Here is a 57,106-nt window from a genome sequence, read left to right as displayed (position 1 = left end):
CTGGTGCCGACCCAGCCCAGCGCCGTGCGCAGCTTCGCCGCCAATCCCTTCGGCCTGTTCGAGATGCTGGGCAACGTTCGCGAGTGGACCTGCTCCAGCTACGCCGCCACCGGCGGCCCCAGCAACCGCTGCGCGGCTACGGGCGAGAGCGGCCGCATGGTGGTGCGCGGCGGTTCCTGGCAGGAGGGCGTCGAGGCGCTCGATGCCGGTGCCCGCAGCGGCTTCGAGCCCTACCGCCGCAATGTCTGGACCGGTTTCCGCATCGTCCAGGAGTAAGGCGCTGGATCGGCGGTCACTGTTTCGTTAGGGCGGCGCCCGGCTGGATTCGCGCCGCCGCTCCGCTTGGCCTCCCGGATCGGTGGCCGCGTGCCGCGCCGCCACGACCGCCGGACTAGCCGCCGCGCAGGGCCTCGACCACCGGCATGCGCACCGCCTTGATCGCCGGCGGCAGGCCGCCGATCAGGCCGATCAGCAGCGCCCAACTCAGGCCCTTGTGCACCAGCTCGGGGGTGACCGCGAAGTTGAAGGCGACCTGGGTGAAGTTGGCGCCCAGCGTCGACACGCTCATGCCGTTGAACAACAGGTAGGCCACCGCTGCCCCGAGCACGCCGCCGCTGAGCGCCAGCAGCATGGCCTCGGTGAGTACCGACAGCACCACTGGCAGGTTGGAGAAGCCTAGGGCACGCAGGGTGGCGATCTCCACCTGCCGGGTCGAGACCGCCGAGTACATGCTGTTGAGCGCGCCGAACAGCGCACCGACCGCCATGATGGTCGCCACCACCCCGGTCAGCACGCCGATCTGGTCGCTGAACTGCTGCGACTGGCTGGAGTAGTAGGCGAGTTCGGTGCCGACATCGACCTGCAGGCGCGGGTCGGCCTTCAGCGCCGCCTTCAGCGGCTCCAGACTTTCCGGCGATTCCAATTGCACCAGCAGCGAGGAGGCCGAGCTGCCCCGGCCAAACGCCGAGCGAGCGGTATTGGCGTCGGTCCACAGCTCCGACTCGTGGGCATCGCCGCCGGAGGCGAAGACGCCGACCACGGTCCATTCCGAGCCCCGAAACTTCAGCACCGAGCCGACGCTGACGCCCTGGAACTGCCGCGCCGCGCCCTGGCCGACTACCACCTCGCGCAGGCCGGGGGTGAACCAGCGGCCCTCGACCAGTTTCAGCTCGGGGCGGATCGTCAGGCCCATGGGCTCGATGCCGCGCAGCGAGACGTTGACGTCGGCGCGCTGCGCGCCTTCGCCACGGCGCAGCTCGGTGATGACCACCAGCTCGGCGGAGGCCAGCGGCCGGCCCTCGGCATCCCTGCGGATGCCGGGCAGCTCGCGCAGCAGCGGCAGCACGTCGCCGAGCAGGGTCGAGGACAGCTCGGCGGTGACGCCGCCGGCGAGGAACAGCGCGCGGTCGGTCTTGCCGGTGGCCTTGAGCGTGGCGCCGAAGCCCTGCGACATCGACAGCAGTGCCACCAGCACGCCGACCACGCCGGCGATGCCGATGACGATCACCAGCGAGGAGCCGAGCCGCTGGGGGATGGCGCGCAGGTTCATCCAGGTGATGGCGAGGATCTGTTTCATGGCTAGCGTCCCGAGAGGCCGTCGACGATGGACAGGCGCATGGCCTTGAGCGCCGGCGGCAGGCCGACCAGCAGACCGACGCCGAACATGCTGGCGAGGGCGATGGCCCAGACGTGGGCGTCGGCCTTCAGCGGCGGCATCTGCACCGGCGCATGCGCCAGCGCGCCCATCACCGCGTTGGCCAGGCCCATGCCGACCAGGCCGCCGAGCAGGCAGAGCAGCAGCGACTCGGCGATCACCAGGCCGAGCACGCCGCCGTTGGTGAAGCCCAGGGTCTTGAGCACCGCCAGCTCCGGGATGCGCTCGCGCACCGCCTGGCTCATGGTGTTGCCGGTGAGCAGCAGGATGGTGAAGAACACCGCGCCGAGGATGGAGTTGAGGATCAGGCTCAGGTTGCCGAGCTGGCGCACGAAGTTGAGCGAGAACTCCTTCTCGGTCTGGGTCTTGGTCTCGTCCGGCGAGTTCTCGAACATCTGGTCGATCTGCCGGCCGATGGCCTCGGCGCGGTTGGGGTCGGCGATGCGCAGCACATAGATGCCGGCGCCGCCCTGGCCGAACAGCCGCGCCTCGTCGAAGTAGTCGTAGCGGATGTACATATTGCCCATGCGCGGGCAGGAGTCGGCGCTGGTGTTGTCGAAGATGCCGACCAGATCGAATTCCCAGGCGCGCGAGCCGTCCTTGAGCGGAAAGATCTGGCTCACCAGCGGAATGCGGTCACCGACCTTCCAGCCGAAGCGCTCGGCCAGCTGCTTGCCGGCGATGGCGGCGGTGCGCGAGTTCTTCCAGGCCGCCGCCTGCTCGGCCGGCAGCGTGCATTCGGTGAAGGTCTTCAGCCAGCGTTCCGGCGCCACCGCGAACTGCGGGAAGAAATTCTTCGGGTCCTTGTAGACGCCGCCGAAGAACTGCGAGAACGACACCGACTCCACTCCCGGCACCGCCTCGATCTGCGGCAGCAGCCGCAGCGGCAGCGGCGAGGTGAAGGACACCCGCGCCTGGGTAATCAGCAGGTTGGCGCCGAGGTTCTGCACGCCGCCGCCGTTGAACACCGAGTTGGCCGCCTGCAGGAGCCCGAGCAGCAGGAACGCGGCGATCAGCGAGAACAGGGTCAGCCAGGTGCGGGTCTTCTTGCGCCAGAGCGTGGCCCAGAGCAGCGGGAAGTATTTCATCGTTTTACCTCACTCCCCTCTCCCCTGGTGGGAGAGGGGTTGGGGGAGAGGGGGACTTCGACGGAGTGCGCGCAGCCGTCCATGGCGCGACGGACCCACACGAATAGCCCCCTGGGCGGCCATCCATGGCCGCCCGCGCCTTGGCCGGAAGTGCGCCGCGGACTCGGAGCGTGCGAAGCACGTCGGAGCGGGAAGCGGCGCCGGTCGTCGCTCCCGCGCCCACGCTCGCTGCGCTCACGACACCGTGTCGCGACGACATTCAAGGCACTTCCTCTTTGGCCAAGGCGCCCTTGTCCATATGCACCTGGTGCGTCGCGTACTCCGCCGCCTTGGGATCGTGGGTGACCATCACGATGGTCTTGCCGTGCTCGCGGTTGAGGGTCTGCAACAGGCCGAGGATCTCGTCGGCGGTCTTGCGGTCGAGATCGCCGGTGGGTTCGTCGCAGATCAGCAGAGTGGGGTCGGCGACCAGCGCGCGGGCGATAGCGACGCGCTGCGCCTGGCCACCGGAAAGCTCATTGGGCTTGTGGCTGGCGCGCTCGGCGAGGCCGACCACGGTGAGCGCGATCTTCGCGCGGCGGGCGCGCTCGCTGGCCGACAGCTTGGTCAGCAGCAGCGGCAGCTCGACGTTCTTCTGCGCGCTGAGCATCGGCATCAGGTTGTAGAACTGGAACACGAAGCCGACATTGCGCGCGCGCCAGGCGGCCAGCGCCGAGGACTTCAGCTTCTCGATGCGCTCGCCGGCGACGATCACCTCGCCCCGGGTCGGCTGATCGAGTCCGCCAATGAGATTGAGCAGGGTGGTCTTGCCGGAGCCGGAAGGCCCCATCAGCGCCAGGAAGTCGCCCTGGGCGACATCAAGGTCCAGCGCCTTCAGCACCTCGACGCTCTGCTTGCCGCGCGTGTAGGTCTTGCTGACGCCGCGCAACTGCACGATGGCTGTACTCATCACTGGGCTCCTTGCACCTTGATCCGGCTTCCTTCCGCGAGTTTGCCGAAATCGCCGACCGCCAGCGACTCGCCGCCGGCCAGGCCTTCGAGTACCTGCAGATAACCGTTCTCGGCGGGTGCCGTCTTCACCAGCTGCCGGCGCACCGTTTCGCCGGCGATGACGAACACCGCGTCCCCGGCCAGCGCCTCGGCCGGGATCAGCACCCGCCGTGGCAGCGCGGCGGCCGGCGCCGGTGCGTCGTCGGCGAGAAAGCTCACCCGCGCGCCCATGTCCGGCAGGATGCGCGGGTCCAGCGCCTCGCCCGGCTTGCGCACCAGGCCCACGCGCACCTTCACCGTCGCCTTGCTGCGGTCGGCGGTGGGGATGATGGCGATCAGCTCGGAGGGAATCTCCCAGTCCGGATAGGCATTGAGCTTGGTGCTGGCGCGCTGCCCGGCTTTCACCTTGGTCAGGAAGTTCTCGTTGACATCGACCTCGACTTCCAGCGAGTTCATGTCCACCAGGGTGCCCAGGCCGGTGCGGGTGCCGGCACCGCCGGCGGACAGCGGCGAGATCATTTCGCCCGGCTGCGCGTTCTTCACGGTGATGACGCCGGAGAACGGCGCGCGCACCACCGTGTCCTCGTTCTGCTGGCGGCTCACCGCCAGTTGCTGCTGCGCCACCCGCACGCCCTGCTCGCTGCTGGCCAGCCGGGCCTTGAGCTGCGCCACCGTGGTGTCGGCGTTGTCGACGGCGGCCTGCGAGACCAGCGTCCTGTCGAGCAGCTCGCGGTTGCGGCGGGCGTCGCGCTCGGCGTTGGCGAGCGACACCCGCAGTTCCGCCTGCTGCGCGCGGGCCTGCTCGACCTGCGCTTCGGCGAGGCCGAGCTGGGCGCGGCTGTTGCTGTCGTCCAGTCGCGCCAGCACCTCGCCTTCCTCGACGCGCTGGCCTTCCTCGAAATTGATCGCCACCACCTTGCCGGTGATCTTCGACGACACCGTCGCCTGCCGGCGCGCCACCACATAGCCGGAGGCATCGAGCACCGAGCCGCCGCCGGCCGCCGCTGCGCCGCCCTTCACCTGGACGCTGACCGCGCGCACCGGCAGCTCACCGCCGCCGCGCAGCGTCAGGTAGGCGCCGACCGCCAGCGCCAGCAGCACTGCCGCGAGCAGCCAGGGCCAGCGCGGGCGCTCCGGCGGCGCGCCACCGGTGCTGTCGCGGTCGATGGAAAGCTGGCGCAGGAGTTCGGCTTGGGAGGACATGCGGGCGTCTGGCGGGATGCAAGGCGTGCAGCATGCCGCAGCCGATGTCCTGGCGGTAGCGATTTCCGGCCGGCCCCGGCAAAAGTCCGGCCGCAGGATCGGGAACCTGGTTTCCGGCGCAGGGCTATCGCGGCGCAGGCTTCGCGCCTTGCGATGGCTCGGGTTCAGGAGGCGGTCAAAGCGCGGGCAAGGGAATGAACTCGGTCTCGCCCGGGACCTCCGCGAAGCGTCGCTCCTTCCAGTCGGCCTTGGCCTGCTCGATCCGCTCCGGGCGGCTGGAAACGAAGTTCCACCAGATCAGGCGCGGGGCGTCCACCGGTGCGCCGCCGAGCAGCATGACCCGGGCTTCCGCCTCGGCGACCAGCGTCGCCGCGACGCCGGGCACCAGCACCGCCATCTCGCCTTCCTCGACCCAGCGCTCGCCGACCCGGACCCGGCCGTTGACCGGGTAGATCGCCCGCTCCTGGTAGTCCTCGGGCACCGGCAGCGAACTGCCCGCCGCCATCTCGGCATGCACGTAGAAGGTCGGTGCCCGCAGTGCCACCGGTGAGCTCAGTCCGTAGGCGCTGCCGGCGATCACCCGCAGCGCGACGCCATCGCGCTGTGCCTGCGGCAGGCTGTCCGCCGGATGGTGCACGAAGCTCGGCGGACACTCTTCATCGGCGCCGGGCAGCGCCACCCAGGACTGGATGCCGTGGATCGGTCGGTCGATCTGGCGGTCCTCCGGCGTCGAGCGCTCGGAATGGACGATGCCGCTGCCGGCGGTCATCCAGTTCACCGCCAGGGGTTCGATGTCCTGAACGTTGTCCAGGCTGTCGCGGTGGCGGATGCGGCCCTCGAACAGATAGGTCACCGTCGCCAGGCCGATGTGCGGATGCGGGCGCACGTCCATGCCGCTGCCGGCCTTAAGCACGGCCGGCCCCAGGTGGTCGAAGAAGATGAAGGGGCCGACGGTCTTGCGATGGCCGATCGGCAGCACCCGGCGCACGGCGAAGCCGCCGAGGTCGCGGGGTCGGCCGGGGATCAGGTCGAGGATGGGGTCCATGTTCATTCCTGGGTGGATTTGTAGATCACGCCGTCCTTCATCACGAAGGCCATGTTCTGCAGCACCGCGATGTCGGCCAGCGGATCGCCGTTGACCGCGACCAGATCGGCGCTGAAGCCCGGTTCCACCCGCCCCAGATTCTGCGACTGGTCGAGCAGCTCTGCGGCCGCCAGGGTGGCGCTGCGGATCGCTTCCAGCGGCGGCATGCCGGCCTCGACCATGTAGGCGAACTCCCTGGCGTTGTCGCCGTGCGGAAACACCCCGGCATCGGTGCCGAAGGCGATCTTCACGCCGGCCTTGTAGGCGCGGCCGAAGGTGCTCTGGATCTGCGGTCCGATGGCGGCCGCCTTCGGGCGCACCAGCGGCGAGTAGTAGTCCGGCTCCCTGGACTTGTCGGCGACGAAGCGGCCGGCGCTGATGGTGGGCACGTACCAGGCGCCATTCTTCTTGAACAGGGCGATGGCCTCGTCGTCCATGTAGGTGCCGTGCTCGATGGAATCGACGCCGCCGCGCAGGGCGCGCTTGATGCCTTCCAGGCCGTGCGCGTGCGCCGCCACCCGGAAGCCGTAGTCCCTGGCGGTGCTGGTGATGGCGCGGATCTCGGCCTCGGTGAACTGGGCGTTCTGGCCGCTCGCGGCCTGCGACAGCACGCCGCCGGTGGCGGTGATCTTGATCAGATCGGCACCCTCCTGATAGCGGGCACGCACGGCCTCGGCGGCTTCGTCGGCGCCGTTGATGACCCCTTCCATCGGGCCGGGGGTGCCGAGGCCGCGCGCGTAGCGTTGCGAGAGATTGTTGCTGGGGTCGGCGTGACCGCCGGTGGTGGCAATCGACTTGCCGGCGGTGAACAGGCGCGGGCCCGGGATGTGGCCGGCGGCGATGGCGCGCTTGAGCGAGACGTTGAGACCGTCGCTGGCGCCGAGGTCGCGGACACTGGTGAAGCCGGCCAGCAGCGTGCGCTCGGCATAGGCCACCGAGCGGTAGGCGGCGTCGGCCGGATTCAGCGACAACGCGTCGCGGAAGGCGTCGGCCTGCTTGGCGGTTTCGCCGCTGAGGTGGACGTGCATGTCGATCAGGCCTGGCAGGCAGGTCGCGCCGGACAGCGCGATGCGCCTCGCGCCTGCGGGCAGCGGCTCGGACTGCTTCTGCACGGTGCTGATCTTGGTGCCCTCGACCAGCACGCGCATGCCTTCGAGCAGGCGGCCGCTTTTCACGTCGAGCAGGCGGCCACAGTCGATGGCGAGCGGAGCCGCCAGCGTCGAGGTCGTGGTCAGCAGCAGCGGAGCCAGCAGCAGGGCAGGTCTCATGGTTGTTCCGTCAACGGGGCTTGGCCTGGATGGTAGCCGCAGCCCGCGCCGGAAACGAAAACGGGGCCCGAAGGCCCCGTCGTCATTGCCGCCTTGGTATCACTCGAACACGAAGTGCTCGACCGGCAGCTTGGTCAGCGTCTTGCTCGGCTTGATCATCGAGCTGGCGTGGCCCTTGGCGCGCGGCAGCAGATGGTCGAAGTAGAAGCGCGCCATCGCCAGCTTGGCCTTGTAGAACTCCGGCTTTTCGCTGCCGCCGTGGGCCAGCTTGTCGTTGGCGACCGAGGCTTGCAGCGCCCAGAAGTAGGCCATCATCACGTAGCCGGAGTACATCAGGAAGTGATGGCTGGCGGCGCTCACCACGTCGCGGTCCTTGCGGGCCGACAGCATCAGCCGCATGGTCAGCAGGTTCCACTCGGCGGCGTAGCGGCCGAGGTCGGTGGCGTAGCGGCGCAGCTTGGGGTTGCGCAGGTGGTCCACCGCGAACTTGGCGATGGTGGCGGTGAACTCGCGCACGCATTTGCCACGGGTGGTCAGCAGCACCTTGCGGCCCAAGAGGTCCAGCGCCTGGATGCCGGTGGTGCCCTCGTACAGGGTGGAGATGCGCGCGTCGCGGGCGATCTGCTCCATGCCGTGTTCCTTGATGTAGCCGTGGCCACCGAACACCTGCATGCCGAGGTTGGCCGACTCCAGGCCCATCTCGGTCAGGAAGCCCTTGAGGATGGGGGTGAAGAAGCCCAGCTTGTCGTCCCACTCCTTGTACTTCTTGGCGTCGTTTTCGAGGATGCCGTTGACCATGTGGTCGGAGTACTGCGCGGCGAAGTAGATCATCGCGCGACCGCCCTCGGCGAAGGCCTTCTGGGTCATCAGCATGCGACGCACGTCGGCGTGATGGATGATCGCGTCGGCGACTTTCTCCGGCTCCTTCTTGCCGCTCAGCGCGCGCATCGAGCGGCGCTCCTTGGCGTAGGCCAGCGCGCCCTGGAAGCTCAGCTCGGCATGCGCCACGCCCTGCACGGCGGTGCCGATGCGGGCGGTGTTCATGAAGGTGAACATGGCTTCGAGGCCCTTGTTCGGCTCGGCGATCAGATAGCCGGTGGACTCCTCGAAGTTGAGCACGGCGGTGGCCGAGGCGCGGATGCCCATCTTGTGCTCCAGCGCCGAGCAGACCACGTTGTTGCTGCCGTCCAGCGAGCCATCGGCCTTCACCTTGATCTTCGGCACGATGAACAGCGAGATGCCGCGGGTGCCGGCCGGCGCGTCGGGCAGGCGCGCGAGCACGATGTGGACGATGTTCTCGGTGAGGTCGTGATCACCGGAGCTGATGAAGATCTTGGTGCCGCTGATGCGGTAGCTGCCGTCGGCGTTGGGCTCGGCCTTGGTCTTCACCTGGCCCAGGTCGGTGCCGCACTGCGGCTCGGTGAGGCACATGGTGCCGCCCCAGCGGCCCTCGGTGAGCGCCGGCATGTAGAGATCCTTCAGCTCCTGCGAGGCGTGCTGGAGGATGGTGTTCATCGCGCCCAGCGACAGGCCGGGGTACATGGTGAACGACCAGTTGGCGGTGCCCATCATCTCCGACTTGATCAGGCCCAGCGACATCGGCAGGCCCTGGCCGCCGTATTCGGTGGGGTGGGAGAGACCCTGCCAGCCGCCGGCGACGAACTCCTCGTAGGCTTCCTTGAAGCCCTTGGGCGTGGTCACCTTGCCGTCCTTGAGGGTGCAGCCTTCCTGGTCGCCGCTGAGGTTGAGCGGCGACAGGGTCTGCTCGCAGAACTGGGCACAGGCTTCGAGGATGGCGCCGACGGTTTCCGGGTCGGCGTCCTTGCCGTTGGCAAGGCCGGCATAGTGGGCCGGGTAGTCGAACACCTCGTTCATCAGGAAGCGGGTGTCGCGCAGAGGGGCTTTGTAGGCGGGCATGGGAGGCACTCCAAAAGATTGGCGGCGCGAAGAATGGGCGAGGTAAGGCAGCTTGCCATTGGCCGCCGTGACGCGAACCCGAGTCGCCGCAGTGCAGCAAATCCGGCCCCGGTGGCCGTCGCGGTGGCTCTCAGCCCCGGGCCAGGGGCGGCAGGCGCGGCTTGAAGGCCTCCAGCTCGACCAGGGCGTGGCGGTAGGCGCTGTCGAGCAGGCGGTCCAGGGCCTTCCACTGGAACAGGCCGACGCCGGCGGTGGGCATGCGGATCAGGCAGTCGGCGTGCGCGGCCTGACCACGGCTGCTGCCGGCGCTGGACAGCGTCGCCGAGCGCAGCAGGATGTCGAACAGCCCCGGACGCGGGCTCAGGCCGGTCCAGTGGAACAGGGCGTCGAAGTCGGGGCCGGAGACGCCCTCGGCGCGTAGGGCGGTGTCGCTGCTGACATCGCAGGCGATCACCGCGCCCCGGCCGAACTGGCGCATCACGTCGGCCGGCAGGCTGTTGACCACCGCGCCGTCGGCGAGCAGCTCCTCGTTCCAGACCATCGGCGGCGCGATGCCGGGCACCGCCATGCTGGTGCCGACCCAGTCGCGCAGCCGGCCGCTTTCGTGCACCACCGCGACGCCGCGCGTGAGGCTGGTGCTGACGCAGAAGAACGGCGTCGCCAGTTGCTCCAGGCGGCGTTCGCCGAAGATGCTGCCCAGCCGCTGGCGGAACTTGCGGGTACGCAGCAGCGCCACTCGCGGCAGCATGTAGTCGTTGAGGAAGTTGCGCTGCACGAAGGTTTCGCGCATCAGCTCGGTGATCTCCTCCACGCTGCGGCCCTCGGCGTGCAGGGCGCCGATGAAGGCGCCCATGCTGGTGCCGCCGATCAGGTCGATGGGGATGCCCAGCTCGCGCGCCGCCCGCAGCAGGCCCAGGTGGGCAAAGCCACGGGCACCGCCGCCGCCGAGCACGAAGCCCACCGCCTGGCCGACCAGGCTGCGCGCCAGCGCCGGCACCGACTGGGCGTCGTGCAGGAAGTAATGGGTCTCGGCACCGGCGGCCTGGCACCAGCCCAGCGGATCGCTGCCGGCCAGCGCGCTGCGCTCCAGGCGCAGCGCCACCGCGATCACCGCCTCGACATCGGTCTCCGCCAGCAGTCGCAGCATCGGCGTCGGGCGGGCGCTGCCGCTGCTCTCGTCGGCGAGCACCAGGATGCGGTCGGCCTGGCGCATGCAGCGGCGCGCCCAGGGACCGGGCTGGTCGTCGGCCAGGTAGATCAGGTAGCTGTAGTCGCTCTCCAGCGCGCTCAGCCAGCGGACCAGGCGGGCGTTGTTGGTGGCATCGTCGAAGCGGCTGTGGGCGATGCCGGCGCCCAGTGCCGCGTCCACCGTCGCGGCGTCGAGCAGGCAGACCCGGCCGAGCTGGCCGTAGCAGGCCTGCAATTGCGCGCCGAGCGCGCGGACATCGACACCCGGCGTGGCCGGCAGCAGACACAGCGTGCGCGGCCCCGGCGGACCGGGATCGGGGTTGCGCAGACGGTCGAGCAGGCGCCCGACCACCACCTGCGAGAGCTGCAGCAGGGCCTCCGGGTACTGGCGCAGTAGGGTCATCAGCGCCTCGCGGTCGAGGCAGAGGATGGCGCTGTCGCGCACCGCCCGCACCGTCGCGGTGTGGCGCTCGCCGGCCAGCATCACGATCTCGCCGATGGTTTCCAGGGCACCGATCTCGCCCAGCGCCTGTTCGCTGCCGGCTCGGTTGCCATAGGCGCGCAGACGACCGACACCCACCACGTACAGCGCCGCGACGCTGTCGCCCTGGCGGAACAGGGCTTCGCCGGTGTGCAGCAGCCGCAGCTGACAGCGCTCGGCGAAGGCCTCGATGACCTCGGCGGGCAGGCCGCGAAAGGGCTTGGTCTGGGCCAGCAGGCTGGCGGCGGAGCGGCGGTCGGTGGGCATGACGAGGCGTTCTGGTGATGCCCGGCAGTCTATCGGCGGACTGAAACCTTACAATCTGCGCCCCCTCCGGCCGCCAAAGCAGTGAAGCCATGTCCGAGCCCCTCAACAGGAAGTCCAAGACCATTACCGCGGGCGTCGCCCGCAGCCCCAACCGCGCCATGCTGCGCGCGGTCGGTTTTGGCGACGGTGACTTCGTGAAGCCCATCGTCGGTGTCGCCAACGCGCATTCGACGATGAACCCCTGCAATGCCGGCATCCAGCCGCTGACCGACCGTGCTGCGGCGGCCCTGAAAGCGGTCGGCGCCATGCCCCAGACCTTCGGCATTCCCACCGTCACCGACGGCATCTCGATGGGCACCGAGGGCATGAAGTACTCGCTGGTGTCGCGCGAGGTGATCGCCGACTCCATCGAGACCGCGGTGTCCTCGCAGTGCATGGACGGCGTGCTGGTGATCGGCGGCTGCGACAAGAACATGCCGGGCGCGATGATCGGCATGCTGCGGATGAACATCCCCGGCGTGTTCGTCTACGCCGGCACCATCAAGCCCGGCAGCTGGAAGGGCGTGCCGCTGACCGTGGTCTCCTCCTTTGAGGCGGTGGGCAGCTTCCAGGCCGGCAAGATGAGCGAGGAGGATTTTCTCGGCATCGAGAAAAACGCCTGTCCCAGCGTCGGCGCCTGCGGCGGCATGTATACCGCCAACACCATGTCGTCAGCCTTCGAGGCCCTGGGCATGTCGCTGCTGGGTTCCAGCCAGATGGCTTCGCCGGACCCGGAAAAGGCCGATTCCGCCGCCGATTCGGCGCGGGTGCTGGTGCAGGCCATCGCCAAGGACATCAAGCCGCGTGACGTGGTGACCCGCAAGGCCATCGAAAACGCCATGGCCCTGATCATGGCCACCGGCGGTTCCACCAACGGCGTCTTGCACTTTCTCGCCATCGCCCACGCCGCCCAGGTGGCGTTCACGCTTGACGATGTCGAGGTGATCCGCCTGCGCACCCCGGTGCTCTGCGACCTGAAGCCCAGCGGCAAGTACGTGGCGGTGGACTTCCACCGCGCCGGCGGCGTGCCGCAGGTGCTGAAGATGCTGCTGGTGAACGGCCTGTTGCACGGCGATGCGCTGACGATCACCGGTGAAACCCTGGCCGAGGCGCTGGCCAGCGTGCCCGACGCGCCGCGCGCCGATCAGGACGTGATCCGCCCCTTCGACCAGCCGATGTACCGTCAGGGACATCTGGCCGTGCTCAAGGGCAATCTTGCCCCCGACGGCGCGGTGGCGAAGATCACCGGCCTGAAGAACCCCTCGATCACCGGCCCGGCGCGGGTGTTCAACAGCGAGGACGAGTGCATGGCCGCGATCATGGCCAATGCCATCAAGGCCGGCGACGTGGTGGTGATCCGCTACATCGGCCCGCGCGGCGGCCCCGGCATGCCGGAGATGCTGGCACCGACCAGTGCCCTGGTCGGCCAGGGCCTGGGCGAGAGCGTCGGCCTGATTACCGACGGCCGCTTCTCCGGCGGTACCTGGGGCATGGTCGTCGGCCATGTCGCGCCGGAGGCCTATGTCGGCGGCCCGATCGCCCTGATCGAGGACGGCGACAGCCTCACCATCGACGCCAAGCAGCAGTTGATCCAGGTGAATGTCGATGACGCCACGCTGGCCGCCCGCAAGGCCAAGTGGGTGCAGCCGCCGCCGCGCTACACCCGTGGCGTGCTCGGCAAGTTCGCGCGCATCGTCAGCAGCGCCTCGAAAGGCGCGGTCACCGACGGCGAGTAAACCCCGGGAAAGTCTGCACAGGTTCAAACCAGTCCGTCATGCCGGTGAACGCCGGCATGACGACTTATGCAGGGTTTCCCAAAAGCCGGTAGAAACGCCGGGCGTTGGCGGTCGTGCGTGCTGCCAGCGCCTCCAGGCTTTCGCCGCGCAGCTCTGCCAGCGCCTGCGCCACATAGGGCAGGTAGGCGGGCTCGTTGCGGCGGCCGTCGATGCCGGGTTTGTCGCTGTGCAGGCTCGATGGCCGCTGGCCGCGCGGCACGTTCTGCGGCAGCAGATAGGGCGCGTCGGTCTCGATCAGCAGGCGCTCGGCGGGGATGTGCGGCACCACCTCGCGCAGCGGTGCGCCGCGCTTCTTGTCGCAGGCCCAGCCGGTGATGCCGATGTAGCAGTCCAGCTCGGCATAGCTTTCCATCGCCTCGCGGCTGTCGGTGAAGCAGTGCACGCAGGCATCGACGAGTTGCGGCCGGTACTCGCGCAGCATCGGCAGAAAATCGACATGCGCGCCACGCTGGTGCAGGAACACCGGCTTGTTGAGCGCGACGGCCAGTTCCAGCTGCGCCGCGAACACGCGGCGCTGCACCTCGCGCGGAGAGAGGTCGCGGTAATAGTCCAGCCCGCATTCGCCCAGGCTCACCAGCTGCGGCAGCGCCGCCAGCGCGCGGATCAGCTCGGCGTCTTCCTCGCTCCAGTCGCTGGCGTGGTGCGGGTGCAGGCCGGCGGTGCAGGACAGCCGCGCCGGATCGGCCGCCGCCAGGGCCGCCACCTGCCGGTTGGAAGCGCGGCAGGATCCGGTCAGCACGATGTGCTCGACGCCGGCCGCCCAGGCGCGTTCGAGCACGGCGGGGTAGTCCGGCGCGAAGCTTTCGTGCGCCAGGTTTGCGCCTATATCGATCATGGAGTCTTGGCTTCGCTGTCGCTGTCGGCCGCCGAGGGGAAGCACTCGTGGCTCCACAGGGTCTGCTGCTCGGTGTGCGTGATCTGGCCGGGCGGCGGGGTTGGTTCGAACACGTAGTTGATCTTGAAGCGCAGCAGCCGGTGCTCGCGGTCGCTGTCCAGCTTGTCGGCGTTCCACTGCCGGCACAGATACTTGCCGAACCACAGGCGGTGGCGGGCAAAGTCCTTCTCCGACAGCCGGCCGAGGTAGCTGTGCCAGCGGATGTTGCGGTGGGTCTGCGAGAGATGCTCGGGCTTGTCGTAGTTTGGCGCCTGCCCGGGGTTCAGCACGTCGACGTTGTCGCCGTTGGCGAGTTGGCCGTCGATCACCATCCAGCCGTCGTCCTTGAGCGGGTAGGGCGCGAACATGTTCCAGAACTGCTCCAGCCGGCTGAGCTGGAACAGCGGCCGCAGGCCGTCCTGGACGCGGGCCGGCAACACCTGGATGGTGCTCAGGTTCCAGGCCGCGATCAGCGCCAGCGCCAGCGCCGCCAGCGTTTGTCCGCCCGGCCCGGTTTCGAAGCGCGTCTCGCGTTCGCCCAGCAGCGGCGCGCTGAGCCGGGCGAAGGCGCCACGGTGGCGGCCGACGAAGTCATAGGCCCGTTCGCCGGGGCCGGCCAGTACGGCGGCGGAGAGCGGCCGGTGCAGCCAGCCGAACAGCGGCGAGGCGGCCAGCAGGCGCAGGTAGGCCTGCCACTTCAGGTAGGCGCGGTCGTCCTGGTCGATCACCACCCAGGAGCCGTTGGCCTCCAGCAGTGCGCGGGCGCGCGGCTGCGGTTGCGCCGGCTGGATGCTGGTCTGCTGCAGGCCGAGGAATACCCGGAACAGCACGCTGGTCTTGCGGCAGAAGCCGCAGTCCTGGTCGTAGTAGATGGTCAGGCGCTGCTGCGCGCGCGGCTGGCCCGCGCGCCAGTTCCAGAACCAGGCACCCAGGAACACCGTCAGCGAGCTCAGGCTCACGAACGGGAAATGCCCCAGTTCAAGGCACAGCAGAAAGCCGATGTGCAGGCTCATGAAGGCCAGCATCAGCAGGGCGCGCAGGCCGGTGCCGAGGCGGCCGGGCAGCAGTGGCGCGAGCAGGATCGCCGGCGGGCCGAGCAGCTCCAGCCACCAGACGTAGGCGGTGAGTCCCTGCATCAGCACAGGGAAGTGGAGCAGCCACTGGCCCAGCGGCGTGGCGTAACGGTCCAGGCTCAGCGCGTAATAGACCGCCGTGTAGTCGGGCAGCCACTCCGGGCCGCTCTTCAGGATGGCGCTGTAGAAGTACACCGACATCACCTGCAACAGCAGGCCGGCGCTGGCCCAGGACAGATGGCGCGGGTCTGCCGGTGGCGGCGTCCGCGACAGCGCGGCGTCGGCGCTCCAGCGCGCGCCCACCGGCAGCAGGCAGGCCCAGAACAGCAGGCAGGCCATCAGCAGGTCGCCGCCGATCAGCACCAGCGGATTGCGGTTGCACAGCCAGCCCCACATCAGGAAGCTCAGCACCGCCGCCAGTCGCGTGCGCCAGCCCAGCAGCAGCGCCAGCGCCGCCAGTGCCTGTACCGCCAGCAGCAGGCCGGTGATCAGCGGCGTGCCGTTGATCAGGTAGATCGACAGATGCCAGGGCGTGTCGAACTGCACCAGCCACTGGCGCGGCATCACGCCGGCGTCGCTGTAGAGGCTGCCGAGGTCGCCGTAATGGCGCAGCAAGTCGAACAGCAGCACCGAGGCCAGGGCGGCGCGGAACAGGGCCAGCGTGCGCAGGTCGATGCCGAAGACGGCATGCAGCCGCGGATGGCGGATGGCGAGGCTGTCGGAACTCATGGCGGAAAGGGGAGCGGCAATAAAAAGGGGAGCCGGTGGGCTCCCCTGCATTCAAGCAAAAAACGGTTCAGCGCGGAGCCAGGTCGCCCATCTGGCCGGTGCCGCCATCAAGCCATTCGGCGTACTCGGCGCTGCGGTTCTGGTCGCCGCCGGACTGGGTTTCGGCATAACCGCCGAGCAGCAGGCCGCCCAGCACGCCGCCACCGCTGGAACCGCTGCCGCCGCTGGAGCCACTGCCACCACTGGAGCCGCCCGCCGAGCTGCCACCGGAGGAGCTGCCGGGCGCCGGATCGGGCGTGTCCTTGGAGTCGGCGACCTGCGCGATCGCGAAGCCGATGCCGACCGCGCCGACCGCCAGCAGGGTCCAGTCGACCGCCGAGTAGTTGCTGAACAGGCCGCCTTCGCTGCCGGTGCTCTCGTCCTGGTTGGCGCTCAGGCGGCGGGTGAACGGCAGGCCGTTGAGGCGGGCGCTCTCGAAACCCTGGCGGTCGAAGGACAGCTGCGCGATGGGCGCGGCGCCGTGCAGTTCGGAATCGCTGCCGTGATCCAGACGCAGACCGTAGAAGAACTGGCTGGGCACCTGCTTCGCCTGTCCATAACCAATCGACAAATACGCCCGCGCTTCCGGCGCTTCACCGCGCGGTGCGGCGGCAAACACCACGCCGACTCCACTGGCGAGCAAAGCGAGGGTTTGGACAGTCTTCCGCATGAGATCTCCTTGAGGCCGCCAATGGTTTGTAATCACTAAGATTGTGCCGTGCGGCCACGGCGTGCCTGACTATAGATTCGGGCCAGAGCACTGGCAAGACGCGAAAGGCGGCTTTTTGTCGCCGGCGCGCAAGCTCTTCAGACTAGGCGCTCCGAGACCCGCCAGACGCTGCTGCCATGTCCGACCCCAGTCCCCTTGATCAACCCCTGCCACCGCCGGGCCAGAGCCGCGCCGGGCTGGTGCGCGGTGCCGCCGGGCGCATCGAGATTCTGTTCGCAGCACCGGCGCAGCCGCCGCGCGGCGGCGTGCTGATCTGCCACCCGCACCCGCTCTACGGCGGCGCGCTCAGCAACAAGGTCACCTACAGCCTGGCGTCCACCGCGCTCAAGGCCGGCTTCGCGGCGCTGCGTTTCAATTTTCGCGGGGTCGGCAAGAGCGAGGGCCTGCACGACAACGGCGCCGGCGAGACCGAGGACGCGGTACTGCTCGCCGACTGGCTGCGGCAGCGGGTGCCGGCGGATGCGCCGCTGGTGCTGGCGGGCTTCTCCTTCGGTTCCTACATCGCCTTGAAGGCCGCCAGCCGGGTACGGCCGGCGGCGTTGATGAGCGTGGCGCCGCCCTTGGGCAAGTACCTGGGCTATCAGGCGCCGCCGCATCCGCACTGCCCCTGGCGGGTGCTGCATTCGCGCGACGACGAGGTGGTGTCCTACCAGACTACGCTCGCCGAGTTGCAGCAGTACCAACCGATGCCGGAACTGATCACCGTCGACGGCTGTGGCCATTTCTTCCACGGCCGGCTGAACGAGGTGCAGGACGCCTTCGGCGGGCTGCTCGACACGGTGTTTGGGCCGCGCGCCTGAGCGGGCGTCGCTGCTATCCTCGGCCCGGGTCACCGTACCCGCCACTACACAAAAACCTGGAGATTTGTTCGATGCGCGCATTCGCTGCCCTGTCCCTGAGCCTGCTCGCCGGCGCGGCCGGCGCCTCCGACTTCGATCTGCTGCCCGGCGGCAGCCAGACCGATTTTCGCAGCGTCGCCAAGGACATCGTTTCGACCCTGGACTACAAGGCGCTGAACCCCGCCGAGGCCGGCGGCCTCACCGGCTTCAGCCTGGGTGCTTTCGCCACCTACGCGCCGGTGCAGGACAAGGGCGCCTGGCAGCGCCTCACCGGCGAGGAGGTCGATGCCATCGGCATGGTCGGCGTCAGTGCCACCAAGGGCCTGCCCTTCGACATCGACATCGGTGCCTACTACTCGCAGGTGCCGAGCACCGACGCCAAGCTCTACGGCGGCGAAGTCCGCTGGGCGGTGCTGCCGGGCGGCATCGCCACCCCGGCGGTCGCGTTGCGCGCCAGCTACAGCAAGCTGAGCGGCGAGGACGATCTGAGCTTCGACTCCAAGGCGGTCGATGTCTCGATCTCCAAGGGCTTCGCCTTTCTCACCCCCTACGCCGGCGCCGGCTATGTCTGGGGCAAGGTCACTCCGGGCAGCGGCCTGGGGCTGAGCGAGGAGGAGGTCAATCAGGCCAAATTCTTCGCCGGTCTGCGGGTGGCGCTGGGCTTCCTGCAACTCACCCCCGAGTACAGCCGTAGCGGCGACAGCAACGCCTACAGCCTGCGGCTGGCGCTGGGTTTCTGAGCGGGGCTGACGTGAAGGCGCGCTGGCGGAGCGGATCTCAGCCAGCGCGCAGTTCGTAGAGCGCCTGCTCGCAGAACAGGTTGGGCAGCAGCCGGATCGCCAGCCCGCCGCGATGGCGGCGGTCGAGCAGGGCGCGGCGCGAAACCTTCCAGCCGCGCGCTTTGCACAGGGCTTCGAAGTCGGCCACCGTGCAGAGGTGGATGTTGGGGGTGTCGAACCAGCCGGCCGGTAGCGAGGGTGTCACCGGCATGCGGCCCGCGAGCAGCGCCGCGCGCACCCGCCAGTGTCCGAAGTTGGGGAAGGTGACGATGGCGGTCTGGCCCACCCGCAGCATTTCCGCCAGCACCGCGTCCGGCCGCTGCAGGGCCTGCAGCGCCTGGCTCATCACCACCACGTCGAAGGCGCCGTTGGCGAAGTCCGAAAGGCCTTCATCCAAGTCGGCCTGGATGACGTTGACGCCGCGCGCCACCGCCGCGCGGACATTCGCGGGGTCGATCTCCAGCCCGTAGCCGCGCACCTTCTGAGTGGCGGCCAGGTGGGCGAGCAGGGTGCCGTCGCCGCAGCCGAGGTCGAGGATGCGGCTGCCTTCGGGGATCCAGGGGCTCAGGGCGGCGAGGTCGGCGCGCAGGGGGGCGGCGGTGTTCATGCGGCGGGTCTGCTTTCCGAGTGTACTGCTTGCGCCTTGGCCAGCTGCTGGTGTGCGGTGCTGGTGGTTCGCGCGTTCGCGCTCTGCTTTGTGTGTGCTGTTTGCTGTCTTTTTTTCGCCTTTTGGCGACTCACTTTTCTTTGCTCCTGCAAAGAAACAGTTAATGGGTTGGCATGGCAAGCCATGCCAACAGCAAAAGAAAGCACACCCCTGCGTAGCGCCCCCTTCGGGGGTTCCCTGCGATGCTCGGCCCAAAGGGGCCGCTCGCGAACTCGGCGCCCTATAGGCGCCTCAAACAGGCGCTCGCTGTTATCCCCCTTTGGTCCTCTGCGGCCCGGCCGTGGGCCGGGCGTTCGCTGGGGCGGATTGCCATTCAAGGCAATCCGCAAAGCCTCCCAGCTCACTCTCGGCGCCACGAAGGGGGAGGGCAAGTCAAAAGCCACATCACCCGCCACAGCCACATCAAAAGCCACATCAACGGCACTCCGGCTCGTCTGCTGCGCCAACCTCGCGCGAGCGAAGCAAGCGCCTGCTGTTGCTTTTGATGTTGCGGCGGGCGAAGACCGCCGTGCTGTAGATGTTCCGGTCCCCTTCGTAGCGCCGAGAAGCGCAGTGGACGGGGGGTATGGAAGCGCCCGCATGTCTGAGGCGCCTATAGGGCGCCGAGTTCGGGCGCGTCCCCCCGGCCACGAGCATCGCAGGGCACCCCGCAGGGGCGCTACGCAGGGGCCTGCTTTCTTTTGCTTACTTTTCTTTGCAGGAGCAAAGAAAAGTGAGTCGCCAATAGGCGAAAAAAAGCTACCAGGTCCTGCACACCTAAAAGAGCGCGAACGCGCGAACCACCACCACGCAGCAGGCCGAGACGCAGCGACGGCCCTCATGCCACCTCCTCCGCCACCCGCTGCAAATACGCCCGCAACACCCCGTGGTACTGCGCAATCGGCATCAGAAAGTCGTCATGCCCCAACTGCGAGTCGATCAGCGCATAGCTGACCTCGCGACCAGCGGCGACCAGCGCACGGACGATCTCGCGCGAGCGTGCCGGCGAGAAGCGCCAGTCGCTGGAGAAGGCGATCACCAGGAAGCGGGCGCTGGCCTTGCGGTAGGCGGCCAGCAGCGAGCCACCGGCGTCGCGCGCGGGGTCGAAGTAGTCCAGCGCCTTGGTCATCAGCAGGTAGGTGTTGGCGTCGAAGCGGTCGACGAAGCTCTGGCCCTGGTGACGCAGATAGCTTTCCACCTCGAACTCGACATCGAAGTTGAAGGCCGGCGTCGCCGATTTCAGCTCGGCGCCGAACTTGGCGCGCATCGCCTCGTCGGAGAGATAGGTGATGTGCCCGAGCATGCGCGCCAGCTTCAGGCCGCGCGAGGGCACCACGCCCTTGGCGGCGTAGTGGCCGCCGTGGAAGTCGGGGTCGCTGAGGATGGCCTGACGGGCGATCTCGTTGAAGGCGATGTTCTGCGCCGACAGCTCCGGTGCCGAGGCGATCACCACCGCGTGCCGCACCCGCTGCGGAAACTCGATGCTCCACTGCTGCACCTGCATGCCGCCCAGAGAGCCGCCGATCACCGCCGCCCACTGGCGGATGCCGAGACGGTCGGCGAGGCGCGCCTGCGAGCGCACCCAGTCGCTGACCGTCAGCAGCGGAAAGTCCGGGCCATAGGGCAGGCCGGTTTCCGGGTTGAGGCTGGTTGGGCCGGTGGAGCCCTTGCAGCCGCCGAGGTTGTTGAGCGCGACCACGAAGAAGCGGTCGGTGTCGATCGGCTTGCCGGGGCCGATGCAGTTGTCCCACCAGCCGGGCTTCTTGTCGTCCGGCGCGTGCAGGCCGGCGGCGTGGTGGTCGCCGGACAGCGCATGGCAGATCAGCACCGCGTTGCTGGCCTGGGCATTCAGCCGGCCGTAGGTTTCCACCATCAGCTCGTAGTGCGGCAGGCTGCGGCCGCAGTCGAGTTGCAGCGGCTGCTCGAAGACGAACCGCTGCGGGGTGACGACGCCGACGCTGCCGGTCTGGTTGCTCACCGCAGGATCAGCGGCAGCGGGATCAGCCGGTTCAGCACCTGCAGGGCCAGCATTACCACCAGCGGCGACAGGTCGAGGCCGGAGATCGAGGGGATGAAACGGCGCACCGGACGCAGCAGCGGCTCGTTCATGCTCCACAGGATATTGGCGGCCGGGTTGTTCACGCCGGGGCCGAGCCAGGACAGGATGGCCTGCACGAACAGGCTCAGGGTGTAGAGGTTGATGGTCAGCACCAGGCACTTGAGCAGCGCGTACCAGACCAGGCTGACGCCGCCGATGCCGAGGCCGAACATCCAGCCGATCAGCAGCATGTAGACCACCGCCACCACCAGCAGCACCACCAGCGCGGCGGTGTCGAGCTTCTGCCAGCGCGGGATCAGATTGCGCAGCGGCAGCACCGGCGGGTTGGTGAGCTTCCAGACGATCTGCGACAGCGGGTTGTAGAAGTCCGCCCGCACCCATTGCAGGATCACCCGCAGCAGCAGCGCGCCCAGGTACAGGTCGAACAGGGTGGTGACCAGGAAGAACAGCGCGTTGGAAGAGTTCGGGCCCATGGGATCGGTGTCAGGCTCTAGGGAGCGAGGTCGAGGGCATCGCCCAGCTGCTTGGCGCGGGCGTCGGCGCGTGCCAGGGCTTCGGCGAAGATGGCGCGCAGGCCGGCGGATTCAAGATGCTGCACCGCCGCTTCGGTGGTGCCGCCCTTGCTGGTGACGTTGGCGCGCAAGCTGCTCACGTCCTGGCCGGCGTCGGCGACCATGCGCGCGGCGCCGATGCAGGTCTGGGCGGCGAGCTGGGCGGCGATCTCGGGTTTCAGGCCCAGGGCGCTGCCGGCCTCGCGCAGGGCCTCGACCAGCAGGAAGAAATAGGCCGGGCCGGAGCCGGACAGCGCGGTGACCGCGTCCAGCTCCTCCTCGCGTTCCACCCAGACGCAGGCGCCGGCGGCGGCGAGCAGGGTCTGGGCCAGGTCGCGGGCCTCGGCCGGGGTGCCCGCCGGCGCGTACAGGCCGGTGATGCCGGCGCCGAACAGCGCCGGGGTGTTGGGCATGGTGCGCACGTAGCGGAGCTGTGAGCCGAGCAGGCGTTGCAACGTCGCCAGCCGCACGCCGGCGGCAATCGACAGCGCCAGCGCGCCGGGCTTGGTGGCGACGCCGGCCAGGGCCTCGCGCATCTGCTGCGGCTTCACCGCCAGTACCAGGGCGTCGGCGTCGGCGCTGACCTCGGCGGCGCTAGCCGCCACCTGCACCCCGAACTGCTGGCGCAGCCAGTCGGCACGCGCCGCCTGCGGCTCGGCGACCGCGATCTGCGCGGCCGGCCAGCCGGTCTTCAGCAGGCCGCCGATCAGGGCGGCTGCCATGTTGCCGCCGCCGATGAAGGCGACGCGGGCGGTGGGGGAGGCAGGCTGGGTCACGTTCGGGTGCGGGGCAGGCTCGGGGCGGTCCGGAAAGCGCCGCGTATCATACGCGACCCCCGGCGCCAGACTGACCTCGGGATCGACTCCAACTCCTTGAAGCCAATGGACTCCCGCGCGTGAAGCTGAAAGCCCCCCTGAGCCGTTTCGACGCCGCCACCACCAAGCTGCTGGCCGACTATCGCGCCCGCATCGAGGCGGCCCGGGTCTACGACGTTGCCAAGGTGACGCCGCTGGAAGAGGCCCGCAAGCTCTCCACCCGGCTCGGCAACCGCGTGCTGCTCAAGCGCGAGGACCTGCAGCCGGTGCATTCCTTCAAGCTGCGCGGCGCCTATAACAAGATCGTGCGCCTCTCCGACGAGCAGCGGGCGCGCGGTGTCATCACCGCCAGCGCCGGCAACCACGCCCAGGGCGTGGCCCTGGCCGGGAAGCGTCTGGGCATCCCCACACTAATCTGCATGCCGCGCACCACGCCGGCGATCAAGGTGGAGTCGGTGAAGGCGCTGGGTGGCAAGGTGGTGCTGTTCGGCGACGCCTACGACGACGCCCGCGAGCACGCCGAGCAATTGGCCTCCGAGCGCGGTCTGGCGATGATCCATCCCTACGACGATCCCGACGTGATCGCCGGACAGGGCACGGTTGCCAAGGAGGTCTTCGAACAGCTGGGCGACCGCCCGCTCGACGCGATCTTTGTCTGCGTCGGCGGTGGCGGACTGCTGGCCGGCGTCGCCGCCTACGTGAAGTCGGTAAGCCCGAAGACGCGGGTGATTGCGGTGGAGCCAGAAGACTCCGATTGCTTCGCCCGTGCCTACGAGGCCGGCCGCCGGGTCGAGCTCAAGCAGGTCGGCCTGTTCGCCGACGGCGTCGCGGTCAAACAGGTCGGTGCCGAGCCCTGGCGGGTCGCCAAGTCCCTGGTCGACGAGGTGATCCGGGTCGATGTCGACGAGATCTGTGCTGCTATCCGCGACGGATTCAACGAGAACCGCTCGATCTGCGAGCCGGCCGGTGCACTGGGCATCGCCGGTCTGAAGAAGTGGGTGGCGCTGCACGAGGTCAGTGGTCTGACCCTGGCGGCGACGGTGTCCGGCGCCAACATGAACTTCGACCGCCTGCGCCATGTCGCCGAACGCGCCGAACTCGGCGACCACAGCGAGGCGATTCTGGCGGTGACCATCCCCGAGCAGGCCGGCAGCTTCCGTCGTTTTTTGAAGCAGCTCGGCCGCCGCGTGGTGACCGAGTTCAATTACCGCTACGCCGGGCCCAAGGAAGCGCATGTGTTCGTTGGCTTCAAGGTGGCCAGCGACGCCGAGACCGCCGAGCTGGTCGCGCAGCTGCGTGCGCTCGACTACCCGGTGGTCGATCTGAGCCAGGACGAGATGGCGAAGACCCACGTCCGCTACATGGTCGGCGGCCGTGCGCCGGGCCTGGTGGACGAGCAGTTGTTCCGCTTCGAGTTTCCGGAGCGGCCGGGCGCCTGTCTGGACTTCCTCAACGCCATCGGCACCCGCTTCAACATCTCGCTGTTCCACTACCGTAACCACGGCGCCGCCTACGGGCGCGTGCTGGTCGGCTTGCAGGTGCCGCGCGGGCAGTCGCGGGAGTGCCGCGAGGCCTTGTCCAGCCTCGGCTATCCGTACTGGGACGAGACCGACAATCCCGCCTACGCGCTGTTCCTGGGCGGCCTGGAGAAATAGGGCCTAGGGTGTGTCATCAATTACCTGCTCGCTGCGTTGCGAGTCAAAACCGCGCAGTGCGAGGCGCGAGACGTAGCGCAGGTTGGAACCTGAGCAAGTCTCGCAACGACGCAATGCGCGGTTTTGGCCGCAACCCTTCGGGGCCGGACTGTTTTGGGGCATTGCGGCGTCAGCCAGAGAGGGAAATAGAACCACTATTCCCCTCCCTGGCTTCCTTGCACTGCCCCAAAACAGCCTTCGGCCGCAGTGACCAGGTAATTGATGACACACCCTAGAACAGATCCACCGCCGAGTTGAGCAGGGCGGTGGGGGCGGCGTGCTGCTGGACCAGCTGGGCGTAGTCGCAGACCTGGTCACGACCGTGCGCCTTGGCGTGGTAGAGCGCCTGGTCGGCGTGGCCGACCGCCTCGCTCATCAGCACCTCCGACTTGAGCTCGACAAAACCGATACTCACCGTCACCCGCTCCAGCTGCGGGAACCGGTAGGACGACACCTGCTGCCGGTAGCGCTCCAGCGCCGCATGCGCCTCCGCCGCGCTGTGGGCCTGCAGAATGACGATGAACTCCTCGCCGCCGTAGCGGAACAGCAGATCATCGGCGCGGAAGCACTGCTGCATCACCCGCGCCACCAGCAGCAGCACCTCGTCGCCGAACAGGTGGCCGAAGCTGTCGTTGACCCGCTTGAAGTGGTCGATGTCGATCACTGCCAGCCAGTAGCGTTCGCCGGCATCGGCGAGCCGCTGGCCTTCCGGCCCGCGCCGGCTGGAATGCCGGGCGGCGCTGTACATCAGGCGGCTGACGCTGGTTTCCAGCGAGCGGCGGTTGAGCAGGCCGGTGAGGGTGTCGCGCTCGGTGGCGCGCACCAGATCGAGGTAGTTCTGGTAAAGCTGGACGATGGCCTTGGTGAGCCGGAAATCGTTGTCGTTGTGACGGCTGACCTCGACCACGATCAGCTCGTGCACGATGCCGCCGTCGGCCACCGGATGGATGAACAGCGGGCTGCCGTCGGCGCCCGCCGATTGCAGCGGCAGCCCGGTTTCCACGCAGTGCTGCATCGGCTCGCTGAGGCTGACGGTGGCGCTGGAAAACAGCTTCAGCTCGTAGCCATTGAGGCTGCTGGCCGAGCGCAGTGCCTGAAAGTCCTCCAGCCAGGACTGGCCGCCACGGGCGCGGACGTGGCGCAGGAAGCGGGTGGTGTTGGCGTCCAGGGCCTCCATCACCGTCTTGAGCAGGCTCAGACGCAGATCGTCGCCATTTTTTTGACGGCTGATCTGGACGATGGATTCGACCAGTTCGGAGGTTCGGGAGTCGCGCATGGAGGTCTCGGCGGGAACGTCCCCTTAGCGGCAGCGGCACCGGCAACTTGAGGCGGTGCCCGCCAGACCTGCTGCGGGGCTGGCGCGATAAACTGCAAGTCATGAGCCAGGCCAAAAATCTCTACCGCGTGACGTTCCGCCATCAGGACCAGATCTGGGAGGTCTATGCCCGCGCCATCAGCCATGGCGGCCTGCTGGGCTTCATCGAGGTCGAGAAGCTGGTATTCGGCGAGCGCAGCAGCATCATCGCCGACCCCGGCGAAGAGAAGCTCAAGTCCGAGTTCGAGAACGTCGAGCGCACCTACATCCCGGTGCATGCCGTCGTCCGCATCGACGAGGTGAGCAAGATGAGCACGCCGCGCATCTCCGCCGGCGGCGAGTCCGGCAAGGTGCTGCCGTTTCCGGTGTTCACCCCGGCCGGCAAGAGCTGATGGGCCTCGCGATGCTGGGGCCGGGCGGGATTTCGAGGACTGCCTTGCATGGCCGTCCGAGCCGCCCGGCGGCCAGCCATGCATGGCTGGCCTGGGGTCAGATTCGCCACTGCGGTTGCGCCAGGGACGGCGGCCGATGATCCGCTTCGCCATGCTCGGCTCAGGCTCCAAGGGCAACGCCACCCTGGTGGAAGCCGGTGGTGTCCGCGTGCTGGTCGATTGCGGCTTCGCGGTGCGCGAGGTGGAGAGCCGCTGCGCGCGCCTGGGCTTCGATGTCGCCAGCCTCGACGCCATCCTGGTCACCCACGAGCACGGTGACCACCTGGGCGGCGTCGCCCGCCTGGCGCGCGCCTACGAGCTGCCGGTGTACCTGAGTCGCGGCACCTATGCCGCCTGGACCGACAAGGACGTGCCCGAGGCCAGCTACATCAGTCCGCACGAGGCCTTCCACATCGGGGCCTTGACCGTGCGGCCGTTCCCGGTGCCGCACGATGCCCGCGAGCCCTGCCATTTCGCCTTCGAGCACGGCGGCCGCAAGCTCGGCGTGGTCTCCGACCTCGGCTCGATCACCTCGCATGTGCGCTACGTGCTGCGCGACTGCGACGCCCTGCTGCTGGAAACCAATCACGACCCGGAAATGCTCGCCAACGGCCCCTATCCGCCGCGCCTCAAGCAGCGGGTGGGCGGCAATCTCGGGCATCTCTCCAATGCTCAGGCGGCCTCGCTGGTGCGCGGCATCGAGCGCGAGCGCCTGCAGCATCTGGTGCTCACCCACCTGTCCGAGAAGAACAACTCGCCAGAGCTGGCGCGCGCCACCATCTGCGAGGCGCTGGAAGACGACCCCGCCTGGTGCCTGTGCGCGGATCAGCAGTTGGGGCTGTCCTGGCGCGAGGTCGTCTGAGCGCCTAAAGCCGGCTCCAGACCAGGGCCGCCGCCAGCAGCAGGCTGGCGGCCAGGTCGGCCCAGACCACCCGCACCAAGGCGGCGTTGCCGCCACCCTCCAGCCCGGCGATGAGCGCGTAGCCCAGCATGCTCAGCAGCCCCGCGCTCGCCGCCGGCAGCCGCCATTCCGGCAGGAAGGCGGCGGCCATCATCGCGCCGCCGAGCAGACCGAACAGCAGGGCGCGATGGCGCAACAGGATGCGCAGGCTGGGCTCGGTCACCTCCAGGCCATACAGCGCCTTCAGTTGCGTCTGGCCGAGCAGGCCCAGCACCGGCAGGGCGTTGAGCAGGCCGGCCAGCAGCAGGGCGGTGGCGAGCGCCAGTTCAGCCCGGTTCACCCGTGCACCGGCGCGCGCCGGGGGGCGTTGGCGCTGGTCGCAGGCGCGAGCAGCAGGTAGAGCAGGGCGCCGATCGAGCCTAGCGTCAGGGTCAGCAGCAGATAGGGCCAGACGGTGCGGCCGCTGGCCTGGGCGTCGCGCCACATCCAGACCATCACCAGCACGCCCATCAGCACCAGGTCGGTGAACACCTGGATGCCGGCAGGGTGCAGATGCGCCTTCAGCAGACCGACATAGCCGACGGTTTCCAGCACCCACAGCGAGTAGGCGGCGAACGGCAGCAGCAGTAGCAGAACCAGCGGGCGGGGCAGCGACATGGCGAATCTCCTTCGGGTTTGGGGTTTGCCCGGCCAGACTCCGCCCACACCGCGCCCGGCTCAACGACCCGGCAGGTAATGGCCGGCGATGACCCGCGAGGTAATACCGACGGCAGCGGGGCGGGCGCAGAATCGCCGCCATGAACAAGTCCGCCACTGCCGTCGCCGACGCCGCCACTGCGCACCCTGCCGCCGATTTCGCCGCCCTGCTGCGCGAGCGGCGTCGCGGTCAGGGTTATAGCCAGATGGCGCTGGCGGGCGATGCCGGCCTGTCGCAGCGGCATCTGAGTTTTCTCGAATCCGCCAAGGCGCGGCCCAGCCGGGCGATGGTCCTGCAACTGGCCGAGGCGCTGGCGCTACCGCTGCGCGAGCGCAATCGCTGGCTGATCGCCGCCGGCTTCGCGCCGCTGTTCGCCGAACGCCCGCTGCACAGCCCGGACATGGCGCCGGTGCAGCAGGCGCTCACCCTGCTGCTCAAGCAGCAGGAGCCCTATCCGGCGGCGGTGGTGGATGCCGGCTGGAACGTCTTGCAGGCCAATGCCGCCACCCAGCGCCTGCTGAGGCTGATCGCGCCGGGTGGCGATCCGGCAGCGCTGTGGCGGCGGGTCTGCGGCGAGGCGCCGCCCAATCTCATGAAGCTGACTTTTCACCCCGAAGGCCTGCGTCCCTTCATCAAGAACCTCGACGAACTGGGCCCGGGCCTCATCACCCGCGCCATCCGCGAGGCCCGCGAGAGCCCGGCCGCCGCCGAGGTGCTGGAGACGGTGCTGGCCTATCCCGGCATCCCGCCGCGCTGGCGCCTGGCCGAGCTGTGGACCCCGCTGGCGCCGGTGCTGCCCACCCGACTGGGCCTGGGCGAGGTCAGCCTGAGCTTCATCACCATGCTGTGCAGCTTCGGCACACCGCTGGATCTCACCGCCGACAATCTGCGGGTGGAGTGCTTGTTTCCGGCGGATGCGTTCACCGACCGGTTTTTGCGCCAGGCCTGAACCAGGTCCAGGGGTAGCCCGGATGCAATCCGGGGTTGTGCCAGTGCCGATGAAGATCCCGGATTGCATCCGGGCTACCCCGCTACATGGCTACAGGCGCGACACCTATCAGCACCCGGTGCAGCCAGAAGACGAACGCGACGTAGAGCGCGAGGCCGGCGACGACGGCAATCGCATCGTTCCAGCGCCCTGCCGGAGCACCCGGCGGCGGCACCACATTCGCGCGATGCTTCACCGAGATGCGGTCGGTGACCGCCCAGGCGAGAAAACCGCCGAACAACAGCACATCGTGCAGGCCGCCATTGGCGAGCAGATGCGCCAGCGCCCAGAGCTTGGTGGCGACCAGGGTCGGGTGCTTTGCGGCGCGCTGAATGCGCCCCGGAAGGTAGGTCGCGAGGAACAGCACAAACACCGGCAGCATCAGCAGCATGGACAGATGCCGCAGCCCGGTGGGCGGCTGGTAGAGCCAGACCGGGGCCTGCATCCGCGCCTGGCCGTAGCCGATGACGATCAGCGCAAAGCCGGCGATGGCGACGAGGCTGTAGATGCCCTTCCAGGGCCAGAGACCCAGGCGCTCGACGGCGCGGGCGCGCAGGCCGGGCGCGAAGATCGCCGCCGAGTGGATGCCCAGGAACAGCAGTAGACCGGCGATCAGCAGACTCATGTGGGGTTCCTGCTTGGCTCTTTGGCTGGTTGGCGGTGGCCAGCGCCATTTGCGGGCGCGGGCTAGGTGGTCGGCAGTGTAGACCTGGCCTGGCGTGGCTGGCGCGGCGACCGAACGCCCCCACCCTGACCCTCCCCCGCAGGCGGGGGAGGGGACTGGGAAACCGCTGCCGCGCGACGGCCGGGGCGTCCCAACTTGGTAAAATCGCGGTCTGCCCGCCGTAGGCCGCCTCGCGACCATGTCCCTGCACATCCTCCCCAGCGCCACCGTCCTTTCCGATTTCCGTGTGGCCCGCCTGCTGGAGCGGCTGCAGGCTCACGCTCCGGGCCTGAAGGGCCTGGTGGTGCAGGATTTCTTCCTGGTCGACGGCGAGGCCAGCGAGGCCGAGCTGCGGCGCCTGCTTGGCGATGGCCCGGAGCAGCTGCCGACGGCCGACGGCACGCTCTACGTGGTGCCGCGCGTCGGTACGCTGTCGCCCTGGTCCTCGAAGGCCACCGACATCGCCAAGGTCTGCGGGCTTGCGGGCGTCAAGCGCGTCGAGCTGGGCCGGGCGGTGCTGCTTTCGGGTGTCGCCGGCTTGCCGGCGGCGGCGCTGGCCGAACTGCACGACCCGATGATGGAGTCGGTGCTGAGCGAGGCCGGCCAGCTGGCCAGCATGTTCGCGGTCGGCAGCCCGCGCCCGCTGCGCACGGTGGACGTGCTCGGCGGCGGCGTGGCGGCGCTGGAAGCGGCCAACAAGGACTGGGGCCTGGCGCTCTCCGCCGAGGAGATCGCCTATCTCGTCGACTACGCGACCAAGGCCGGCAAGAACCTCACCGACGCCGAGTTGATGATGTTCGCGCAGGTCAACAGCGAGCACTGCCGGCACAAGATCTTCAACGCCGAGTTCACGGTGGATGGCGAGACCGCCCCGCTGTCGCTGTTCCAGATGATCAAGGAGAGCTACAAGGCCAGCCCGCAGGGCGTGCTCTCGGCCTACTCCGACAATTGCGCGGTGGTCGAAGGCCATCAGGCCATGCGCTTCTTCCCGGAGTCGGACCACCACTACCGCGAACACGCGGAGCCGGTGCACATCCTGATGAAGGTGGAGACCCACAACCACCCCACCGGCATCAGTCCGCACCCGGGTGCGGCCACCGGCGCCGGCGGCGAGATCCGCGACGAGGCCGCCACCGGCCTCGGCGGCCGGCCCAAGGCGGGGTTGTGCGGCTTCTCGGTGTCCAACCTGCGTATCCCCGGCTTCACCCAGCCCTGGGAAACCGACCTCGGCCGGCCGTCGCGGATGGCCAGCGCCTTGCAGATCATGCTGGAGGCGCCGATTGGCGCCGCCGCCTACAACAACGAGTTCGGTCGCCCGAATCTCGCCGGCTACTTCCGCAGCTACGAGGCGCTGACGTCGGACGGCCGCAACCGTGGTTTCCACAAGCCGATCATGATCGCCGGTGGCTACGGCAACATCCGCGCCGAGCACGTGCAGAAGAAGGCGGTGGTCGAGGGCGCGGCGCTGATCGTGCTCGGTGGCCCGGCGATGCTGATCGGTCTCGGTGGCGCCGCCGGCTCCTCGATGGCGACCGGCGCGCAGACCGCCGATCTCGACTTCGCCTCGGTGCAGCGCGCCAACCCGGAGCTGGAGCGCCGCTGCCAGGAAGTGGTCGATGCCTGCTGGGCGCTGGGCGAGGGCAATCCCATCCTGTCCATCCACGACGTTGGCGCCGGCGGCATTTCCAATGCCCTGCCGGAGCTGGTGCATGCCGATGATCGCGGCGGCCACTTCCAGCTACGCGAGGTGCTGGCGGCCGACCCGGCGCTGTCGCCGATGGAAATCTGGTGCAACGAATCGCAGGAGCGCTACGTGCTGGCGGTGGCGCCGGAGTCGGTGGCGCTGCTGAAAACCCTGTGTGCCCGCGAGCGTTGCCCGATGGCAGTGGTCGGTACCGCCACCGCCGAGCGCCTACTGCGCGTCGAGGATCCGCTGCTGGGCAGCGACACCGTGCACATGCCGATGCCGGTGCTGCTCGGCAAGCCGCCGCGCATGCGCCGCAGTAGCCGCCGCGCGCCGCAACAGTTCCCGGCGCTGGCGACCGCCGGCATCGACGCCAAGGAGGCGGCGCAGCGGGTGCTGCGTCACCCCAGCGTCGCCTGCAAGTCCTTCCTCATCACCATCGGCGACCGCACCGTCGGCGGCCTCACCGTGCGCGACCAGATGGTCGGCCCCTGGCAGGTGCCGGTGGCCGATTGCGCGGTGACCGCCACCGGCTTCGAGGCCACCACCGGCGAGGCCATGAGCATGGGCGAGCGGCCGGTGCTGGCGCTGCTCGATGCCCCCGCCTCCGGCCGCATGGCGGTGGGCGAGGCGATCACCAATCTCGCCGCCGCGCGTATCGACAAGCTTGCCGACGTGCGGCTCTCCGCCAATTGGATGGCCGCCTGCGGCCAGGGCGACGAGGACGCGCGGCTGTTCGACACCGTCAAGGCGGTCGGCGCCGAGCTGGCGCCGCAGCTGGGCATCGCCATCCCGGTCGGCAAGGACTCGCTGTCGATGAAGGCGCAGTGGCAGCAGGACGGCGAGGCCAAGACCCAGACCGCGCCGCTGTCGCTGATCGTCTCGGCCTTCGCGCCGGTGATCGACGTGCGCCGCTCGCTGACGCCGCAGCTGGCCGCCGAGCCGGCCACCGCGCTGCTGCTGATTGACCTCGGCAACGGCAAGAACCGCCTGGGCGGCAGCATCCTGGCCCAGGTCTATCAGCAGCTGGGCGATGTCGCCCCCGACCTCGACCAGCCCGAGCAGCTCAAGGCCGCCTTCGCGCTGGTGCAGAAACTCAACCAGCAGGGCCGGGTGCTGGCCTACCACGACCGCAGCGACGGCGGCCTGTTCGCCGCCGTGGTGGAAATGGCGCTGGCCGGCCGCAGCGGCGTCAGCGTACAGCTGGAGGGCCTGGGCGCCGATCCGCTGGCGGCCTTGTTCAACGAAGAGCTGGGCATGGTGCTGCAGCTGCGTGCCGCCGATGTCGCTGCGGTGGTTTCCGAAGCCGAGGCCCTGGGCCTGGCGGTGGCGCCGATCGGTGAGCCGACCGCCGAGGACTACGTGCGCTTCAAGCACGGTGGCCGCGAGCTGTTCGCCGACACCCTGGAGCCCCTGCACAAGACCTGGGCCGAGACCAGCTACCGCATGGCTGCGCTGCGCGACCACCCGGACTGCGCGCGCGAGGAATTCGCCGCCACCGGCGCGCCGCACGATCCGGGCCTGTCGGTCAAACTCAGCTTCGATCCGGCGCCGAAGCTGCTGGCGCCGGCGCTGGGCAAGCGCCCGAAGGTGGCGATCCTGCGCGAGCAGGGCGTCAACGGCCATATCGAGATGGCCTATGCCTTCCACGCCGCCGGCTTCGAAGCGGTAGACGTGCACATGTCCGACCTGCTCGAAGGCCGCGCCCGGCTGGCCGACTTCGCCGGCTTCGCCGCCTGCGGTGGCTTCAGCTACGGCGACGTGCTCGGCGCCGGCCAGGGCTGGGCGCGCAGCATCCTGTTCAACGAGCGCGCACGCGAGCAGTTCCAGAGCTTCCTCGCCAATCCCGAACGCTTCGCGCTGGGCGTCTGCAACGGCTGCCAGATGATGGCGGCGCTGCAGTCCATCGTGCCCGGCGCCGAACACTGGCCGCTGTTCCGCAAGAACCGCAGCCAGCAGTTCGAGGCGCGCTGGAGCCTGGTCGAGCTGCTGCCCTCGAAGAGCCTGTTCTTCGCCGGCATGGAAGGCTCGCGCCTACCGGTGGCCGTCGCCCACGGCGAAGGCCGGCCGGAGTTCCGCGACGCCGCCGATCTCGCCGCGCTCAAGGCCAACGGCCAGCTGGCGATGCGCTTCGTTACCAACGCCGGCGCGGTGGCCAGCCACTACCCGGCCAACCCCAACGGCGCGCCGGAAGGCATCACCTCGGTCTGCAACGCCGACGGCCGGGTGACCATCCTTATGCCGCATCCCGAGCGCACCATCGCCGGCACTGTCGGCAGCTGGTGGCCACAGGGCGGCGACGACAAGCGCCCCTGGTTCCGCATGTTCGAGAACGCCCGCGCCTGGGTGAAGTGATCGGGCTCGCGCCTCCGCCCTCATGGCGGCGGGCGCGGAGCCCGGCCCCAACGAAAAGAGCCCGCCAGTTGGCGGGCTCTTTTCGTGTCCGGGTGAGGCTAGCCGGCCGGGACCGCTTCGGTCGGGGTATCCAGCGGCATGGCGTTCTCGTTCTTGTCGAGCGCCACCTTGTTGTAGCCGGACTTGCCCATGGTCTCGATCAGGGTCACCACGCGGCCGTAGTCGATGCGCGGCGCGGCCTTCACGTAGACCAGTTCCTTGCTGTACTCGTCGGCCTTCTCGATCAGCTTGGCCGGCAGTTCCTCGAAGGCCACCGGCATCGGCACGCCGTCGCCGCCAAACTGGAAGTAGTAGGCGCCGGCATCGTCCACCAGCACGTACATGGTGGGCTTCGGCTTGACGTCGGGCGGCGGCGGGGTGAGCGACTTCTTGGGGATCTCGATCTGCAACTGGCTCATCATCGCCGGCATCGACACCATGAAGATGATCAGCAGCACCAGCATGACGTCCACCAGCGGCGTGACGTTGATTTCAGCCACCGGCGCGGCTTCGCTGCCGCCGTCCTGTTTCACATTCATGCCCATAGGGCAGTACTCCGTATCGGTAGGTTGCCACGGCCGGCGGGGGCTGGCCGTGAAATCGGCAGTGTCTGGCGACGGCTGCCCGTGTAGGCGGCGATGATACCGTGCCCCGAAACGGGGCGGGTGTCGGCGGCGCGGAATGCCCTAACGCAAACAAGAACCGTGCCGTTGACCGGCTGCTATCCTATGCCGCCATGAGCACTCGTCCCGACTCCACCTCTCTCCGCGGCTGGCGCAGCCAGGCCTGGGGCTTGGTGCTGTTCGTGGCGCTGCTGCGTGGCCTGGTGCCACACGCGGCGCTGGCGGCCTTGCTCGACGACGGTCGCCCGCAGCTGGCGTATTGCGCGCCGGGCAAGGCGGTGCCGGGCGCGGCCGCCGAGGCAATGGCCGCTCACGCCCAGTGCGTCTGCGCGCCGGCCGGCGAGTCGCTGAGTCCGGTCGCGGGCGCGGCGCTGGCGGCATCGCCCGCCGCTCCGGAGGCGCCCCTGGCGTTGACGGCGGTTCGCCCGCCCCAGCAAACCTCGCCGATCCGCCGCGCGCGCGGCCCTCCAAGTCAGTCCTGACCCTTGTCGAGTCTGGCTTCCGCCGCCCTGGCGGAAGGTCTGGCCGCGAATGCGGCCGTGCTTGGGAGTTTCTTGGTCATGCGCAATCTCCGTTCGCTGTTTCTCGCCCTGCTGCTGTCGCCGGCCCTGCTCGGGGCCGCGCCGGCCACCACCCTGCGTGTCGAGCAGGCCTATAGCTACGCCACTCCGGCGCCGGGCATCACCGCCGGCGGCTTTCTCACCATCGTCAATCCCGGCGCCGCCGACCGCCTGTTGGGTGCCGAGTCACCGGCGGTGGGCCGGGTCGAGATCCACGAGATGAGCATGGCCGGCGGCGTGATGCGCATGCGTGCGCTGACCGAGGGCCTGGCGGTGCCGGCCCAGGGCCAGCTGCGACTGGCGCCGGGCGGCTATCACCTGATGCTGATCGAGCCCAAGCAGGCCTTGTCGCTGGGCGCCAAGCTGCCGCTGGTGCTGCGCTTCGAGAAGGCCGGCCGCGTCGAGGTCGAGCTGGAGGTGCGCAGCCGCGACGCCGACGCCCATTCCCACGCCGGACACTGATCGCCCGGCTCGGAAATAGCGGGTGAACCTGATCGCCCTCAGCCGGCGCCGGCCGGCGCTGCTGCTGTTCTGGCTGCTGCTGGCGGTGCTGCCGCGAGCGCTGCTGCCGGCCGGCCTGATGCCGGCGTTCGGCGACGGCGGAGTGCGCCTCAGCTACTGCATCAGCGAGGGCAGCAGCCTGCTGTCGCAACTCGACGAGGCGGCTCCCAAGGCGGACTCCCACCCGAGCTGTCCCTATGCCCTGGCGCAGGCGCTGGCCCTGCCCAGCGCCGACCAGACTCCTGCACTGGCATCGGCGGCGGCGACGCTGTCCGCGCAGCCGTCGCCGCTGCCGCCCCCGCGCGAGCGGCGGCCGCCACGGCCGCCGTCCCAGGCACCCCCGTTCGAATCCGGATTGTCCTTCTGCTGAGCGGCCGCCTTGCGCGGACCGCCTTGGCGTGCGTCTGCGACGCCGCCGACTTTTCGACCGATTCGAGCCATGAAACCGATTAAGACCCATCCCCGCCTCTCGCCCTTCAGCCTGACCCTGCTATCCCTGTTCAGCTGTGCCGCTCAGGCCGAGCAGGCACCGGTACACCAGTTGGACCCGGTGACGGTCACCGCCACCACGCCCTCCACCCAGAACAGCCTGCAGGACGCCCGCGAGGAAGTCGCCCGCACCGCCGGCGGCGCCGGCGTGGTGGAGGCCGCCGACCTGCGCGACCAGCGCGCCGGCACGCTCGCCGACGCGCTCTCGCAGGCCACCGGCGTGTTCGCCCAGAGCCGCTTCGGCAGCCAGGAGATGCGGCTGTCGATCCGTGGCTCCGGCCTGGCGCGCACCTTCCACACCCGGGGCATCACCGTCTTGCAGGACGGTGTGCCGCTCAACCTCGCCGACGGCAGCGGCGACTTCCAGTCCATCGACACCCTGGCCGCCGACCACATCGAGGTGTTCCGGGGCGCCAATGCCCTGCAATTCGGCGGCAGCAATCTCGGCGGCTCGGTCAACTTCGTCACCGCCACCGGCTACACCGCCGGCACCGAGGCGCGCCTCGAAGGCGGCAGCTACGGCTACCGGCGCGCCTATCTGCAGAGCGGCGCGGTCGCCGGCAATCTCGATGGCTTCGCCTCGCTCGGCTACTACGGCAGCGACGGCTTTCGCGAGCACTCCGAGCAGCGCGAGTTCCGCTTCACCTCCAATCTCGGCGTGCGGCTGGACAGCGGCATCGAGAACCGCAGCTTCCTGACCGTCACCCGTTCGGACTCCGAGCTGCCGGGCAATCTCACCAAGGCGCAACTGGAAGCCGATCCGCGCCAGGCCAACAACAGCAACCGTGACAGCCAGCTCGACCAGCGCCGCGACACCAAGGTGGTGCGCCTGGCCAACAAATCGGTGGCGCGCACCAGCGACACCACGCTCACCGAGCTGGCGGTCTACGCCGCCCGCAAGGATCTCGACCACCCGATCTTCCAGCAGCTCCTGCAGGAGAACTACGACTACGGCGTCTCGCTGCGGCTGATCGAGACCGCGCCGCTGTTCGGACACGCCAACCGTCTGGTGGTGGGAGTGAATCCCCAGTACGGCTACACCCGTGGCGACAGCTATGTGAATCTGGCCGGCACCCGCACGCGCGGCGCTCTCACCGACCGCTACCGCCAGGAAGCCGCCAACCTCATCGCCTACGCCGAGAACCAGTTCGGCCTGAGCCGCGATCTCACCCTGGTCACCGGTGCGCAGGCGGTCAGCGCCCGCCGCAGCAACGACGACCAGTTCATCGCCGCCGGCACCCTCGATGGCAGCTACGACCGCACTTACCGGGGCTTCTCGCCCAAGGTCGGCGCGCTCTACCAGCTCGCGCCCAAGACCCAGGTCTACGGCAATGTCGCCGGCAGCTTCGAGCCGCCGAGCTTCAGCGAGACCACGGTGACCCTGCCCGGTGATTCCACCCCGAACGAAAACGAGGCGCAGCGGGCGGTGACCTACGAGCTGGGCAGCCGCAGCCAGGGCCAGGTCTGGGGCTGGGATCTGTCGATCTACCACGCCCGCGTCCGCAACGAGTTGCTGATCGTGGCGGTGGAGACGGCCCCGAGTTCCGGCGTCACCACTGGCGTGACCACCAATGCCGACCACACCATTCATCAGGGCGTCGAGGCCGGTCTGAGAGTGCGGCCGCTGCCCTGGCTGACGCTGCGCCTCAACGGCCTCTACAACGACTTCCGCTACGACGGCGACGCGCAGTACGGCGACCGGCGGCTGCCGGGCGTGCCGCAGTTCCAGATCAAGAGTGAACTGCGCGGCGACTTCGGCAAGCAGTTCGTCGCGCTCACCACCGAGTCCAGCGGCGATTCGCCGGTAGACATGCAGGGCGCGCTGAAGGCCGACAGCTACACCCTGTTCGGGCTCAAGGCCGGCGGCGAGCTGCTGCCGCAGCTGGGCTGGTTCCTGGAAGCACGCAATCTCGCCGACGAGAAGTACGCCGCCACCACCGGCGTGATCGACAGCCTGCGCGCCAGCAACGCCGCGCAGTTCCTGCCCGGCGAGGGCCGCAGCCTCTACGCCGGTCTGGAATGGCGCCTCTGAAGCTTCAAGCCTCTGGCGACCGCGCTCCGGCGCGGTCGCCAGAGGCGCACGGAATTCCCTATGCAAGCGACTACTCCCAAGACCAGTGGCCTGCGCCGCTGGCACCGCCGCATCGCCTGGCTGGCCCTGGCGGCGGCACTCTGCTTCGCGCTCACCGGCGCGCTGCACCCCTTGATGACGCGCTTCCAGCCCAAGCCGGCGCAGTTCATGCCGCCGCCATCGACGCCACTGGCCGAGGCGCTGCCGGCGCCCGCAGCGGCCTTGGCGGCAGCCGGCATCGGCGAGCTGGCGGCGCTGCGCATGGTCGACGACGGCGCGCGCTGGCTCTGGCGCGCCCGGCTGCCGGACGGCGAGGTGCGCTATCTCGACGCCCGTAGCGGCCAGGCCCTGCCGGCCGACACCGAGCGCGCCCAGGCCGAGCGTCTGGCGCGCTGGTACAGCGGCGAAATGCAGGCGGCGTTGCTGCAAGCCGAGCCGGTGACTGCCTTCGACGCCGACTACGCCTACGTCAACCGCCTGCTGCCGGTCTGGCGCCTGCGCTTCGACCGGCCGGATGGCCTGGTCGCCTATGTCTCCACCGAGGAAGACCGGCTGGCGGGGCTGTCCGACGACCGCAAGCGCGGCTTCCAGGCGCTGTTCCGGGCGCTGCACACCTGGGCCTGGCTGCCGGCGCCGGCGCGCAATGCCTGGATCAACCTGCTGCTGGCCGGCGTGGCGCTGACCGTGCTGGTCGGCCTGGTGCTGGCCTTGCGCAGCCCGGGCGGGCGGCGCTGGAACCTGCGCCGTCTGCACCGCTGGGGCGGGCTTGGCGTCGCCCTGGCGGCGCTCGCCTGGGTGCTCAGCGGCTATGTGCAGGCGCGCGGCAATGCCGAGCGCGAACAGGGGCAGGCGCCGCAGCGGCCGCTGTCCCTCGCTGCGACGACGCTGACCGCCCCGGTGCTCGCGCCCGCGCGGGCCAAGGCCGGCGCCAGTCTGGTCCGCCTGGCCGGCGAGCCGGCGTGGCGCTGGAGCCTGCAGCCGCCGGAGACCACCACCGGGCGCGGTCTGGCGATGGGCGAGCACCAGCATCATGGCCGTGCCCCGGCGGGCGCCGCCTCGGCGTCCTCGGCGTGGTATGTCTCGGCAGGCGACGGTGCGCCCCGGGACAACGGCGAGGCCGCGCACCTGGCCGAGCTGGCGGCGTACTTCGGCATTGCCAGTGCCGCGTCCTCGGCGCTGCCGGTCACTGCCTTCTCGCCCGAGTACGGCTTCCTGTTCAAGCGCCTGCCGGTCTGGAAGCTGGAAACCGCCGACGCCGAGCACAGCACCTACTTCATCGACACCGCCAGCGAGCGGCTGGCGGCGCGCATCACCGACGGCGACCGCCAGGCCGGCGCGCTGTTCGCCTACGCCCACAAGTGGGAGTGGGTGACGCCCTGGGCCGGCAAGGACTGGCGCGACGGCCTCAGCGCCGCTTTCGCGCTGCTGCTGATCGGCGTGGCACTGGGCGGCACCTGGCTGCGCCGCCGCTCCAAGGCAGTTGGCTAGGCGGATGCTGCCTCGGAGCCGACAGCGGCTGGTGGTGGTCTGGCTCAGCGTCCTGGCGCTGCTGGCCCAGCTGGTGCTGCCGATGGCGCACGCCAGTGTCTGGGCGCAGCGCAACGGCGATCCGCTGCTGTACGGCTTCTGCGGCGCGCTCTCGCCCAATCTGCTGCGACGCCTGCGCGAGAGCGCGCCGCCAGAACTGCTGAAACAACTGGGTGGCGATGACGCCAAGCTGGGCAAGCTCGCCTGCGATTTCTGCGGCATGGCGCACGCGGCACACCTGGCCGGCGCCGGCAGACTGCCGGGGCTGGATTCGCCACCGCCGCCGTCGGACTGGAGATGGCGCCCGCGCGCGCAGGTCGCCGGCTGGCGCGTTACCGATCAGACCCGCGCCCGTGGCCCGCCGCAGCACTCCCGCGTCTGAGCATCCGGCCTCAACCGAGGCGATCTGACAGCTCGGCGGCCATCCCGGCCGCCTTGGGAGTATTGAATGCAATTCCAGAACAAGAGCCTGCCCCTACGGGCGGGTATCGCACTGCTGCTGGCGGCCGGCGCGCAAGACGCGCTGGCCTGCTCGACCTGCAAGTGCGGCGACTACACCATCACCCTGCTGGGCTCGGAGAAGCCCTACGGCGGGCGTTTCCGCCTGGGTCTCGACACCCTCTACCGCTCCGAGGCGCAAGGCGCGGGGCTGGATCGGCAGGAAACCAGCGAATCCCGCACCACCCTGGGCCTGGCCTACAGCCTGTCGCCCGACCTCACGCTGGCGGCGCAGCTGCCTTTCGTCCGCAAGGAGATCGAGTCGCCGAACCTGGCGCGGCTGGAAGCCCAGGGCTTGGGCGACATCGATCTGACCGCACGCTGGGTGTTGTTCCGCCAGGGCGGTGAAACCGGGCGTCACCTCGCCGGCCTGCGCGGCGGATTGCGCCTGCCCACGGCCGCCCAGGTGGAGTCGGGCGGGCAGAAGCTCGACATCGACGTGCAGCCCGACGCCGGCGCCCTGGTGCCCAGTCTGGGCGGCTGGTACGGCTACTACCGCTTTCCCTGGTTCGCGACGGTCTCGGCGACCTTCTTCAAGTACGGTGAAGGGCATCAGAACTTCCACGGCGGAGACGTTGCCCTGGTCTCCGCGCTGGCTCAGTACGGAATCAGCCAGACGCTGGCCCTGCAGCTCGGCATCGACGCGCGGCAGTCGGCCAAGAACAAGTTCTCCGGCGTCAGCGATCCCGACTCCGGCGGCTTTCTGAGCATGGGCTTCGCCGGCGTCGCCGTCCGCATCGGCGAGGACCTGCTGCTCAACGCCGGCGCACAGGTTCCGCTGGCGGACCGGCTCAACGGCGTACAGGACGAAGACCCCAGCTTCCGCGCCGGCCTCACCTACGACTTCTGAGAACAATCATGAAAAACATCCATTGGCTGGCGCTGGTCGCCAGTTGCATCACCCTGGGCCTGTCCGCCTGCTCCTCCGGTTCCAGCGAGGAGGGTATCGAGGCCAGCATCAAGGCGGTTCCGGTTTCCGCCGCGCATCACCACGACGAGACCGCCGCCAAGAGCGGCGACGCGGAGACGGTCGTTTTCCGTCGCAGCGACGGGGTCAAGATCGAGCTGCAACTGGGTCTGGTCAACCTGGTGCCGGTTGCCTTCCAGAGTTGCGAGGCGACGGTCGCGAGCCTGGGCCGCTCGCTGGCTCGCAGTCTGAGTCCGGTGGCACCGGCGCTGGCGCACGGTGGCGAAGGCGGCGACGCGCCGGAGGGCGCGGTCAGCGTGATCGGCAGCGAGGGCACCGGTCTCGGCAGCCTCAAGGCCAGCCCCGGCCGCTACTGCGGGCTGATCGTTGAACTGCAACCGGGCGGTCCGACCACCGCCAAGCACGGCGGCTCGCTCGATACCAGCATGGTCGGCGCTGCGGTGAATGTCGCGCCCTGCTACTACGAGAGCACCGTCGGGCTCTCCGACGCGGAGGCGGAGGCAGTCAGCGCACACCACTGCGTACAGGCCAAGTACACCGGCGCCAGCCGCCGGCTGAGTCTGCCGTTCACCACGCCGGTGACGCTCGACCAGGCCAATCGCGAGCTGGAGCTGACCGTTGCGGTGCGCTACGAAGAGTGGTTCGACAACATCGACTTCGCGACGCTGGCCAGCGATACCGCGCAACAGGCCAAGCTGGCCGACAACGTCGCCGGTTCCCTGCAGGTACTGACCGACCGGCAGCAGCTGGTGAATCTCGGTTTCCAGATCAAGGTCGGCGGGGAGGAAGCGGTCTGTGGTCAGCGCTACGAGAACCTCGGCAGCAACGGCCACAGCCTGCGGGTCGAGGGCTTCCGCTACTACGCCAGCGATTTCGAGCTGGAGAATGCCAGTGGCACGGAGCGGGTGCGTCTGGCCGGCAAGCCCAACGCCACGGTCTATCAGGACGCCAGCCACGGCGTCGCTCTGCTCGGCCATGCGCAGGGCTGCGACAGCCCGGTGCCGGTGCGCAACCTGGCGCTGAGCGGCACGGTGAAGAAGGGTGATTACGAGCGGCTCTGCTTCACCCTCGGGGTGCCCTTCGAGCTGGCCCACAGCGATCCGGCCACCGCGCCGAGCCCGCTCAATGTCACCGGCATGGACTGGAGCTGGCTGTTCGGGCGCATGTTCTTCCGCTTCGACTCGGTCGCGGACCCGGACAAGGCCGCAGCGAACTTCTTCGTGCACCTGGGCAGCACCGGCTGTAGCAATGGCAGCAGCGAGTTCGGCGCCGCACCGGACGGCGAGTGCAGCTACCCCAATCGTCCGCGCATCTGCCTGGCCTACGACGAGATCGCTCAGGGGCATCCCATCGTCGCCGACATTGCGCCGCTGATTTCGGAGGTCGATGTCACCCAGAACACCGCCGATACCTCGCCGGGCTGCATGTCCTTCCCGGGCGATCCGGAGTGCGTCACGGTGATTCCCAAGTTCGGACTCGACTACGCCTTCAATCCGCCGGACCTGGTGCCGCGCCGTGAACAGGCCCTGTTCACGGTGGGCGAGTGAAGTCCCGCGACCGCCTGGTATCCGCCCTCGTGGCGGCTGCCGGGTTGTTGGCGGCCTGCGGCGGTGGCGGCGGGGATACCCCCGCCGCCACCGCGCCGGCGGCCTATGTCTTCGAGCTGCCGGCTGGTTTCCCCGAGCCCCGGGTCGCTGCCGGCGAGGCGATGTCGGAGGCCAAGGTCACGCTCGGCCGCTTTCTGTTCTACGACGACCGGCTGGCGTTTACCGGCAATGGCTCCTGCGCGAGCTGTCACGAGCAGCGCCTGGCGTTCACCGACGGCCGCGCGACCGCGCTGGCGCCGGGCGGCGAGATGCATTCACGCAACTCCATGAGCCTGACCAACGCGGTCTATAACGCGCGTCAGAACTGGGCCAATCCCAACATCAAGACCCTGCGCGAGCAGGCGCTGGTGGTGCTGCTCAACCAGGACCCGGTGGAACTGGGTTGGCAGGGGCGCGAACAGACCATGCTGGACCGCTTCCGCGCCGACCCCGCCTATCCGGCGCGGTTCGCGGCCGCCTTCCCGGGGCAGGCCGAGCCGTTCACGCTCGACAACGTCGCGCGGGCGCTGGCGGCGTTCACCGCGACGCTGATTTCCGGCAATTCCGCCTACGACCGCTACCACGCCGCCAGCAATCCGGACCGCACGGCGATGAGCGAGGCGGCGCGTCGCGGCGAGGCGCTGTTCTTTTCCGAACGGCTGGAATGCAACCACTGCCACAACGGCTTCAACCTGGCCAATTCGGTGGTACATGCCGGCACCAGCATCGACAACATCGAGTACAAGAACAACGCGCTCTACAACATCGCCGGCCCGGCCACCGGCTATCCGCTGGAGAAGGGCAACTATCCGACCAGCAACCAGGGTCTGTACCAGTTCACCTTCAAGGCCACGGACATGGGCCGGTTCCGGCCGCCGACCCTGCGCAACATCGCCCTCACTGCGCCCTACATGCACGATGGCTCTATCGCCAGCCTGCGGGAGTTGGTTGTCGATCACTACGCCGCTGGCGGCCGCACCATCCCCGAAGGGCCCTATGCCGGCGTCGGCTCGAAGAATCCCAACAAGGATGCGCTGATGATCGGCTTCAGCATCAGCGACGCCGAGGTCGAGGATCTGCTGGCCTTCTTCGATAGCCTCACCGACTGGGATTTCGTCTGCGACCGCCGGTTCAGCGACCCCTACGGCAAGGTTCCGATGCACGCCCGCTGTGGCGGGGGAGCCTAGGCCGATGCGCAAGCCGTTACTGAATACGCCGCCGCCGGGCCGGGTCCGCCGGCACCGGCTCCTGTACTGGCTGGGCTGGCTGAACCTGCTCGCCGCCGCGCTGCTGATCGCGGCGGCGGCGGCCTGGGGGCCGGCCTGGCCGCACAGGCTGTTCGAACTGCTGGGAGGATCATTCCATGCCTGATGGCTTCTTCGCCTTTGACCACTGGCCGCGCCGTGCCCGCCATGTCGCGACCTGGAGTCTGTTGCTGCTGGCCTTGTGCGCAAGCCTGTCCGCGCCGCCCGTGCCGGAATACCACCCGGTGGAAATTCGCTGGCTGCCAGTCGAGGCCGGCGCCCCGGCCGCCGATTCGGGGCGACCGCAGGTGCGGCCATGACGACCCCGAACCGGTCCGCTCGCTGGCGGCCAAACCCCGGGCTGCTCGCCGCGCCGCTGCTAGGCCTGGCGGCGATGGCCGGAGCGCAGGAGGCGGCGACCGAGCCCTCGGCTGCGCCGCTCGATAGCATTCCGGTCCAGACCGCGCCGACCGACGAGACGGTGGTGCAGTTGGAGTCAGTGGTGGTGCGCGCCGGCCGCGCGGCCGGCCCGGCCGAGCCGCTTTCCAGCGGACTCGATGGCGCCAGCCATACCCAGCCGCTGTCGATAGTCTCCTACTCCATCGAAGAGCTGATGGCCTTCGGCGCCCGCGACCAGCGCGAGGCGCTGGAGGCGGTCGCCAGCGTTATCGCGCCGGTGAGTTTCCAGTTGCAGCCGCAGGGGGCCTACAGCCTGCGCGGATTCGACGCCTACCTGTTGCGCGACGGCTTCGCCAGCTTCGGCAGCTATGGCGACCGCGACAGCCTTGCCGGCATCGAGCGCATCGACTTCGTCAAGGGGCCGGGCTCTTCGCTCAATTCCGGTGCGCTCGGCCTGCCGCCGGGCGGCGCCATCGACATCCACTCGCGCTGGGCTGGCACCCGCCGGCAGCTCAGCCTGGCGGCGGGCGGCTCGCGCTACCAGCAGCGCAACTATCTGGTCGATCTGGACTCCGGCGATCTGCTGCCGGTGCTGTCCTTGGCGCTGGCGGCGGAGCGCGGCGAGGGCGGCGGCTTCTTCGACTGGGCAGTGCTCGACCACCAGAAGGTGCGGCCCAGCCTGTCGCTGCGTGGCTTCGGCGGCCGGCTGTCGTTCTACTACGAGGATTCACGCCGCACGCAGAAGGACTATCCCGGCCTGCCCAGCACCGGCACCCTGGACAGCTCCGGCTTCTCGATCCCGGATTCGCGCAGCGTGATGGACCCGGACGTGCCGCTGTCGCACACCCGGACCCGCGCGCAGGGCGTCGATGGCCTGCTGCCGATCACTGAGTGGCTGGAGCTCAGCGCGGCGGCCCGGCAGCTGGAGTCGCAGATCGACCAGGCCGCGCAGTACGTCAGCAGCAATACCCCGGACTACGCGCCGCTGCTGCCGAGCACCTTCCAGCGCTTGTCCGGCACCTATGACGGCGAGACCGTCGAGAAGCAGGCGCGCGCGCGGCTCACCGCCCGCAGTCCGGACTGGACGCTGGCGGGCGTCGAACTCGGCCGCTGGACCGGCTGGCTCAGCTACGGCGGCGAGGACGGTCCCGACCACATCGAGCTGTACACCGGCCTGGCCGCGCCGATTGATCTTGCCGAGCCGCGCTACACGCGCTGGGCGGAGCCGATCCTGCCGTTCGCGCAGTCGGATAGCCGCTTCCATATCCGCAACCTCTCGGCCGGCCTGCAATGGCGCTACGGCGGTTGGCTCAATGCCTTCTATGGTGGCACCCGCACCCGGGCGACGGTGGATTTCCGCCAGAGCAGCGTCACTGACCAGTTGATCCGCGATCTGCTTGGCGAGGACGCGCTGGCGGCCCTGCAACCCCTGCTCGATCCGCTGCTCCAGAACCCGCTGCTACAGGGCACTGGACTGTTCGTTGACCGTCGCGACCGCTATGACCTCGCCGCCCGCCAGTACGGCCTCGCTGCCAAGCTGTGGAAGGCGTATTCCGACCAGGACGAGGACGGTCTCTGGTTGTTCTATGGTCGCGGCGAGGGACACCAGTTCCGTGCCTATTTCACCGGCACCGAGTCGCCCAAGCCGGAGCTGTCGGAGCAGCGCGAGTTTGGCCTGCGCCTGGTCAATAGCGACTGGGGCCGGCTGGAGGCGGCGCACTTCGACATCCGCCGCCGCAACGTGCCCACGCTCAACCCCAACGACCCGACCGGACTGAGCCAGATCAGCACCGGTCTGCAATCGGTGCGGGGCTATGACCTCGAGGCCTCGCTGAACGCGCCCTACCGGTTCTGGGACCGCTTCACCCTCAACGCTTCGGCGGCCTGGCTGCGCTCGCGGCTGGAGGAGGACAACAGCTATCCGGTTGGCAACCGCCTGCCCGGGGTGCCGGCGCGGCGCTGGCGCGGCCAGCTGGTTGCCGAGCTGCTGCGGGTGCCGGCGAACTTGCGGGTCTTCGGCACCTACCGCTGCCAGAGCGCCAGCGAGGGCGACCTCGGCAACAACTTCACCGTGCCCGGCCGCTGCCTGAGCGATGCCGGCGCCACGTTGGGCTGGCGCGACTTCAGCATCGACCTGGCGGTGAACAATCTCACCGATGTCCACTACTACGAGCCGTATACCTACCTTTTCAACGGCGTCATTCCCGGCGAGGCCCGCAATCTGCGGCTGATCCTGGCCTATCGCTTCCGCCACTGAACCTCAAGGACCATCGACCATGACCCGTCGCGAATTCCACCGCCGCGTGCTCGCCGCCGCCGCCGCGCTGGCTGCCCTGCCGGTGAGCCGTTTCGCCGCCGCTGCCGAAGCCAGTGCCGCCGAGCGCAGGCACTACGAAGTGATGATGAAGCTGTTCAACGATCTCGCCGGTGGCGAGAGCGCCAAGCTCAAGCAGATGTTCCCGGCCAAGCAGCGGCAGATCGCCATGCTCGCCTACCCGGGCATGTTCCCGCTCGACTTCATCATTCCGCACCAGTTGTTCACCGGCATGTTCCAGACCCAGGTGCACATCGTCGCCGAGGAGCTCAAGCCGATCAGTGCCGGACCAGGGATCGCGGTGCTGCCCACCACCTTGCCGGCGGCCTGCCCGGACGATCTGGACGTGCTGTTCGTGCCTGGCGGCTTGGACGGTACCGCCAAGCTGATGCGCAACCAGGCCATGCTCGACTGGCTGCGCGAGCGCGCCAAATCCGCGCGCTATGTCACCAGCGTCTGCACTGGCTCGCTGGTGCTGGGCGCCGCCGGTTTGCTGAAGGGCAGACGCGCGGCGACCTACTGGGCGGTGCGCGACGTGCTGACCACGCTGGGCGCCACGCCGGTGGTGGCGCGCACTGTCGAGGACGGCAAGTTCATCACCGCCGGTGGCGTCACCGCCGGCATGGACTTTGGCCTGCGGATCGTCGCCAAGCTGGCCTCGGAAAACTACGCCCAGGCCTTGCAGCTCTACTTCGAGTACGACCCGGCACCGCCATTCAATGCCGGCTCGCCGGAGACTGCCGCGCCGGAGGTGACCGCCGCCATGCGCGAGATGTATGCCGATGGCATCGCCACCCTGCGCGAGGCTGCCGTGTCCTCCGGCAAGGGTTGAGACCGGTAAGCTCGGGCAGTGGCCGCACAAGACGGCAGTCCGATAACAACGGCCCCTGGGGCATTTCAGGAGAGAGCAGTCGCATGAGTAGGCAATGGAGTGCTGAAGTCGCCGCACTGGCCTTGAGCCTGGTCGGGCCGGCCATGGCTGGCGGCGTTCCGGTGGAGCTGGACCCGGTGACCGTGCGTGCCAGCCAGACCCTGCAATCCGCCGCGCAGTCCTCCACCGAGGGCACTGTCACCGCCGAGCAGTTGGCGGAGCGGCCGATCTCGCGTGCCGGCGAGCTGCTGGAGTTCGTGCCCGGACTGATGGTCACCCAGCACAGTGGCGAGGGCAAAGCCAATCAGTACTTCCTGCGCGGTTTCAATCTCGATCACGGCACCGACTTCTACGCCGAGGTCGATGGCCTGCCGGTGAACATGCGCAGCCACGGCCACGGGCAGGGCTATGCCGACATCAACTTCATCATTCCCGAGCTGATCGGCTCGCTGTCCTACCGCAAGGGGCCGTACTACGCCGATGTGGGTGATTTCGGCGCCGCCGGTTCCGCCAACCTGCGTTACCTGGACGAGCTGCCGCGCAGCCGCGCCGAGGTCAGCCTCGGCGAGTACGGCTACTACAGCAGCCTGCTCGCGGCCTCGCCCAGCGTGCTGGACGGCAAGCTGCTGCTGGGCCTGCAGGCCACCCGCTACCAGGGGCCGTTCCAGCTCGAAGAGGACATGAAGAAGTTCGCCGGCATTGCCCGCTACAACCAGGGCAGCGCCACCGAGGGCTTCACCGCCTCGCTGATGGCCTACCACATCGACTACACCGCGCCGGACCAGATTCCGCAGCGGGCCGTGGACGGTGGCCAGATCGACCGACTGGGTTTCATTGATCCCAGCGACGGCGGCACGGTGGGGCGCTACAGCGGCGCGCTGGAATGGCGTGGCCTGGCCGAACGCGGCAACTGGCGCGCCCAGGCCTACGCGCTCAAGTACCGCATGCAGCTCTATTCCAACTTCACCTACTTCCTCGACAACCCGGACGACGGCGACCAGTTCAACCAGTTCGACGACCGCATGGTCTACGGCTTCAGTGCGCGCCGCTACTGGCTGCTGCCAACCGCCATCCCGGCTGACCTGAGTCTGGGCCTGCAAGCGCGCTACGACGACATCGCACCGGTCGGGCTGTACAAGACCCGCGCCCGCGAGCGGCTGGCGACGGTGCGCGAGGATCAGGTGCGCGAGGGCAGCGCCGGCGTCTTCCTCAGCAGCACCCAGAAGTGGACGCCCTGGTTCCGCTCCCAGCTGGGTCTGCGCGCGGATGCCTATTCCTTCGAGGTCGACAGCGATCTGGCCGCCAACTCCGGCCGCGCCGACGACGCCATCCTCAGCCCGAAGCTGGCGCTGGTGTTCGGTCCCTGGTCGCGGACGCAGTTCTACCTGAACTACGGCGAGGGCTTTCACAGCAATGACGCGCGCGGGGTGACCACCACGGTTGATCCGCTGGACCAGACCACGCCGCAGGACCCGGTCGATGCCCTGGTGAAGGCGCGCGGCGGCGAGATCGGGGTCTCCAGCGCCATCGTTCCCGGGCTCAGCATCGCGGCCTCGCTCTGGCAGCTGCACTTCGACTCCGAACTGGTCTATGTCGGCGATGCCGGCGCCAACGAGCCGAGCGGCGCCAGCCGTCGTCGGGGTGTGGAGCTGTCGCTGTACTACGCCTTGAGCGACTGGCTGGCGCTGGATGCCGACTACGCCTACGCACGCGCGCGGCTGGACTCCGAGGACGGCGACCGCATTCCCAACTCGATTGGCAGCGTCTACGGGCTGGGCCTGACCGTGCCCGATATCCGCGGCTGGAGCGGCGGTCTGCGGCTGCGCTATCTCGGCGGCGGGCCGCTGATCGAGGACAACAGCGTGCGCTCCAGGGCCACCAGCGTGGTCAATGCCCAGGTCGGCTACCGCTACCGGCAGCGCTATTCGGCGAAGTTGCAGGTGCTGAACCTGTTCGACAGCCGGGACCACGACATCACCTACTACTACGAGTCGCGCCTGCCGGGCGAGCCGGCGGACGGTGTTGCCGACACCCACTTCCATCCGGTGGAGCCGCGCGCGCTGCGGCTGACGCTGGGCTTGGAGCTCTGAGCTCGGCGATCCCTGCCGGCGCGTGCTGGCCGAGACCCAGCACCTGCGGAAATGAAAACGCCCCGTCGGCGGACGGGGCGTTGTTCAAGCCAGCCTTGCGATGAGACTCAGGCTGCCTGCGCGGCCTTCTTCGCCTCGTGCGCCTTCTTGCTGGGCAGGATGCCCATGCACTTGGCGATGATGCCGAGCATGATCTCGTCGGCGCCGCCGCCGATGGAAACCAGGCGGGTATCGCGGTAGGCGCGGGCGACGTTGTTGTCCCACATGAAGCCCTGGCCGCCCCAGAACTGCAGGCAGCTATCGGTCACCTCGCGGCCGAGGCGGCCGACCTTGAGCTTGCACATGCTGGCGAGCATGGCGAGGTCTTCCATCTTTTCCTTGCCGCCGATGTAGCGCTCGGTGGTGTCGTAGATCAGCGCGCGCAGCGCCTCGACCTCGGTCTTCAGTTCGGCCAGCCTGAAGTGCACATACTGGTTGTCGAGGATCGAGCCACCGAAGGCCTGGCGCTGGCGCGTGTAGTCGATGGTCTCGTTGATGATGTTGGTGAGGCCGTCGATGGACGAGGCGGCGCCGTACAGGCGCTCTTCCTGGAACTGCATCATCTGGTACATGAAGCCCATGCCCTCGACGCCGATCAGGTTGCGGCGCGGCACTCGCACGTTGTCGAAGAAGATCATCGCGGTATCGCTGCTGCGCATGCCGAGCTTGTCGAGCTTGGTCTTGCGGTCCACGCCCTTGGCGTCCAGCGGCACCACGATCAGGCTCTTGTTCTGGTGCACCTTGCCTTCGCTGGTGTTGGCCAGCACGCAGGCCCAGTCGGCCTGGGTGCCGTTGGTGATCCACATCTTGCTGCCGTTGATGACGTAGTCGTCGCCGTCCTTCACCGCCGTGGTTTTCACGCCCGCCACGTCGGAGCCGGCACCGGCTTCGGAAACGGCAATCGAGCAGACCATCTCGCCGGCCACCACCGGCGCCAGGAATTCCTGCTGCAAGGCCTTGGAGCCGAAGCGGGCGAGGGCGGGCGTGGCCATGTCGGTGATCACCCCGATGGCCATCGGCAGGCTGCCGCAGATGCAGTTGCCGATGGCCTGCGCGAACATCACCTCGTAGCTGTAGTCCAGCCCCAGGCCGCCGACCGACTCCGGCTTGTTGATGCCCAGGTAGCCGAGCTTGCCCATCTTCCCGAGCACTTCCCGCGCCGGCCAGATTCCGTCTTTCTCCCATTGCGGGATGTGCGGATTGAGTTCGTCCTGGACGAACTTCTTGACGTTGCGGTACAGCTCCTGGTGCTCGTGGGTAATGAGCATTTCTGGTTCTCCTCCAGAAAATCCTGCGAATTCGAGGCTCGCTTTATAGAGGGAGAACCGCTTGCTGGTCAATCCACGCTGGTGCAGTGCTGCGACGGCGGACGATCTGTGGGTAACAGTGGTTACTTTGTTGCGCCAATGCCGTCCAGCTTCAACTCGAACAACTGCGGCCACCACTTGCCGGTGACCAGCAGGTGGCGCTTCTCGGCGCGCCAGGCCAGACCGTTGAGCACCGCGCCACGGGCCTCCTGATCCGCGCTGATGCCGGCGGCGCGCTTGAGCGGCGCAAAGTCGAGCCAGCCGGTCACCTGGCCGCTGGCCGGGTCGATGCGCGCCACCCGGTCGGTCATCCAGACGTTGGCGTAGATCGCCCCCTCGAACCACTCCAGCTCGTTGAGCATCGGCACCGGCTGGCCGTCGTCGCTCACCTCGATGCTGCGTCGCAGACGGAAGCCCTCGGGATCGACGAAGTACAGCCGCGACGAGCCATCGCTGACCACCAGTTGCTGGCCATCGCTGGCCAGGCCCCAGCCTTCGCCGCCGTAGCGCAGGCGCTTGAGGGGCTGCAAGTCCAGGTCATAGACGTGGGCCACGCCCTCGCGCCAGGTGAGTTGCCAGAGCTGTCCCTGGATCAGCGCCAGGCCTTCGGCGAACTCGTTGCCGGGCAGCGTGGTGTTGCGCAGGGTCTTGCCGCTGCTCAGTTCTTTCTCGGCGATCCGCGAAGCCCCGTACTGGCCGGCGCTCTCGAACAACCGGCCCTGGTGCCAGACCAGTCCCTGGGTGAAGTCGCTGGCCTCGTGGGGATGACTGGCGACCAGTTGCCACTTCAGGGTGGGCGCCGCCGCCTGCGCCGCGCCGAAGGTCAGCAGCAGACCGAGGGCTACAATGCGCGCCACCAACCGGTGGATCTTCGAGCGAGTGTGAGTCATGGCGGGTAGCGGAAACGGCAGTGTGGTTCGCAGTATGACGGGCTTCGCCCGCGTCGAGGCGCAGGTGCCGGGCGCGCGGCTGGTCTGGGAAGTGCGCTCGGTCAACAGCCGCTACCTCGACCTGACGCTGAAGCTGCCGGAGGAATTCCGCGCGCTGGAAAGCGAGCTGCGCCAGCTCACCGCCGCCAAGGTCGCGCGCGGCAAGGTGGAGGTGGCGCTGCGCTACACCATGGACGCCAGCGGCCAGAGCGCGCTGAGTCTGGATCAGGACCGCCTGCTGGCGGTGCGCTCGGCGCTCGACGCGGTGACCGAGGCCCTGGGTGCGACCAGCGTGCCGGACCCGATGCGGGTGCTGGGTTTCCCCGGCGTGCTGCGCCAGGAGGCGCCCGACTTCGCGCCCTTGCAGGCCGAGGCGCTGAAGCTGTTCGGCCGCGCCCTGGTGGAATTCAGCGCCGCGCGTGAGCGCGAGGGCGCGCGCACTGCCGGCTTTCTGCACGAGCGTGCTAACGAGCTGGAGAGCTACGTCGCCAAGGTGCGCGAGCGCGCGCCGCTGGTGCGCGACGCCTGGCTGGAGCGCCTGCGCGCCAAGGTCGCCGATCTGGGTGTGGAGATCGAGCCGCAGCGCCTGGCGCAGGAGGCGGTGATGGCCGCGCAGCGCCTGGACGTGGACGAGGAGCTGTCGCGCCTCGGCAGCCATCTGGTCGAACTGCGCGCCGCGCTGGCCGGCAAGGAAGCGGTCGGCCGGCGCCTGGACTTCCTGATGCAGGAGTTCAACCGCGAGGTGAACACCACCGGCTCCAAGTCGCAGGACGCCGAGATGACCAAGTACGTCGTCGAGATGAAGGTGCTAGTCGAGCAGATGCGCGAGCAGGTGCAGAACCTGGAGTAGCGGTTTCTCGCCGCCGATGCCTCAGCGTGCCGAGCGCGCGGGGCGCAGGATCACGCCGTAGCGGCGGCCGATGTCGGCGGGTTGCAGGCCGCGACATTCGCGGACGATCTGGCGCAGGGCCAGGCCGGTTTCGTGGTGGACGCGGTAGATGGTTTGGCGGCGCTGGCTGGTCATGACCCAACTCCTGGCTTGGGGAAGTGCGGTAACTGTCGGCCGATGCGCGCGAATCCGGACCGGCCTCGGGGCAAGCGGTAGTGGCGCGGCGATGGGTGGAGGCCGGGGTATCTAGTACCCTTCGCGGTATCGCCATTTTTCGTTCAGGAGCCCACCATGGATGTCCGCGCCGCCGTTGCCTTCGAGGCTGGTAAACCGCTGTCTATTGAGACCGTGCAACTGTCGGGTCCGCGCGAGGGCGAGGTGCTGGTCGAGATCAAGGCCACCGGCCTCTGCCATACCGACAAATTCACGCTCAGCGGCGCCGACCCGGAAGGCCTGTTTCCGGCCATCCTCGGCCACGAGGGCGCGGGGGTTGTCGTCGAGGTCGGGCCGGGCGTGAAGTCGCTGAAGAAGGGCGATCACGTCATCCCGCTGTACACGCCGGAATGCCGCGAGTGCGACTACTGCACCTCGCAAAAGACCAATCTCTGCCAGAAGATTCGCGGCACGCAGGGCAGGGGCCTGATGCCGGACGGCAGCTCGCGCTTCAGCTTTCAGGGCCGGCCGGTGCTGCACTACATGGGCTGCTCGACTTTCGCCAACTACACGGTGCTGCCGGAGATCGCGCTGGCGAAGATCCGCGAGGACGCGCCCTTCGACACCGTCTGCTACATCGGCTGCGGCGTGACCACCGGCATCGGCGCGGTGATCTTTACCGCCAAGGTCGAAGCCGGGGCCAACTGCGTGGTGTTTGGTCTGGGTGGTATTGGCCTCAATGTCATCCAGGGGCTGAAGATGGTCGGCGCCAACAAGATCGTCGGTGTGGACATGAATCCGGCGCGCGAGGCGATGGCGCGGCGCTTCGGCATGACCCACTTCGTCAATCCCAAGGACGTGCAGGGCGATCTGGTCGCGCATCTGGTCGAGCTGACCGGTGGCGGCGCCGACTACAGCTTCGAGTGCATCGGCAATGTGCAGGTGATGCGCCAGGCGCTGGAGTGCTGCCACAAGGGTTGGGGTGTGAGCACCATCATCGGCGTGGCGCCGGCGGGCGCCGAGATCGCCACGCGGCCGTTCCAACTGGTCACCGGCCGGCGCTGGATCGGTTCTGCGTTCGGCGGCGCCCGGGGCCGCACCGACGTGCCGAAGATCGTCGACTGGTACATGGACCGCAAGATCAACATCGACGACCTCATCACCCACCGCCTGAAGCTGGAGCAGATCAATGAGGGCTTCGAGCTGATGGCGCGCGGCGAGTCGATCCGCAGCGTGGTGGTCTATTGAGCACAGGCGCATGACTGCCGGGCCCGGGTTGGCGCTGGTCACTGGTGCCGGGCGCGCGGAAGGTCTCGGCTACGGCCTCTGCGCGGCACTGGCGGCGCGCGGCTACCGGGTGCTGCTGGCGGCGCGCGATGGCCATGCTGCCTCGGTGCTGGCGGCACGGCTGTGCGAGGAGGGCGGGGTGGTGGTGCCGCTACCGCTCGACATCGCCGATGCCACTTCGGTGGCTGCGGCGGCGGAGCACATCGGCAGCCAGTACGGCGGCCTGCGGCTGCTGATCAACAACGCTGGCATCGGCAACATCGCCAGTGGCGCTCCGCGTGGTACGCGTCCCGCCAGCGCCGATCTCGGCGCGGCGCGGCGGATGATGGAGGTGAACCTGTTCGGCACCTGGCAACTCAGCCAGGCCCTGCTGCCGCTGTTGCGCGCCGACGGCCGGGGCCGCATCGTCAACGTCAGCAGCGGCGCCGGCAGCTATGGCGATGCGCGCTTCGGGCTTGCGGCTGGCAATGCCATGGGCCCGGGCTATGGCTTGTCGAAGCTGGCGTTGAACGGCCTCACCGCGCTGCTGGCGGAGGAGCTGGCCGGCAGCGGCGTGCTGGTCAATGCCGTCTGCCCCGGCTTCACCGCCACCTTCGAGGGCGCGCTGGCGATGGGTGCGCGGCCGGTGGCCGAGGCGGTCGAGGGCATTCTCTGGGCCGCCGAGTTGCCGGACGACGGCCCCAGCGGCGGCTTCTACCGCGACCGGGTACGCCTGCCCTGGTGAGTGGCGGCGCCACTGCTGCCACACTATGTCCATTCCCTGTTACCCGCGGTCCGCATGAGCGCCAGCGCCTACACCACCCGATCCACCCACGCCTGCTTCGGTGGCGTTCAGGGCTTCTACAGCCACGCCTCCGGTAGCACCGGCACGGCCATGAACTTCGCGGTCTACCAGCCGCCGCAGGCGCTGGCCGGGGCGCGGGTGCCGGCGCTGTACTACCTCGCCGGACTTACCTGTACCGAAGAGACCTTCGTCATCAAGGCCGGCGCCCAGCGTCTTGCCGCCGAACTCGGCCTGATGCTGGTGACTTGCGATACCTCGCCGCGCGGCCTGAACCTGCCGGGCGAGGCGGAGAGCTGGGACTTTGGCCTGGCCGCCGGCTTCTATCTGGACGCGACGGTCGCGCCCTGGGCGCCGCACTACCGCATGGGCAGCTACGTCAACGCCGAGTTGCCGGCCCTGATCGAGGCGCACTTTCCGGCCTTGCCCGGTCGGCGCGGTCTGTTCGGGCACAGCATGGGCGGCCACGGCGCGCTGGTCAGCGCGCTGCGCCATCCGGGTGTCTGGCAGTCGCTGTCGGCGCTGGCGCCGATCAGCCATCCCAGCGCCGTGCCCTGGGGGCAGAAGGCCTTTCGCGGCTACCTCGGTGACGATCCGGCGGCCTGGCGTGCCTACGATGCCTGCGAGCTGCTGAAGGCCGGTGCGCGCTTCCCAGGCCCGGTGCTGGTCGATCAGGGGCTCGGCGACCAGTTTCTAGCCCAGTTGCAGCCGGATGCGCTGGAAGCCGCCGCCCGCGACGCGGACCAGCCGCTGACGCTACGCCGCCACGCCGGCTACGACCACGGCTATTACTTCATCCAGACCTTCGTCCACGACCACCTCGCGCACCACGCCCGGCTGCTCAAGGACTGAGCGGCTGCGGTCGGTGCCGCTCAGTGATTCGCCGGCGGTGCGGTCTCCTCGCAGGGCGACTCGTCGAGGGCACGGCGCGCCAGCGCTGCGGCGCCCAGCGCCGCGAGCGCGGCCTCTCCAAGTGCACCCCCGTAGCGGCCCTCGTGGCCTAGTCCTGGCGCCGGGTCCGGCGAGGGCAGTTGCGCGACGGTCTTGGAGCGGAAGCCGACGTCCAGCGCGCCGACACGGATTCGGCTCAAGGCCTCGGTCGCCAGCGTGCTCGCGGCGCGATGCCGCAGCCGCAGCGACTGTCCGGCGCAGACCGGCGGCGCGTCGGCGACCCAGGGGCCGCCGTCGAGGCTGAACTCAGTGCCTGGCCCGGCCTGGATAGGCAGATAGCCGCTGTAGCCACCCAGCACGGCTTGCGCGGACTCCACGGCCTCTCCGGGGAGCGCCTCCAGCCGGTCGGCAAAGCTGAACGCGGCCACCGCCTGCGGCGCGCCCATCTCCGGGTCGCTAGTGCTGGCACTGCCATTCTCCAGATGGCCCGCGAGCCGCCGCAACAGGCCGCCGGGGCCGCGCACGGTGAAGTCGTACCAGCCCTCGCTGGCATCCAGTTCGAAGATTTTCTCCTCGCTCGCGCCCGGTGCCAGTCGCAGCGGCCAGGGGCCATCGTTGCGGTGGGCGGCGGCGGTGATGACGCAGTCGGCCGGCGTGCTGCCGCTGTTGCGCAGTGACAGGCGCAGCGTCCGCGTCGCCGGCTCGAACTGAGTGTGGATCTCCACCGCTGCCGAGTCGGCACTGCCACGGAACAGCCGGTGGAAGCCATTGGCGCCGAGCACCCAGAGATCGTAGAGGCCGGTGGTGGCGTCGAAAGCGGTCCAGTGGTCGGCGAGCGTCTTGCCGGCCTCGACCGTGTAGCGGCGCGGGATGTCGCTAAGCCGATAGCGGTCGTAGACCTGGAACACCGCGCCGGCCTCGCCGTGATTCTCGAATTGCAGCTCCAGCCCGTCGGCTGCCGCCTGTGCCCGCACCTCCAGACGGTAGGGCAGAGCCCGCGCCGGCCGGCTGCCCGGTGCTTGCACCGGTAGGCTCTGCGCGTCTTCCGCTGGCGGCTCGACATAGGCCTGGCTGGACTGTTGGGCGTATTGCAGGACGGCGCCGAGCAGGTTGGTACTCGGCAATTCGCGCACGAAGCTGCGGTCGTCGTTGGGGTTGGCGAAGTCGAAGGCGCTGCTGAGATCGCCCATCACCGCCCGCCGCCAGGGGCTGATGTTGGGTTCCATCACCCCGAAGCGCTGTTCCAGGAAGCGGATCACCGAGGTGTGGTCGTGTACCTGCGAGTTGACGTAACCACCTCGGCTGAACGGCGAGATCACCAGCATCGGTACTCGCGGCCCCGGCCCGTAAGGCTGGCCGTCGCCAGGCTCCAGATTGGTGGCGTTGGGCACGTTCATGTAGTCGCGGCTGGTGTCGACCGTGCTCTTGCCGGCGTAGCCACCGTCCGGCAGCGGTGAGGGCGGGCAGGGCGGCGGCAGGTGGTCGAAGTTGCCGTCGTTCTCGTCGTAGTTGATCAGGAACACGGTCTTCGCCCAGGTGTCGGGGTTGGCGGTGAGCGCGTCCAGCACTTGGCTGATGTAGCAGGCGCCGAGCGAGGGCGGGCCGCCACCGGGATGCTCGGTAAAGTTCTTTGGTGGCACCAGCCAGCTCACCTGAGGCAGGGTGCCGGTCAGCGCCGCCAGGCGGAAGTTGATGAGGGGATCGACCAGATAGCCCGGTTCGGTCTTGCCGATGCCCTTGTAGAGCGGCTCGTAGAGCGGCGAGTCGGGGTTGTCGTGCAGGGCTTCGACATAGTCGACCGGCGGCAGGGTCGCGGCGTCGCTGTAGCTGGCGAGGTTGCCGTTGTTGATGCGGCCGTAGGCATCGCGGTAGGCCTTGAAGCCGGACAGCGGATTGTCGGTGAAGTTGTCGGGCAGAAACTGATACACCTTCCAGCTCACGCCGGCGGCCTGCAAGCGCTCGGGATAGGTGGTCCAGGTCAGGCTGTTTTCCAGCGGCGTGCCATTGAGCGTGTCCCAACCATCGTTGTTGACCACGCACATCTCGGCGCCCTCGCTGCGTGCGGTGGTGCCACGGTTGGTGCCGGTCCACAGATGGATGCGGTTGGAATTGGTGCCGCCCGGCAGCGCACAGTGGTAGTGGTCGCAGAGCGTGAAGCTGTTGGCCAGTGCCGTGTGGTAGTCGAGGTCTTCAGGCTTGAGATAGCCCATCGAGACATCGTTCTTGGCCACTGGCCAATGGGTCATCCGGCC

The 57,106-nt window shown here is 68.9% G+C and carries 51 protein-coding genes (2 of these 51 only partly in view); 27 read left to right on the top strand and 24 right to left on the bottom strand.

The annotated features are described in order from the left end of the window. Positions 1-276, top strand: the 3' portion of a protein-coding gene (locus ED208_RS05020; protein ID WP_123210794.1) for a bifunctional serine/threonine-protein kinase/formylglycine-generating enzyme family protein. The gene continues 2,157 nt to the left of window position 1, outside the view; the window shows 276 of its 2,433 coding nt (coding positions 2,158-2,433); its start codon lies beyond the left edge, outside the window; the stop codon is at positions 274-276. A 115-nt stretch (positions 277-391) separates the two neighbouring features. Here the strand turns inward: ED208_RS05020 and ED208_RS05015 are convergent, their stop codons facing one another. The 8 genes from ED208_RS05015 to ED208_RS04980 all read right to left on the bottom strand — a co-directional run bounded on the left by ED208_RS05015 (position 392) and on the right by ED208_RS04980 (position 11,140). Next, entirely contained in the window at positions 392-1,576 is a 1,185-nt protein-coding gene (locus tag ED208_RS05015; protein ID WP_123210793.1) for an ABC transporter permease, read from the bottom strand. Between the two features lie 2 nt (positions 1,577-1,578). After that, positions 1,579-2,742 carry an ABC transporter permease gene (locus ED208_RS05010; protein WP_123210792.1) on the bottom strand — a complete coding sequence of 388 codons (1,164 nt, stop codon included), beginning with the start codon at positions 2,740-2,742 and terminating at the stop codon, positions 1,579-1,581. A 259-nt stretch (positions 2,743-3,001) separates the two neighbouring features. Continuing rightward, a complete protein-coding gene (locus ED208_RS05005; RefSeq protein WP_123210791.1) occupies positions 3,002-3,691 on the bottom strand; it encodes an ABC transporter ATP-binding protein in 690 nt (229 codons plus the stop codon). After that, a complete protein-coding gene (locus ED208_RS05000; protein WP_123210790.1) occupies positions 3,691-4,935 on the bottom strand; it encodes an efflux RND transporter periplasmic adaptor subunit in 1,245 nt (414 codons plus the stop codon). Before ED208_RS05000 ends, ED208_RS05005 begins: the two co-directional genes overlap by 1 nt. Before the next feature lie 175 nt (positions 4,936-5,110). Next, positions 5,111-5,980, bottom strand: coding sequence for a pirin family protein (locus tag ED208_RS04995; RefSeq protein ID WP_199720515.1), 870 nt, complete (start codon positions 5,978-5,980; stop codon positions 5,111-5,113). Between the two features lie 2 nt (positions 5,981-5,982). Then, positions 5,983-7,287: a metal-dependent hydrolase family protein gene (locus ED208_RS04990; protein WP_123210788.1), complete on the bottom strand. Its 1,305-nt coding sequence runs from the start codon at positions 7,285-7,287 to the stop codon at positions 5,983-5,985. A gap of 99 nt (positions 7,288-7,386) precedes the next feature. Beyond that, positions 7,387-9,204: an acyl-CoA dehydrogenase C-terminal domain-containing protein gene (locus tag ED208_RS04985; protein WP_123210787.1), complete on the bottom strand. Its 1,818-nt coding sequence runs from the start codon at positions 9,202-9,204 to the stop codon at positions 7,387-7,389. Between the two features lie 130 nt (positions 9,205-9,334). Beyond that, positions 9,335-11,140, bottom strand: coding sequence for a patatin-like phospholipase family protein (locus ED208_RS04980; protein ID WP_123210786.1), 1,806 nt, complete (start codon positions 11,138-11,140; stop codon positions 9,335-9,337). Between the two features lie 89 nt (positions 11,141-11,229). On the opposite strand from ED208_RS04980, the gene ilvD reads away from it, so the two are divergent. Then, a complete protein-coding gene (gene ilvD, locus ED208_RS04975) occupies positions 11,230-12,915 on the top strand; it encodes a dihydroxy-acid dehydratase (protein WP_123210785.1) in 1,686 nt (561 codons plus the stop codon). A 64-nt stretch (positions 12,916-12,979) separates the two neighbouring features. Here the strand turns inward: ilvD and ED208_RS04970 are convergent, their stop codons facing one another. From ED208_RS04970 to ED208_RS17455, 3 genes are all read right to left on the bottom strand, one after another. Further along, entirely contained in the window at positions 12,980-13,810 is an 831-nt protein-coding gene (locus ED208_RS04970; protein WP_123210784.1) for a TatD family hydrolase, read from the bottom strand. After that, on the bottom strand, positions 13,807-15,651 hold the full coding sequence (locus ED208_RS04965; protein WP_158608438.1) for an HTTM domain-containing protein: 1,845 nt from the start codon (positions 15,649-15,651) through the stop codon (positions 13,807-13,809). The genes ED208_RS04970 and ED208_RS04965 overlap by 4 nt, the downstream gene beginning before the upstream one ends. Before the next feature lie 67 nt (positions 15,652-15,718). After that, entirely contained in the window at positions 15,719-16,360 is a 642-nt protein-coding gene (locus ED208_RS17455) for a hypothetical protein (protein ID WP_199720514.1), read from the bottom strand. 176 nt (positions 16,361-16,536) lie between these two features. Between ED208_RS17455 and ED208_RS04955 the strand changes: the two genes are divergently transcribed. Further along, a complete protein-coding gene (locus ED208_RS04955; protein ID WP_123210782.1) occupies positions 16,537-17,220 on the top strand; it encodes an alpha/beta hydrolase in 684 nt (227 codons plus the stop codon). A 71-nt stretch (positions 17,221-17,291) separates the two neighbouring features. Next, the gene (locus ED208_RS04950) at positions 17,292-17,999 is read left to right on the top strand and encodes a hypothetical protein (protein WP_123210781.1); all 708 of its coding nucleotides are present in this window, start codon (positions 17,292-17,294) and stop codon (positions 17,997-17,999) included. Between the two features lie 37 nt (positions 18,000-18,036). On the opposite strand, the gene metW is transcribed toward ED208_RS04950, so the two are convergent. The 4 genes from metW to proC form a co-directional block, all read right to left on the bottom strand. Then, positions 18,037-18,645, bottom strand: coding sequence for a methionine biosynthesis protein MetW (gene metW, locus ED208_RS04945; protein WP_123210780.1), 609 nt, complete (start codon positions 18,643-18,645; stop codon positions 18,037-18,039). A gap of 877 nt (positions 18,646-19,522) precedes the next feature. Then, positions 19,523-20,662: a homoserine O-succinyltransferase MetX gene (gene metX / locus ED208_RS04935; protein ID WP_123210778.1), complete on the bottom strand. Its 1,140-nt coding sequence runs from the start codon at positions 20,660-20,662 to the stop codon at positions 19,523-19,525. Beyond that, positions 20,659-21,216, bottom strand: coding sequence for a YggT family protein (locus ED208_RS04930; protein ID WP_123210777.1), 558 nt, complete (start codon positions 21,214-21,216; stop codon positions 20,659-20,661). The genes metX and ED208_RS04930 overlap by 4 nt, the downstream gene beginning before the upstream one ends. A 17-nt stretch (positions 21,217-21,233) precedes the next feature. Beyond that, positions 21,234-22,070, bottom strand: coding sequence for a pyrroline-5-carboxylate reductase (proC, locus tag ED208_RS04925; RefSeq protein WP_123210776.1), 837 nt, complete (start codon positions 22,068-22,070; stop codon positions 21,234-21,236). A gap of 167 nt (positions 22,071-22,237) precedes the next feature. Here proC and ilvA point away from each other — a divergent pair, with 167 nt between their 5' ends. After that, positions 22,238-23,764 carry a threonine ammonia-lyase, biosynthetic gene (ilvA, locus tag ED208_RS04920; protein WP_436286620.1) on the top strand — a complete coding sequence of 509 codons (1,527 nt, stop codon included), beginning with the start codon at positions 22,238-22,240 and terminating at the stop codon, positions 23,762-23,764. Positions 23,765-24,035: 271 nt separating this feature from the next. Here the strand turns inward: ilvA and ED208_RS04915 are convergent, their stop codons facing one another. Beyond that, complete coding sequence (locus ED208_RS04915; protein WP_123210775.1) at positions 24,036-25,079, bottom strand: GGDEF domain-containing protein; 1,044 nt, start codon at positions 25,077-25,079, stop codon at positions 24,036-24,038. Positions 25,080-25,180: 101 nt separating this feature from the next. On the opposite strand from ED208_RS04915, the gene ED208_RS04910 reads away from it, so the two are divergent. Beyond that, the gene (locus tag ED208_RS04910) at positions 25,181-25,510 is read left to right on the top strand and encodes a DUF1820 family protein (RefSeq protein WP_123210774.1); all 330 of its coding nucleotides are present in this window, start codon (positions 25,181-25,183) and stop codon (positions 25,508-25,510) included. Positions 25,511-25,646: 136 nt separating this feature from the next. Continuing rightward, entirely contained in the window at positions 25,647-26,411 is a 765-nt protein-coding gene (locus ED208_RS04905) for an MBL fold metallo-hydrolase (RefSeq protein ID WP_123210773.1), read from the top strand. 4 nt (positions 26,412-26,415) lie between these two features. Here the strand turns inward: ED208_RS04905 and ED208_RS04900 are convergent, their stop codons facing one another. After that, positions 26,416-26,790, bottom strand: coding sequence for a phosphopantetheine adenylyltransferase (locus tag ED208_RS04900; RefSeq protein ID WP_123210772.1), 375 nt, complete (start codon positions 26,788-26,790; stop codon positions 26,416-26,418). Next, positions 26,787-27,107, bottom strand: coding sequence for a DUF2834 domain-containing protein (locus ED208_RS04895; protein WP_123210771.1), 321 nt, complete (start codon positions 27,105-27,107; stop codon positions 26,787-26,789). Before ED208_RS04895 ends, ED208_RS04900 begins: the two co-directional genes overlap by 4 nt. A gap of 140 nt (positions 27,108-27,247) precedes the next feature. Here ED208_RS04895 and ED208_RS04890 point away from each other — a divergent pair, with 140 nt between their 5' ends. After that, positions 27,248-28,096, top strand: coding sequence for a helix-turn-helix domain-containing protein (locus tag ED208_RS04890; protein ID WP_123210770.1), 849 nt, complete (start codon positions 27,248-27,250; stop codon positions 28,094-28,096). A gap of 82 nt (positions 28,097-28,178) precedes the next feature. Here ED208_RS04890 and ED208_RS04885 read toward each other — a convergent pair whose 3' ends face one another. Further along, positions 28,179-28,760: an NnrU family protein gene (locus ED208_RS04885; RefSeq protein WP_123210769.1), complete on the bottom strand. Its 582-nt coding sequence runs from the start codon at positions 28,758-28,760 to the stop codon at positions 28,179-28,181. A gap of 238 nt (positions 28,761-28,998) precedes the next feature. Here ED208_RS04885 and purL point away from each other — a divergent pair, with 238 nt between their 5' ends. Beyond that, the gene (gene purL, locus ED208_RS04880) at positions 28,999-32,838 is read left to right on the top strand and encodes a phosphoribosylformylglycinamidine synthase (protein ID WP_123210768.1); all 3,840 of its coding nucleotides are present in this window, start codon (positions 28,999-29,001) and stop codon (positions 32,836-32,838) included. A 98-nt stretch (positions 32,839-32,936) separates the two neighbouring features. On the opposite strand, the gene ED208_RS04875 is transcribed toward purL, so the two are convergent. Then, complete coding sequence (locus ED208_RS04875; RefSeq protein WP_158608437.1) at positions 32,937-33,416, bottom strand: biopolymer transporter ExbD; 480 nt, start codon at positions 33,414-33,416, stop codon at positions 32,937-32,939. 197 nt (positions 33,417-33,613) lie between these two features. On the opposite strand from ED208_RS04875, the gene ED208_RS04870 reads away from it, so the two are divergent. From ED208_RS04870 to ED208_RS04805, 14 genes are all read left to right on the top strand, one after another. After that, positions 33,614-33,982, top strand: coding sequence for a hypothetical protein (locus tag ED208_RS04870; protein ID WP_123210766.1), 369 nt, complete (start codon positions 33,614-33,616; stop codon positions 33,980-33,982). 78 nt (positions 33,983-34,060) lie between these two features. Beyond that, a complete protein-coding gene (locus ED208_RS04865) occupies positions 34,061-34,522 on the top strand; it encodes a copper chaperone PCu(A)C (protein WP_123210765.1) in 462 nt (153 codons plus the stop codon). Between the two features lie 22 nt (positions 34,523-34,544). Beyond that, on the top strand, positions 34,545-34,931 hold the full coding sequence (locus ED208_RS04860; protein WP_123210764.1) for a hypothetical protein: 387 nt from the start codon (positions 34,545-34,547) through the stop codon (positions 34,929-34,931). Positions 34,932-35,000: 69 nt separating this feature from the next. Continuing rightward, entirely contained in the window at positions 35,001-37,082 is a 2,082-nt protein-coding gene (locus ED208_RS04855; protein ID WP_123210763.1) for a TonB-dependent receptor family protein, read from the top strand. Between the two features lie 60 nt (positions 37,083-37,142). Continuing rightward, positions 37,143-38,609, top strand: a complete 1,467-nt coding sequence (locus ED208_RS04850) for a hypothetical protein (protein WP_123210762.1) — start codon at positions 37,143-37,145, stop codon at positions 38,607-38,609. A 4-nt stretch (positions 38,610-38,613) separates the two neighbouring features. After that, positions 38,614-39,030, top strand: a complete 417-nt coding sequence (locus tag ED208_RS04845; RefSeq protein ID WP_123210761.1) for a hypothetical protein — start codon at positions 38,614-38,616, stop codon at positions 39,028-39,030. A gap of 66 nt (positions 39,031-39,096) precedes the next feature. Then, positions 39,097-39,996, top strand: coding sequence for a hypothetical protein (locus ED208_RS04840; RefSeq protein WP_123210760.1), 900 nt, complete (start codon positions 39,097-39,099; stop codon positions 39,994-39,996). 8 nt (positions 39,997-40,004) lie between these two features. After that, positions 40,005-41,621, top strand: a complete 1,617-nt coding sequence (locus ED208_RS04835; protein ID WP_123210759.1) for an MbnP family copper-binding protein — start codon at positions 40,005-40,007, stop codon at positions 41,619-41,621. Continuing rightward, positions 41,618-42,847: a methanobactin export MATE transporter MbnM gene (locus tag ED208_RS04830; protein WP_123210758.1), complete on the top strand. Its 1,230-nt coding sequence runs from the start codon at positions 41,618-41,620 to the stop codon at positions 42,845-42,847. The genes ED208_RS04835 and ED208_RS04830 overlap by 4 nt, the downstream gene beginning before the upstream one ends. A gap of 4 nt (positions 42,848-42,851) precedes the next feature. Then, positions 42,852-43,031 (top strand): hypothetical protein, encoded by a 180-nt coding sequence (locus ED208_RS04825; protein ID WP_123210757.1) that lies wholly within the window; start codon positions 42,852-42,854, stop codon positions 43,029-43,031. After that, a complete protein-coding gene (locus tag ED208_RS04820) occupies positions 43,024-43,224 on the top strand; it encodes a hypothetical protein (protein WP_123210756.1) in 201 nt (66 codons plus the stop codon). Before ED208_RS04825 ends, ED208_RS04820 begins: the two co-directional genes overlap by 8 nt. Further along, a complete protein-coding gene (locus ED208_RS04815; RefSeq protein WP_123210755.1) occupies positions 43,221-45,560 on the top strand; it encodes a TonB-dependent siderophore receptor in 2,340 nt (779 codons plus the stop codon). Before ED208_RS04820 ends, ED208_RS04815 begins: the two co-directional genes overlap by 4 nt. A 19-nt stretch (positions 45,561-45,579) precedes the next feature. Then, on the top strand, positions 45,580-46,449 hold the full coding sequence (locus ED208_RS04810; RefSeq protein WP_123210754.1) for a DJ-1/PfpI family protein: 870 nt from the start codon (positions 45,580-45,582) through the stop codon (positions 46,447-46,449). 83 nt (positions 46,450-46,532) lie between these two features. Further along, positions 46,533-48,578 (top strand): TonB-dependent receptor, encoded by a 2,046-nt coding sequence (locus tag ED208_RS04805; RefSeq protein WP_123210753.1) that lies wholly within the window; start codon positions 46,533-46,535, stop codon positions 48,576-48,578. 107 nt (positions 48,579-48,685) lie between these two features. Here ED208_RS04805 and ED208_RS04800 read toward each other — a convergent pair whose 3' ends face one another. Together ED208_RS04800 and ED208_RS04795 are read right to left on the bottom strand one after the other, a co-directional pair. After that, a complete protein-coding gene (locus ED208_RS04800) occupies positions 48,686-49,885 on the bottom strand; it encodes an acyl-CoA dehydrogenase family protein (RefSeq protein WP_123210752.1) in 1,200 nt (399 codons plus the stop codon). Between the two features lie 122 nt (positions 49,886-50,007). After that, positions 50,008-50,814: a glutaminyl-peptide cyclotransferase gene (locus ED208_RS04795; RefSeq protein WP_123210751.1), complete on the bottom strand. Its 807-nt coding sequence runs from the start codon at positions 50,812-50,814 to the stop codon at positions 50,008-50,010. A gap of 34 nt (positions 50,815-50,848) precedes the next feature. Between ED208_RS04795 and ED208_RS04790 the strand changes: the two genes are divergently transcribed. After that, a complete protein-coding gene (locus tag ED208_RS04790) occupies positions 50,849-51,703 on the top strand; it encodes a YicC/YloC family endoribonuclease (protein ID WP_123210750.1) in 855 nt (284 codons plus the stop codon). Positions 51,704-51,724: 21 nt separating this feature from the next. Here the strand turns inward: ED208_RS04790 and ED208_RS17260 are convergent, their stop codons facing one another. Then, entirely contained in the window at positions 51,725-51,877 is a 153-nt protein-coding gene (locus tag ED208_RS17260) for a hypothetical protein (RefSeq protein WP_158608436.1), read from the bottom strand. 156 nt (positions 51,878-52,033) lie between these two features. Here ED208_RS17260 and ED208_RS04785 point away from each other — a divergent pair, with 156 nt between their 5' ends. From ED208_RS04785 to fghA, 3 genes are read left to right on the top strand one after another with little or no spacing between them, the layout of a single operon-like run. Next, positions 52,034-53,143, top strand: a complete 1,110-nt coding sequence (locus ED208_RS04785; protein ID WP_123210749.1) for an S-(hydroxymethyl)glutathione dehydrogenase/class III alcohol dehydrogenase — start codon at positions 52,034-52,036, stop codon at positions 53,141-53,143. Between the two features lie 10 nt (positions 53,144-53,153). After that, positions 53,154-53,906: an SDR family NAD(P)-dependent oxidoreductase gene (locus ED208_RS04780; protein ID WP_123210748.1), complete on the top strand. Its 753-nt coding sequence runs from the start codon at positions 53,154-53,156 to the stop codon at positions 53,904-53,906. A 54-nt stretch (positions 53,907-53,960) separates the two neighbouring features. Beyond that, entirely contained in the window at positions 53,961-54,815 is an 855-nt protein-coding gene (fghA, locus tag ED208_RS04775) for an S-formylglutathione hydrolase (protein WP_123210747.1), read from the top strand. 20 nt (positions 54,816-54,835) lie between these two features. Here fghA and ED208_RS04770 read toward each other — a convergent pair whose 3' ends face one another. Then, positions 54,836-57,106: the 3' portion of a phosphocholine-specific phospholipase C gene (locus ED208_RS04770; protein WP_123210746.1), read on the bottom strand. 372 nt of this gene lie beyond the right edge of the window; the window shows 2,271 of its 2,643 coding nt (coding positions 373-2,643); the start codon falls outside the window, past its right edge; the stop codon is at positions 54,836-54,838.

It is taken from the genome of Stagnimonas aquatica (genome assembly GCF_003730135.1).
GTDB lineage: Bacteria > Pseudomonadota > Gammaproteobacteria > Nevskiales > Nevskiaceae > Stagnimonas > Stagnimonas aquatica.
Note: the sequence above shows the minus strand (reverse complement) of the source record. Positions and strands in the feature narration are given on the sequence as shown.

Coding starts and splice junctions, on each gene's coding strand:
- ED208_RS05015 (WP_123210793.1), bottom strand. CDS start 1,576: ATGAAACAGATCCTCGCCATCACCTGGATGAACCTGCGCGCCATCCCC.
- ED208_RS05010 (WP_123210792.1), bottom strand. CDS start 2,742: ATGAAATACTTCCCGCTGCTCTGGGCCACGCTCTGGCGCAAGAAGACC.
- ED208_RS05005 (WP_123210791.1), bottom strand. CDS start 3,691: ATGAGTACAGCCATCGTGCAGTTGCGCGGCGTCAGCAAGACCTACACG.
- ED208_RS05000 (WP_123210790.1), bottom strand. CDS start 4,935: ATGTCCTCCCAAGCCGAACTCCTGCGCCAGCTTTCCATCGACCGCGAC.
- ED208_RS04995 (WP_199720515.1), bottom strand. CDS start 5,980: ATGGACCCCATCCTCGACCTGATCCCCGGCCGACCCCGCGACCTCGGC.
- ED208_RS04990 (WP_123210788.1), bottom strand. CDS start 7,287: ATGAGACCTGCCCTGCTGCTGGCTCCGCTGCTGCTGACCACGACCTCG.
- ED208_RS04985 (WP_123210787.1), bottom strand. CDS start 9,204: ATGCCCGCCTACAAAGCCCCTCTGCGCGACACCCGCTTCCTGATGAAC.
- ED208_RS04980 (WP_123210786.1), bottom strand. CDS start 11,140: ATGCCCACCGACCGCCGCTCCGCCGCCAGCCTGCTGGCCCAGACCAAG.
- ilvD (WP_123210785.1), top strand. CDS start 11,230: ATGTCCGAGCCCCTCAACAGGAAGTCCAAGACCATTACCGCGGGCGTC.
- ED208_RS04970 (WP_123210784.1), bottom strand. CDS start 13,810: ATGATCGATATAGGCGCAAACCTGGCGCACGAAAGCTTCGCGCCGGAC.
- ED208_RS04965 (WP_158608438.1), bottom strand. CDS start 15,651: ATGAGTTCCGACAGCCTCGCCATCCGCCATCCGCGGCTGCATGCCGTC.
- ED208_RS17455 (WP_199720514.1), bottom strand. CDS start 16,360: ATGCGGAAGACTGTCCAAACCCTCGCTTTGCTCGCCAGTGGAGTCGGC.
- ED208_RS04955 (WP_123210782.1), top strand. CDS start 16,537: ATGTCCGACCCCAGTCCCCTTGATCAACCCCTGCCACCGCCGGGCCAG.
- ED208_RS04950 (WP_123210781.1), top strand. CDS start 17,292: ATGCGCGCATTCGCTGCCCTGTCCCTGAGCCTGCTCGCCGGCGCGGCC.
- metW (WP_123210780.1), bottom strand. CDS start 18,645: ATGAACACCGCCGCCCCCCTGCGCGCCGACCTCGCCGCCCTGAGCCCC.
- ED208_RS04930 (WP_123210777.1), bottom strand. CDS start 21,216: ATGGGCCCGAACTCTTCCAACGCGCTGTTCTTCCTGGTCACCACCCTG.
- ED208_RS04915 (WP_123210775.1), bottom strand. CDS start 25,079: ATGCGCGACTCCCGAACCTCCGAACTGGTCGAATCCATCGTCCAGATC.
- ED208_RS04910 (WP_123210774.1), top strand. CDS start 25,181: ATGAGCCAGGCCAAAAATCTCTACCGCGTGACGTTCCGCCATCAGGAC.
- ED208_RS04905 (WP_123210773.1), top strand. CDS start 25,647: ATGATCCGCTTCGCCATGCTCGGCTCAGGCTCCAAGGGCAACGCCACC.
- ED208_RS04895 (WP_123210771.1), bottom strand. CDS start 27,107: ATGTCGCTGCCCCGCCCGCTGGTTCTGCTACTGCTGCTGCCGTTCGCC.
- ED208_RS04890 (WP_123210770.1), top strand. CDS start 27,248: ATGAACAAGTCCGCCACTGCCGTCGCCGACGCCGCCACTGCGCACCCT.
- ED208_RS04885 (WP_123210769.1), bottom strand. CDS start 28,760: ATGAGTCTGCTGATCGCCGGTCTACTGCTGTTCCTGGGCATCCACTCG.
- purL (WP_123210768.1), top strand. CDS start 28,999: ATGTCCCTGCACATCCTCCCCAGCGCCACCGTCCTTTCCGATTTCCGT.
- ED208_RS04875 (WP_158608437.1), bottom strand. CDS start 33,416: ATGAATGTGAAACAGGACGGCGGCAGCGAAGCCGCGCCGGTGGCTGAA.
- ED208_RS04870 (WP_123210766.1), top strand. CDS start 33,614: ATGAGCACTCGTCCCGACTCCACCTCTCTCCGCGGCTGGCGCAGCCAG.
- ED208_RS04865 (WP_123210765.1), top strand. CDS start 34,061: ATGCGCAATCTCCGTTCGCTGTTTCTCGCCCTGCTGCTGTCGCCGGCC.
- ED208_RS04855 (WP_123210763.1), top strand. CDS start 35,001: ATGAAACCGATTAAGACCCATCCCCGCCTCTCGCCCTTCAGCCTGACC.
- ED208_RS04850 (WP_123210762.1), top strand. CDS start 37,143: ATGCAAGCGACTACTCCCAAGACCAGTGGCCTGCGCCGCTGGCACCGC.
- ED208_RS04845 (WP_123210761.1), top strand. CDS start 38,614: ATGCTGCCTCGGAGCCGACAGCGGCTGGTGGTGGTCTGGCTCAGCGTC.
- ED208_RS04840 (WP_123210760.1), top strand. CDS start 39,097: ATGCAATTCCAGAACAAGAGCCTGCCCCTACGGGCGGGTATCGCACTG.
- ED208_RS04835 (WP_123210759.1), top strand. CDS start 40,005: ATGAAAAACATCCATTGGCTGGCGCTGGTCGCCAGTTGCATCACCCTG.
- ED208_RS04825 (WP_123210757.1), top strand. CDS start 42,852: ATGCGCAAGCCGTTACTGAATACGCCGCCGCCGGGCCGGGTCCGCCGG.
- ED208_RS04820 (WP_123210756.1), top strand. CDS start 43,024: ATGCCTGATGGCTTCTTCGCCTTTGACCACTGGCCGCGCCGTGCCCGC.
- ED208_RS04815 (WP_123210755.1), top strand. CDS start 43,221: ATGACGACCCCGAACCGGTCCGCTCGCTGGCGGCCAAACCCCGGGCTG.
- ED208_RS04810 (WP_123210754.1), top strand. CDS start 45,580: ATGACCCGTCGCGAATTCCACCGCCGCGTGCTCGCCGCCGCCGCCGCG.
- ED208_RS04805 (WP_123210753.1), top strand. CDS start 46,533: ATGAGTAGGCAATGGAGTGCTGAAGTCGCCGCACTGGCCTTGAGCCTG.
- ED208_RS04800 (WP_123210752.1), bottom strand. CDS start 49,885: ATGCTCATTACCCACGAGCACCAGGAGCTGTACCGCAACGTCAAGAAG.
- ED208_RS04795 (WP_123210751.1), bottom strand. CDS start 50,814: ATGACTCACACTCGCTCGAAGATCCACCGGTTGGTGGCGCGCATTGTA.
- ED208_RS04790 (WP_123210750.1), top strand. CDS start 50,849: ATGACGGGCTTCGCCCGCGTCGAGGCGCAGGTGCCGGGCGCGCGGCTG.
- ED208_RS17260 (WP_158608436.1), bottom strand. CDS start 51,877: ATGACCAGCCAGCGCCGCCAAACCATCTACCGCGTCCACCACGAAACC.
- ED208_RS04785 (WP_123210749.1), top strand. CDS start 52,034: ATGGATGTCCGCGCCGCCGTTGCCTTCGAGGCTGGTAAACCGCTGTCT.
- ED208_RS04780 (WP_123210748.1), top strand. CDS start 53,154: ATGACTGCCGGGCCCGGGTTGGCGCTGGTCACTGGTGCCGGGCGCGCG.
- fghA (WP_123210747.1), top strand. CDS start 53,961: ATGAGCGCCAGCGCCTACACCACCCGATCCACCCACGCCTGCTTCGGT.